Raw genomic sequence first — 57,671 nt, forward strand, 5'->3', positions numbered from 1 at the left:
ACTAAGCTTTACTTTTGATTCTACATTAGGAAAAACATCATGCTGAAAATTTACTTCATAGGTTCTATAACCGTAAAACTGACTAATGTTTAGGTTTCTAGGATTGATTAAAGAAAATGAGGTGTCATCAAATAAGAAATCAATTTTTGCAGCTTCCTGTAAATCATCTGTATAGGCTAAACCAATCCATGTGTTATTTTTATGATTTAATTTAATGCCTGCACCAACTCTATATTTTATTCTGCTATCTTTAAAACCATAGGCAGTATAACCTTCAAATCTAAATTTCTTTGAAAATTTACTATTAGTAATTCCGCCAAAGCCTAGTCTAAATCCTTCATAATTATTAAAGTTAATCAGCTGACTAAGATCAAAATCAAAATACTTAGTAGGATAGTGCCCTTTTAGAATATTACGTGCAACATTCAACTTTCTCTCTGCACCTTCCTGTTGCGAAATGCTATCAATAAAAGTATAGGTTTGTAAACCCCGTTGTGTAATAGAATCGGTTCTATAATTATTCCAAAACTCTTCAGTGCGTTCCCCTGCATTTTCATTAATTTCAACTACTGAAGCTGAGTTTAATACCTTGATTGGTTCATTTATTTTAACATCAAAAACACTGGTTTTAGAATGTAGATAAGAAACATCACTAGGATCTTTGGCACTTGTATTAATAATTGAATCATTTCTAACTCTTTCCGTGAACTTCACAACTCCTCCAAACAGCTTAATGTCATTTTTTGCATTTCCTTTTTTAATGACTATTTGTGTTTCTTTAGGAAACCAAACATCATTTTTTATATTATAAGTAAAATCTTGAGTTGCCTTGACATTAATAATACCTTTAAGTTCAGCAATACCTTTTTCTATAGCGTAACTTTTTGAATTTATATAAAGTACGCCTTCTAAACCTGCTCTTTCTTTACGTTCTTTAGCCTTATAATACACCATGTAGGTATTTCTGTTGTTACTTTTAATAGTGTCGAGTATTTTATAGCCGTACCTTTTTAAAGCGTTTTTTGCTAAAGGATTAACATAGTTATTACCTAGTAAATGGTACTCTTCATTATAGAATGTAAAATTTTCAATGTTAAGAGCCAAAATTTCATACACGGGCTGTTCGAATCCGGCCATTCTTGAAGCTAGTACAACTTCCTTTTTGTTTTTACCTTTTTTAAAATTATACTCAGCTACTTTTTCTGTAATGTAGAGGTGATGCTTATCAATTTGTTTTCTGAATTCATAATTGGTTGAGTCAAATCTTTTAAACACTCTTTTTCCATTTCTGATTACAAAAATGGAATCAATACTTGCTTCAATCGAATCGGGTTCTGCACTTACAATTAATTTATTATAGGCTTTGTATTGAAAGGTGTTTAACCTTTTCTGAATATTGTTTTTGTCTCTATTTTTTATAGCATTTCTAATAATCTGTAAAGCAGGGTTTTCATTTGCTTGAATAGTTACTTCAGATAATGCTTCCGTAGAAGGCTGAAGAAAAATAGAAAGGTATTTTGTATTAGCCCCCAAAGTTATTTTTTGGGTTTTAAAGCCAATATAAGACACGGTCAATTCTTTAATATTTACTGTAGAATTGAGTATAAACTTTCCATCTGCATCTGAAATCATACCTTGACCATTTTCGGTTAATATGGTTGCAAATGGAAGTGGCTCCTTAGTCATATTATTTTTGATAACACCTGATATATAGGTCTGTGCCAATATGCATATTGGGAAGAATAATACTATGGTAAGCAACCTAATTTTCATGTTTCGCGATCAAATAAATTGATGATATACACAAAAAGCAACCGACAGGGTTGCTTTTAACAAAAGTTTATGTTTATTGAGAATACGGCAATTTATTAAACAGTCATAATTTCTGTTTCTTTTTTTGCGTATAGATCATCAATTATTTTAATGTATTTATCAGTTAACTCCTGAATATCAGTTTCAGCATTTGATTTCATATCTTCAGAAACCTCTAATTTCTTAATATCATTATTCGCATCTTTTCTGGCATTTCTAACACTCACCTTATCATTTTCTGCTTCTGCTTTGGCTTGTTTTGCCAGTTCTTTACGACGCTCTTCTGTTAAAGGAGGTACATTAATAATAACACTTTCACCATTGTTCATTGGATTAAAACCAAGATTAGCAATCATAATACTGCGTTCTATTTCTTGTAGCATGCTTTTCTCCCAAGGTTGAACGCTAATGGTTTGCGCATCCGGGGTATTAACATTTGCAACTTGACTCAGAGGTGTTTGAGATCCATAGTAATCTACCATCACACTTTTAAGCATAGCAGGAGAAGCTTTTCCTGCTCTAATAGCAATAAATTCTTTCTTTAGGTGCTCCACGGCATTTTCCATTTGCTCTTTGGTCGCGTCTAAAATAAATTTAACTTCTTCGTTCATATTAAATATTTTTAATATCCGGTATTATTTTATCAAAAAGTAAGCCATAATCTATATGTTCACTTTAGTACCCACATTTTCACCAGATAGTACTTTTATAAGATTGCCTTTGGTATTCATGTCAAATACGATAATTGGTAATTCGTTTTCCTGACTTAATGTAAAGGCAGTTGTATCCATTACCTTAAGCCCTTTTTGTAATACCTCATCAAAAGAAATGTTATTGAACTTAACCGCATCTCTATTCTTTTCAGGATCATCAGTGTAAATACCATCTACGCGTGTGCCTTTTAAAATAACATCAGCTTTAATTTCTATGGCCCTTAAAACTGCTGCAGAGTCTGTGGTAAAATATGGGTTTCCAGTACCTCCTCCAAAAATTACCACACGACCTTTTTCAAGGTGACGCATGGCTCTACGGCGAATAAATGGTTCTGCAACTTCGTTGATTTTTATGGCTGATTGTAACCGGGTTTGCACACCAATATTTTCAAGAGCGCTTTGTAAGGCCAAGCCATTAATTACAGTGGCGAGCATACCCATATGATCGCCCTGAACCCTGTCCATACCTTGGCTAGCTCCAGAGAGGCCTCTGAAGATGTTTCCACCTCCAATAACAATAGCCACTTCAACACCTTTTTCAACTACATTCTGTATTTCCTCAGCATATTCAGCCAAACGTTTAGGGTCAATACCATATTGACGTTCACCCATTAAGGCTTCTCCACTTAGTTTTAACAAGACTCTTTTGTAGTGCATTTTTTTGAAAGTTTGACAAATATACAATTCTCTTAACAAAAAAACCCCACCTTTTTGGGTGGGGTTTTTAACTTATTTTATACTTACTTATCCTAAAGCAACTCTTCTAAAATCACTTACCGTAACATCATTACCTAGTGACTTTACATATTGAGCAACGCTTAATTTACTGTCTTTAATAAATGCTTGATTTACCAATGTATTGTCTTTAAAGAAACGCTTTAGTTTTCCTTTAGCAATATTTTCAAGCATAGCTTCAGGCTTACCTTCTGCACGTAATTGATCTTTTGCAATTTCAATTTCTTTATCAATTACTGATTGATCAACACCATCTTCATTTAATGCAATAGGGTTCATAGCGGCAGCTTGCATGGCAACATCTTTAGCCACAACATCAGCACCATCAACATTAGCAGAAAGACCTACCAAAGTAGCAATCTTGTTACCAGCGTGAATGTAAGAACCTACATAAGGAGCTTCTACTTTTTCAAAAGCGTTGATGTCTAATCTTTCTCCAATAATACCTGTTTGCTCAATTAATTTATCGGCAACAGTCATACCGTTAAAATCAGCAGCTAAAAATTCATCTTTAGAAGCATAGTTTAAGGCTAAATCAGCCAATTCATGTGCTAGGCTTACAAAATTTTCATTTTTACCAACAAAGTCAGTTTCGCAACCTAATACAATAGAAACGCCTTTAGTTCTATCTGTATTTACTTTTGCAATTGCAGCACCTTCAGTTGATTCACGATCAGCTCTTTTAGCAGCTACTTTTTGACCTTTTTTACGTAAAATTTCAATTGCTTTATCAAAATCACCTTCAGCTTCAACCAATGCTTTTTTACAGTCCATCATACCTGCACCAGTAGCTTTTCTTAATTTATTTACATCAGCAGCGGTTACTTTAACCATTTTTTGAATGTTTATGCGTTAATTTGTTATTCGTACACTTGCCTATTTCAATAGGAACACGATTAAACAAATAAACAGTTTTACAATAATTTATTTTTCCTCTTCTTGTACTTCAGCTTCCTGAGCTACAGCTTTTTCTTTCACCTCTTCTGAATCCTTTGCTACAGCAGCAGCTTTTTCTTTGTCAGCTTTTCTTTCTGTTAAGCCTTCCGCTATAGCGTCAGTAACAAAAGACAAGATCTTATCTATAGATTTAGAAGCGTCATCATTTGCAGGAATTGCAAAATCAACTAATCTAGGATCAGAATTTGTATCTACCATTGCAAAAATTGGAATGTTCAATTTCTGAGCTTCTGTAATTGCAATATGCTCACGCTTAGTATCAACAACAAAAATAGCACCTGGTAAGCGAGTCATGTCTACAATAGAACCTAAGTTCTTTTCTAATTTGGCTCTCTGACGATCTATTTGTAACTTCTCTCTTTTAGATAAAGCGTTAAACGTACCATCTTGCTTCATTCTGTCAATCTGAGCCATTTTCTTAACAGCTTTACGAATTGTAACAAAATTGGTTAACATACCACCAGGCCATCTTTCAGTGATGTAAGGCATGTTTACACTTTTAGCCTTATCAGCAACAATGTCTTTTGCTTGTTTCTTAGTAGCTACAAATAAGATTCTTCTACCAGAAGTAGCGATCTTTTGAAGTGCCTTGGTGGCCTCTTCAATTTTTGCTGTTGTTTTGTACAAATCTAAAATGTGAACACCATTACGCTCAGTATAAATATACGGAGCCATATTTGGGTTCCATTTTCTAGTTAGGTGACCAAAATGTACACCTGCATCTAATAATTCTTTAATTTCAATGTTTGCCATCTTTAATTTAGTTTACGTTCCGTTTTGTTAGCAATACCTAGGTAGCCACGAAGTGAGTCTAAGGTATTTGGATGCTAAACTTATACGATAACAGATTAATAATTTGTGATTAACGTTTAGAGAACTGGTATTTCTTACGAGCTTTCTTCTGACCAAATTTCTTACGTTCAACCATTCTTGGATCACGTGTTAATAAGCCTTCTGGTTTTAAGATTGCTCTATTCTCTTCATTAATTGCAACCAACGCTCTGGTAATTGCTAAACGGATAGCCTCAGCCTGACCCGTAACACCACCACCGTATACATTTACATTAATATCAAATGATTTCTCATTATCAGTCAATGCTAATGGTTGTTTTACTTTATATTGTAAAGTACCAGTTGTAAAGTAATTCTCTAAATCTCTTTTATTGATAGTAATGTTTCCTTTACCTTTAGAAACATATGCACGAGCAACTGCCGTTTTTCTTCTACCTATTTTGTGTACTGTTTCCATTATCTAAGATCGTTAAGGTTAATAGCTTTTGGTTTTTGAGCATCATGATTGTGCTCATTACCAGCGTATACATGTAAATTTCTAAATAAAGCACTACCTAATTTATTTTTAGGTAACATACCTTTTACTGCTTTTTCTACCAATCTTGTAGGATCTTTAGAAAATAATTCATTCGCAGTAAGTGATCTTTGACCACCAGGATAACCAGTATGACGGATATATGTTTTATCTGTCCATTTTTTTCCGGTTAAATTGATCTTCTCAGCATTAATAATAACAACATTGTCACCACAATCTACATGAGGGGTGTAGTTTGCTTTGTATTTGCCTCTAATAAGCATAGCTACTTTAGAAGCTAAACGACCCAATGTCTGCCCGTCCGCATCAACTAAAACCCACTCTTTATTAGCAGTAGCTTTATTTGCTGATACTGTTTTGTAACTTAATGTGTTCATACACTATTAGTTTTTTGTAATTAATAATAATTTTTTAGTCCCTAAAAAGGGAGTGCAAATGTACAAACATTTATTCATATAACAAACAAGGTTTTAGCTATATTTTTTAGCCAAGAACTCAGGTATTTATTTGAATATTTTAACATAATAAATATGTTAATTAACATAGTATTAATAGGAGTTTAGATCATTTAAAATTTATTTTATGTAACAATTACAAATTAGTGAGGTCTTTAAGTCTGAAAACTCATTAATTCAAATCCCCTTTATGAACAAGCTTCATCTTTTCTTTTTATTCATTTTTATCTTTAGTCTTATAAGCCAAGGTCAAGAGGGTGAAAATAAAAAATCAAAGTCAACAGTTGTTCCAAAACGTATTTATACTACAAAGTTTTTAGGTAATGAAAAACCACCTGTAATTGATGGTATTTTGGATGACTCGGGTTGGAATGTTGTTGAATGGACAGGAGACTATATAGAAAATCAGCCTGACGAAAATACACCACCAAGTGAGCAAACCCGATTTAAAATTACTTATGATAGAAAGAATTTATATCTGGCTTTTAGATGTTTTGATTCACAACCTGATAGTATTGTAAGAAGGCTATCACGTCGTGATGGTTTTGCAGGTGATTGGGTAGAAGTAAACATTGATAGCTATCATGATTTGCGTACAGCTTTTTCATTTACTATTACCGCAGCAGGGGTAAAAGGAGATGAATTTGTTTCTGATAATGGAAATAATTGGGATGGAAGCTGGAATCCTATTTGGTATGCCAAAACTAATATTGACGATAAAGGATGGACGGCAGAAATGAAGATTCCGTTAAGTCAACTGCGTTTTGGAAAAGCAAAAGAGCAGATTTGGGGAATTCAATCTACAAGGAGGTTTTTTAGAAAAGAAGAGCGTTCACTTTGGCAACGTGTTCCCCAAGATGCTCCTGGTTGGGTAAGCGAATTTGGTGAATTACATGGTTTGATAGACTTAGAACCTCAAAAGCAATTAGAAATTCAGCCTTTTACAGTATTGAAATATGATACGTACCCCAAAGAAGAGGGAAATAGATTTAGGGACGGCAAAGATTTTGAATTGAATGGAGGAATAGATGCCAAAATAGGAATTACCAATGATCTCACTTTAGATTTAACAGTAAATCCTGATTTCGGCCAAGTTGAAGCTGATCCTTCTGCCATTGCCTTAGATGGTTTTGAGATCTTCTTCAGAGAACAACGCCCATTTTTTGTCGAAAACAATAATATTTTTAACTATCAATTCTCACGGTCAAATGCCGGAGATACTTTTGGTGCGGATAATTTATTCTTCTCAAGAAGGATTGGTAGAAACCCTCAAAGTTTTCCTGATACAGAAGGATTTGTAGATCAACCTGTCAATACTACCATTCTTGGAGCAGCAAAGTTTAGTGGTAAAACTAGAAACGGTTGGTCTATTGGTGTCTTAGAAAGTGTTACAGCTAGAGAGTTTGCTGAAATTGGTGAAGATGGAGAATTGAGAGAGGAAGAAGTTGAACCACTTACAAATTATTTTGTGGGAAGATTACAAAAAGATTTTAATGATAGAAACACCTTTGTGGGAGGTATTATTACCGCCACACACAGAGACTTACCTGAGCGCTTAGAATTTCTACATGAGTCGGCATATAGTGGAGGCTTAGATTTTAAACACCATTGGAAAAATAGGGCATGGTATGTTGGCGGTAATATGGTGTTTAGTCATGTAAGAGGTACAAAAGAAGCCATTGCAGATACGCAAGATTCATTTCGTCATAGGTTTCAAAGAGAAGGTGCAAGTTATCTTGATTTTGATCCTGAACGAACTTCATTAACCGGTACTGGTGGAAACCTTCAAATTGGAAAGCAAGCAGAAGGTCATTGGCGTTTTGAAGGTGGTTTTACCTGGCGATCACCACAATTAGAATTGAATGATTTGGGCTTTCAACGTTTGTCAGATGATCTTAGACATTATTTGTGGGTAGGTTACAGAACTCTAAAACCTTTTTCTATTTTCAGAAATTTAGGATTGAATTATAATCACTGGACAGCTTGGGATTTTGGTGGGAATCATAATCTATTACAGTTCAACACCAACGCTTGGGCTAATTTTCAAAATAACTGGTTTGCTAACTTAGGAGTTACAGTTCGTGCTGTTAATCAATCTAATTTTGCTTTAAGAGGAGGCCCAAGACTTAAATTTTCACCCAATATCTTTTTCTGGAATAATATTGGCACTGACAATAGGAAGAAAGTACGTATTAATGTAGGTCATAATGGTAGTAAAGCTTTCGATGATTCATTTAATAGTTACAGAATCTACGGGGGTATTTCTTATCAACCTATCAATGCTTTGAGAGTATCGTTTAACCCATCTTACAACATAAACAATGATAAGCTACAATATGTTGAAAATGTTGATTTTGGTAATGATAAAAGATATATTAATGCTAAAATAGAACAACGAACTTTGAGCGCCTCTTTAAGAATCAATTTTAATATCAACCCAAATTTGACAATTCAATACTGGGGGCAACCTTTTGTGTCTAGAGGTAGGTATATGGATTTTAAATATGTCACCAACGCCCAAGCTAGCAATTTTGAAGAAAGATATCAATTGTTAAATAATACGCAATTAACCCCTTCTGATGGTTCAATTTTAGTTGATGAAAACTTAGATGGTAATACTGATTATGAATTTGATGATCCTGATTTTTCTTTTGTGCAATTTCGCTCTAATTTAGTATTACGGTGGGAATATATTCCAGGGTCAGAGGTATTCCTAGTATGGTCTCAAGGCGTTACGGGTGATGGTGATCCAGCCAATAATCTGTTCACTAATTTAGACAACCAAATCTTGGGTCAAGAAAAAGAGAACACTTTTTTAATTAAAGCTACCTACAGATTTAGGTTGTAAAATTTAACAGTAGACCGTCATGAATTAACAAAAAGTTAAGATTCGTTTATAGTACCTTGCTGAAGCAAAGTGATGGTGTATGATGAGGCTCCAAACCTAACATAGCCAATCAATTAATGAAAAATCTTTTTTTTGTTCTCTCCTTGCTACTTGCATTTCAGACAGCAGTAGCACAAAAAAGCCAGTACACCTCCGTTACAAAAAGAGTATATACAACCAAATCTCTTGGTAATGAAAAGCCTCCAGTTATTGATGGCTTAATGGATGATGCAATCTGGAGTTTGGTTGAATGGGATAGTGATTTTATAGAAAATGAGCCAGACGAAAATACCCCACCTACATTTCAAACAAAATTTAAGATTGTTTATGATGATAAGAATTTATACATAGGTATTAAATCACTTGACAACGCACCAGATAGTATTATCAACAGACTTTCAAGAAGAGATGGTTTTGTTGGAGATAGAGTGAATGTTTTAATTGATAGTTACCATGACAAGAGAACAGCTTTTGTGTTTACTACTACTGCGGCAGGTGTAAAAGGAGATGAAATAGTTACTGATAATGGCGATAATATAGATGATAGTTGGAATCCTATTTGGTATACTAAAGCCTCTATTGATAGTGATGGATGGATCGCTGAAATGAAAATACCATTAAGTCAATTGCGGTTTGGAAAAGCTGATGAACAAGTTTGGGGATTAAATGTAGTAAGGCGTATTTTTAGAACCAATGAAACCTCATTATGGCAAAGAATTCCTGCAGACGCGCCAGGGTTTGTAAGTGAAGCAGGTGAGTTACATGGATTGATAGGATTGGTTCCCCAAAAGCAGCTAGAAATACAACCTTTTACGGTTTTACAATATGATACTTTTCCAAAAGAAGACAACAATCCATACAGAGATGGTGACGATTTTACCTTGAATGGAGGTCTGGATGCCAAAATAGGAATTACAAATGATCTCACTCTTGATCTTACTGTAAATCCTGATTTTGGACAAGTGGAAGCTGATCCTGCTGCTATTGCCTTAGATGGTTTTGAAATATTCTTCAGGGAACAGCGCCCATTCTTTGTTGAGAATAAAAACATTTTTGATTTCCGTTTTGGAGGTAATAGAGATAATCTATTTTTTTCAAGAAGAATAGGTAGAAATCCTCAAGGTTCCGTTACTACCGATGGTGATGATTTTATTGATAGATCCTCTAATACAACTATATTAGGAGCTGCTAAATTTAGCGGTAAAACAAAAAACGGATGGTCAATCGGTTTGTTGGAGAGTGTTACATCTAGAGAATTGGCAGAAGTAGCTAATGCGGATGATACCAATGAACGAAGAGAAACCATAATAGAACCATTTACAAATTATTTTGTGGCAAGAGCACAAAAAGATTTTAATGAACGTAATTCGTTTATAGGAGGAATTTTTACGGCTACAAATAGAACACTAGGTAATACATTTAGTTTTGAATTTGATGATGTTATTGAGGAATATGTAGATTCAAATACCAATGAAATTATTGACCCTTTTAATTCGGGTAGAAAAGAAAACAATTTGAATTCTCTTAGAAAGTCCGCCTATACAGGTGGTATAGATTTTAAACATCAATGGAAAGATAGAACCTTTTATATTGAAGGGAATATGATTATGAGTCATGTTCAAGGGAGTGAGGAGTCTATTACGAACACTCAAGAATCACTTACCCATTTGTTTAATAGAGTAGATGCAGATCATGTAGAAGTAGAAACTGATAGAACTTCATTAACAGGAACCGGTGGAAAAATAGAATTCGGTAAATCGGGTAGTGGTAATTTCAGATATGGCATTGGCGGTAACTGGCGATCGCCAGAATTAGAATTGAATGATATTGGATTTTTGCGTCAAGCGGATGAAATTCGTCAATATGCTTGGGTAAATTATAGGATTTTAAAACCGGTAGGCAAGTTTAGAAGTATTTGGGCGGGGTTTAACATGTTCACCAGTTATGATTTTGAAGGAAACTATAATAGAATTCAATACAGGTTAAATAGTTTCTCTGAATTTAAAAACAGATGGGGTATTGAATTTGGACTAATTCACAAACCTAGGATTTTTACGAATACTATTTTAAGAGGCGGCCCTAGATGGCGTTTTTCTGAAGAGAATATCAGCTTTGCTTTTTTAAGTACAGATAGAACTAAAAAGTTTAGTATGTTTGGAGGTTATGTATATTCCTTTGCAAAACAAAATAATTTTTCTTTTTTGCGCTTTGAAGCAGGTATTACTTATCAACCTATTAATTCGTTTAGTTTATCTATAAACCCGGAGTACTCAAGAAATCCGAATAAGACACAATATGTAACTGAAACAGATATTAGCAACGAGCCGAGGTATATTTTAGCAGAAATTGATCAACAGACATTGAGTGCTTCTATTCGATTAAATTATACGATTAATCCCAATTTAACCATACAGTACTATGGTCAACCATTTGTGTCAAGAGGGCGTTATAGTAATTTGAAATACACAGTGGATCCCACCTTATCAAATTATGTGAACCCTGATGACCAATTCATTGATCCAACCGCTGAAGACTTATATGATAGGTTTAGGCAATATGAAAATGATCAGTTTAATTTTAATAATGACGTCTATTCCTTTGATGAAAACCGTGATGGAACAACAGATTATGAAGTAGACAATCCTGATTTTTCATTTGTGCAGTTTCGCTCTAACTTAGTAGTAAGATGGGAATATATTCCCGGATCAGAGATTTTTCTTGTATGGTCACAAGGCGTAACTGGAGATGGAGACCCAAGTGAGCACTTATTTAGAAATCTGGACAATCAGATTTTTGGACAGGAAAAAGAAAACACATTTTTAATTAAAGCCACCTATAGATTTAGACTTTAGGTATCTCTTGTTTTTCATGTCCTACGTGTTCCTTTTTTGCAGCCAATAGATTTTTCTGATATCTTCCCTGTACAATATCAATAAGTACTAAAACAACAATTACAAAATAAAAGGTGGTTTTACTCATTGGTGTTACCGGATTCTCAAATAACTTGAGATGTGCTAAATGACCGCCTTCTGATAACAACATGATTCCCACTATCAATAAAATGAAAAGACCTAGTACTTCATACATTCTATTCTTTTGAAGGAAATTGGCTACTTGATCAGCCATTACTATCATTAAGATACCACCAATAACAATAGCTATAGTCATAAGTATAAGTTGAGGAATATAATCCATGCCACTGGTTAAGGCCATTGCACTTAAAATAGAATCAAAAGAAAACACCAGGTTCATTAGCACTATCCAAAAGATAACCATACGTTCAGTTTTCTTTTTTTTATCATCTGCTGCTTCGTGTTCTTGCATTAACATCATGTGCCAAATTTCTTTGATAGCTGTATAAATAATAAAAACGCCACCACCTAGAACAATAATACTGTGTACATTAAATTCAAATTCAATAATGTTGTTTCCATGCAATGCCAAAAAGGGTTTTTGAAAATATTGAATCAAAGACATCAATGCAAATAGCAGAACAATTCTTAAAACTATGGCCAATCCTACTCCCATTTTGCGAACAAAACTTTGTCGTTCAGCAGGTGCTTTTTTCGATTCTAATGAAATATATAAGAGGTTATCAAAACCCAATACTGCTTGCAATAACACAAGCATAAATAAAGTAAAAAGACTGTCTAGGGTTAATAATTGGTCCATAAATTTTTGGTGATTAAAATTTGAGCAATATTAAATAAAAAAAAGAAAACTGTATCTAATTGTAGATTGTTGTGAGCTTAATGTGCTTCTAACCAGTTATTCCCTATGCCCATATCTACAATTAAAGGAACTTTCAATGAATAGGCATTTTCCATTTCAGATTTAATGATAGGTTTGATAATTTCCAATTCATCTTTGTATGCATCAAATACCAGTTCATCATGCACTTGTAAGAGCATTTTTGATTTAAAACTTTCTTGTTGAAATCTTCTATGAATGTTGATCATGGCTAACTTAATAATATCAGCTGCACTTCCTTGTAAAGGTGCATTTACGGCATTACGTTCTGCAGCACCTCGCACAACGGCATTACGCGAATTAATATCTTTTAGGTAGCGCCTTCTACCAAGAACAGTTTCTACATAACCGTTTTCGCGGGCGAAGTCCACTTGTTTAGAAATATAAGCACGTAGCTTAGGATAAGTTAAATAATAAGTGTCAATCAACTCTTTTGCCTCTGATCTTGATAATGTAGTTTGATTGCTAAGGCCAAAGGCCGAAACACCATAGATGATTCCAAAATTTACAGCTTTGGCATCGCTACGTTGTTGACGACTCACATCTTGTAAAGGCACATTAAAAACTTTAGCAGCTGTTGAAGCATGAATATCTTCACCATTTAAGAACGATTCTATCATTATTTCATCACCGCTCAATGCGGCAATCAATCGCAATTCAATTTGCGAATAATCTGCCGCAAGTAACACATGGTTTTCATCCCTTGGGATGAATGCTTTTCTTACTTGGCGACCTCGTTCTGTGCGAATAGGGATATTCTGTAAATTGGGGTTGTTAGAACTTAAACGACCTGTTGCAGCTACTGCCTGTGCATATACTGTATGTACCCTTCCAGTTTTTGGGTTGATCTCATTTGGCAGAGCATCAACATAAGTGCTTTGTAATTTTTTATACTGGCGCCATTCTAAAATATCTCTTACAATTTCATGATCTTTAGCAAGATAACGTAGCACATCTTCAGCCGTTGAATATTGCCCTGTTTTTGTTTTTTTAGGTTTGTCAACCAGTTTCAATTTGTCAAATAAAATAGGGCCTAATTGTTTTGGAGAAGCTAAATTAAAAGTTTGACCTGCCTGCTCATATATTCCGGATTCAAGCCGGTTGATGTCTTCAGTTAGAACTTTTGAAAACTCTTTTAAGAAGTCAGTATCTAGATTAATACCTTCAATTTCCATAGCCGTTAGTACAGAAACTAATGGAATTTCAACTTCATTAAATAATTTGGTAACATTACCACTTTCAAGTTCTTTTTCAAAGTGTTCTTTGAGCTGTAAAGTGATATCTGAATCTTCCACTGCATATTCCGTTTGCTTTGGTAACTCAACCACGCGCATTGACAATTGGTTTTTTCCCTTTTTACCAATGAGTTCAGTAATAGAAACAGGTTGATAATTCAAATAAGTCTCTGAGAGCACATCCATATTATGACGCATATCTGGATTGATCAGATAATGCGCAATCATGGTATCAAATAATTTCCCTTTTACAGGCATATTATAATTAGATAATACTTTAATGTCGTATTTTAGATTATGCCCAATTTTTTCAATGGATTCACTTTCAAAAAAAGGTCTGAACTCTTCAAGAATAGTTTGTGTTTCTTTTTGATCTCCTGGAAAAGCTACATAGTAACCTTTACCTTTTTCCCATGAAAAAGCAATGCCAATGAGTTCAACCTCAAGGGATTTTAATCCTGTGGTTTCAGTATCAAAGCACACTGATTTTTGTTGCAGTAATTTTTCAAGCAGTAACTTCCGCGAAAGCGAAGTATTGATAAATTGGTAAAAATGTGATGTGTTGGCAATGTTTTTATAACCAGTTATTTCCGCTTCCTTTTGAGTCACAGTTCCTGCACCGGGAGTTGCAAAAAGATCAAACTGCCCACTTGCAGGAGCAGTTTTTTTTACTTTAGGAGTAGGAGTTGTGCTAATAGGTTGTGTTCCGTTTTCTTGATTAAATGTTTTCAAGAAATTTTCGGTTAAGCGACGGAATTCTAATTCAGAAAACACTTCTTTAACAGCGTCAATATTTGGCTCAGAAAGCTCAAAGTCTTTTTCGTCAAACGCTACGGGTACATCTAATAAAATGCGAGCCAGTTTCTTTGAAAGCATTCCCAATTCAGCATTCGCCTCAACTTTTTCTTTCATTTTCCCTTTCAACTCATGTGTGTTGGCCAATAAACCTTCCATGCTTCCATAAGCAGCGATGAACTTTTTTGCAGTTTTCTCACCTACTCCAGGTAAACCGGGAATATTATCAACAGAATCGCCCATCATCCCTAAAAAATCAATTACTTGCTCCGGCCGTTCTACTTCAAATTTGTTTTGTACTTCTTTAACGCCCCATGTTTCATAACCGCCACCAAATGACCTAGGTCGATAAATAAAAATATTTTCAGAAACCAGCTGGGCAAAATCCTTATCTGGCGTTACCATAAAGGTTTGATAACCTTGTTTTTCAGCTTTTTTAGCCAAAGTTCCAATGATATCATCAGCTTCAAAACCTTCCTTGACAATAATAGGAATGTGCATGGCTTTAAGAATTTGCTCAATATAGGGAACAGCTACTTTGATTGCTTCAGGTGTTTCGTCTCGATTAGCCTTGTATTCAGAGAACATTTCTACTCTATCTACACTACCACCTTTATCAAAACATACGGCCAAATGATCTGGTCTTTCACGCTTAATAACATCTAATAAAGAATTTGTAAACCCCATAATAGCTGAGGTGTCAACACCTTTAGAATTGATTCTAGGGTTTTTAATAAACGCATAATAGCCTCTAAAAATCAAGGCGTAGGCATCAAGAAGAAAGAGGCGTTTTTGTTCTGACATTTGTATACATTTGTTGAAGACTATAAAACTACGAAACTTATTTATCGATAAGAAATTAATTAATTTACATTTTGTGGTTTTAATAAATTTTTGGTTTAAATGAATACATACTCAATTGCAATTCATGGTGGAGCAGGAACCCTAATTAAAGGAATGATGACGCATGAACTTGAAATACAATATAATGATGCTTTAAAAGAAGCTTTAAAAAAAGGATACAATCTTCTTGAGCAAGGAAAAACTGCGGTTGATGCTGTTGAAGAAGCAGTAAAATTATTAGAGAATTCTCATTTGTTTAATGCAGGAAAAGGCAGTGTATTCACCGCTGATGGAACTCATGAAATGGATGCCTCTATAATGGATGGAAAAACATTGAATGCTGGAGCGGTTTCTCTAATTACCGGAATAAAAAATCCGATTTCTTTAGCGCGTGATGTGATGGAGAAAAGTGAACATGTTTTTTTAGCTGGTGATGGAGCGATGCAATTTGCTGAACTCCATAATTATGATATTGAAAACCCTGATTATTTCTATGATGCGTTTAGACATAATCAGTGGTTGGAGATAAAAGATACTGATAGTTTTCAGTTAGATCATTCGGTCAAAAAAGATTCAAAATTTGGAACGGTTGGTGCCGTTGCCTGTGATCAAAATGGGAACATCGCAGCCGCTACTTCTACTGGTGGAATGACAAATAAGCGTTTTGGCAGAGTAGGAGATAGCCCCATGATTGGCTCAGGTAATTATGCAAACAACAACACATGTGCCGTAAGTTGTACCGGTAGCGGAGAGTTTTTTATCAGAGGCGTTGTAGCCTATGATGTTTCCTGTTTAATGGAACATAAAAAATTAAGTTTAAAGGATGCTTCCAATGAGGTGATTTATCAACGAATTTTAAATATAAAGGGTGATGGAGGGTTGATAGCTGTTGATGTCATGGGAAACATTGCTATGCCTTTCAATACAGAAGGAATGTACAGGGCTTGTAAATCGTCAAATGGGTTAGAAGAAGTTGCTATTTATAAATAATGGAGGTTAAGCATTTAGGCAATACAAGTTTTGACATTATAATTGAATGCTTTTTGAAGTCATTTGAGAATTACTTTGTAACAATGCCAACAAACCATAATTATTATAGAGATGGTTGGAAAGCGGCAGGGGTAAGATATGATCTTTCCTATGGTATGTTTGATGGTAATAAATTGGTTGGTTTTATAATTAATGCTATTGATAAACGTAAAGGGGAATTGACTGCATATAATTCAGGAACCGGAGTGATTCCTGAATATAGAGGAAGAAGAATAGTAAAGACTATTTATGATTATGTAATTCCGGAATTAATTAAAAATGGAATCACTAAATGCCAATTGGAGGTTATCATAGAAAATAAGAAAGCCATCAAATCTTATGAAAGCATAGGTTTTAAAACCTGCAAACATTACAAATGCTATAAAGGTGCTATTTTACCTGACACCAAACAAGAATTCCGTTTAGAGAAAGTTACATCTAAAACTTTTGATTGGAATCTACTGCCAAATAGTGAGCTATATTCTTGGGACAATCAGAAAAAAAGTTTGATCAATAGGCATTACGATTATTATCTAGCGTTTGTTGATAATAAAATACAATCCTATTTCATAATGGATTCTGAATCAGGCTATGTTGCCCAATTTGAAACATTACTAGGTACGCCTAAAGAATGGAACATACTTTTTTCTGCAATTCGCTTGGTTAAACAAGAGGTCAGGATTAATAATATTGATAACGAGCTATCTGAAAAAATAAAAGAGGTTGAATCTGCCGGATTAAAAAATACGGTAGATCAATATGAGATGGAATTATATTTAAATTAATATAAACCTTGGATAAGAAATTTTCGTCAGTTAGAGTAGGTTTCACAATTGAAATGAGTGAAATCTGTATCGAAAACAAGAAAAATTCTAGTAAAAATCCACTTCTCGATACAATCCACAGTACTCGGGATTACTCGAAGTGACGATACTAAATTCTAAATGAGATTCACGTTAAATTAAATAAACGGAGCCTCAATAGGTAAGACAGTTACTTTCTTGGTAGCGATATCAAAAGTATCTCCATTTGACAGTACATGAACGATAAGATTTGTCATGGTCATAGGTGTACCTTCAGTAAGCAATTTTTCATTATTATGTATAAGGTTGCTACCATCAAAAAGAATGACCATTCCAGAACCTAGTACGGTACAATCTGTTCCATTTTTAATGATGATGCCGGTGTCCTCCGCAAGACCTATTCCTAATTTCTCAGGAAATTTTGCAATGGCTTCAGAAACACGCCCAAAACGACCACGTTGTATAAAATGAGTGTCAATTATAAGTTCTGGAATTAAACTTAAACCTTTGTACATTGTTACTGCACCTTTTATAAAAGCCTCGGTAGCACTTCCACCGGCTATCATTTGATTTGCCATAGCCATAGCACCAGCACTGGTTCCTGCAATTACAAAACCTGTTTCATTTTGGTATCTATCTGCCAAAATAGTATGTATGGTAGTTCCACCAATTTTATCAGTAATCTTAGATTGATCTCCACCAGAAAACATGATACAATTCGCTTCTTTAATAAGATCAATAGAAGTCTTTTTTTCTGAATCTTCCTTGGTTCTTATATCTAACACAGAAACATTGGTACAGCCTAATTTTGTAAAGGCCTTCATATAATTTTCTCCTACTTCAACAGGAATACTTGATGCTGTTGGAATGATCACAATATTAGCTTCTATACCGCCAGCTTGTTTAACCACATGAAATAAAATACCTTCATCAATAAAATCTAACGTGTACGCTTCTCTATCTTGAATACCCTTATCTTCATTTCCTCCTATAGGAATCAATATGCCTTTTGCCATCTTCAAATCTTATATAACCGCGCAAAATTAAACTAATTTTTTAATAGAAAATTGTCTATATTTATAATCTTTCACTCTAATTAAAACTAGCCGATTATGGAAATAAGAAGTATTAATGCTATGCGAGGACCAAACTACTGGTCAATTAGACGTCATAAATTAATTGTAATGGTTCTTGATCTTCAGGAAATGGAAGAGTTTCCTTCAAATAAAATAGATGGATTCAAAGAGCGCTTAGAAAAAATGTTTCCTAGTATGTATGAGCACCGATGTTCGGTTGGTACCCCTGGAGGTTTTTTTCAACGCGTGGAAGAAGGTACATGGATGGGTCATATTATTGAGCATATTGCTTTAGAAATACAGACACTGGCAGGTATGGATGTTGGCTTTGGTCGTACAAGGGGATATGGAGAAGAAGGTGTTTATAATGTGGTTTTTGCTTATATGGAAGAGTCCGTAGGACGTTATGCTGCAAAAGCTTCTGTTCGTATTTGTGAGGCTTTAATAAAGGGAGAAGAGTATGATATGTCTGAAGACATTCAAGAAATGAGAGAGCTTCGCGAGGCCGATCGTTTGGGACCTAGCACAGGTTCTATTGTTGCTGAGGCTGAAGCGAGAGGTATCCCTTGGATTCGATTAAATAAGTACTCTTTATGTCAATTGGGATATGGGGCAAATCAGAAAAGAATTCAAGCAACAGTAACCAGTGAAACCAGTAGTATAGGTGTAGAATTGGCCTGTGATAAAGAGGATACAAAATATTTGTTAGAGCAGGCAGAAGTTGAAGTACCAAAAGGAGATATTATCAGAAGGGAACGCTCTTTAGAAAGTGCTTGTAATTATGTTGGCTACCCATTGGTTATTAAGCCTATAGATGGAAATCATGGACGAGGAATTACCGTAAATATCCAAAATTATGAAGATGCCTTAGAAGCGTTCCACCAAGCCAAAGAGAGTTCAAAAAGTGGTGTTATTATCGTAGAAAAATTTATAGTGGGTGATGATTATAGACTTTTGGTGATTAATAATAAATTAGTTGCAGCTGCAAAAAGAACACCAGCACATGTTATTGGTGATGGAAAATCTTCAATTCAAGAATTAATTGATGAAGTGAATAAAGATCCTCGTCGTGGTTATGGCCATGAAAAAGTACTCACACAAATAACCACTAATGAGCTTACAAAAACAATAATTAAGGATGCAGGTTATACGCTTGATACCGTACTAAAAGAAGGGGAATGGTTTGCATTAAAAGATACTGCTAATTTAAGCACCGGAGGCACTGCAGAGGATGTTACAGATATTGTACATCCTGCTAATGTAGCTATGGCAGAACGCATTTCTAAGATCATTGATTTAGATATTTGTGGTATTGATGTCATGACTACTGATATTACGAAGCCCTTATCTGAAACAGGGGGAGCTGTTCTTGAGGTAAATGCGGGCCCCGGATTTAGAATGCATTTAGCACCTACAGAAGGCTTGCCTAGAAATGTAGCTGCGCCAGTAATTGATAAATTATTTCCTCAAAAAGGAGATACAGGCCGTATTCCTATTATTGCTACTTCCGGTACCAACGGAAAAACAACCACAACACGATTGATAGCGCATATAGCTAAAATGAAAGGATATAGAGTGGGTTATACGACCAGTGATGGAGTTTATATTCAAAATAGATTGTTAATGACTGGTGATTGCACTGGTCCTGCAAGTACTGAGTTTGTGCTGAGAGATCCTACCGTAAATTTTGCAGTTTTAGAATGCGCTAGAGGAGGCCTGTTAAGAGCAGGTTTAGGGTTTAAAAAATGTGATGTGGCGGTGGTAACTAATGTAGCTGCAGACCATTTAGGATTAAAAGGAATTCATACTATAGAGCAATTAGCAAAGGTAAAGGCTGTGGTTCCTGAAACGGTATTACCAGACGGTTATGCTATTTTAAATGCAGATGATGACTTGGTGTATGATATGCGTAGAAATGTGGAGTGCAATGTTGCTTTATTTTCTATGGACGAAAATAACCCTCGCGTGAAGGCATTGCAACGTAAAGGTGGTATTACCGCTGTTTATGAAAATGGATATGTCACCATATGTAGGGGAGAATGGAAAATGCGTTTAATGAAAGCAGAAAATATTCCGTTGACCTACGGAGGTAAGGCTAAATTTATGATCCAAAATGTCTTAGGAGCCATATTAGCAGCACACGTACAAGAGATAAGCATTGAAGATATAAAAGCCGGGTTAGAAACATTTATACCGTCAGCTTCACAAACGCCGGGACGTTTGAACCTATTTAAGTTCAATGACTTTTCAATTTTATTGGATTATGCACATAACCCCGCTGGCATGCGTGCACTTCAAAAGTTCACAGATGAATTAGAAGCTACTGTTAAAGTTGGTATTATTGCTGGAATAGGTGATAGGCGTGTTGAAGATAATAATGAGATGGGTAGCATAGCTGCTGAAATGTTTGATGAGATAATTATCCGTCAAGATAAACGCCTACGCGGAAAAACAGAAAAGGAGCTCATTAAGATGTTGAATGATGGCATAAAAATGAAAGATCCTAATAAGAAAACTACAATTATTCCTTCAGAAAAAGAAGCGATTAAACATGCTGTTAAACATGCCGAAAAAGGATCACTCATCATACTTTGCAGTGATGTAATACCGGATGCTTTAGATTTGGTAAAAGAGTTTAAAGAAAAAGAATCTAAGGGTGAGTTAATGTTTGCAGAATAGCAATGCTATAAGTCATATTTTTTGAATTTACTTTATGAAATGATCTGATTCTAGGTTTTCATTTTTATGCTCTTGGTATTTTGTCATGCTAAAATCTTTATGAATAGAAAAAGACCCAGTCTCACCATTTTTATTGACAGCTATATAACCAACTTGAAAATTTTTATAATCACTATTGGGTTTATTTACAATTCTGTTAATGGCTTCTTCGCAAGCTTTTTGTGGAGATTTTCCTTGACGCATCAACTCAACTACTAAAAAGCTTCCTACAGTTTTCACAACCTCTTCTCCAAGTCCGGTTGCCACACAAGCGCCAATTTGATTATCAACAAATAATCCGGATCCTATTATTGGAGAATCTCCTACGCGCCCTGCCATTTTATAAGCCAGACCACTTGTGGTACATCCACCAGAAATATCTCCATTTTTATCAATGACTAACATTCCTATAGTGTCATGATTTTCTATATTAATAATGGGCTTATATTCGCTTTTTATTTTCCATGCATCCCAGGCTTTTTTTGAAGCTTCAGTCAATAAATTTTCTGGTTTTATTCCAATAGAAACGGCAAATTCTTCAGCGCCTTTTCCTGCCAACATTACATGAGGCGTATCTTCCATTACTTTTCTTGCTACAGAAATAGCATGTGTAATGTTCTTTAGATATACTACAGAACCACAATTACCATTTTTATCCATAATACAGGCATCTAGTGTAACATTTCCGTCTCTATCTGGTAATCCACCTTTTCCTACCGATGAATTTTTAATATCGGCTTCTTCAACCATACAGCCTTGCTCTATTGCATCAAGAGAATTCCCACCATTTTGTAATACTTCCCATGCTTTAGCTGTAGCGTTGGGTACATTCCAAGTTGCAATGACCAAAGGAAGACTTGCCTTTGACTCCGCAGATGCAATTTCCGTTGTATTGGTTTTCTTATTTTGTTCACATGCAATAGCTGACCCTGAAATAGCTAAACCAACTCCTGTTAAAGAGGCGTTTTTTATAAAATTACGACGCTTCATATCTGTATGTTTTTTACTTACATTAGCAAGATACCAAAAAGGATGGAATGCTCTTAGAAGTTTGTGCGAATTCATATCAATCAGCATTGAACGCTCAGATAGCTGGTGCTCAAAGAATAGAGCTTTGTGAAAATTTAAGTATAGGAGGTGTTACGCCTAGTACAGATTTGATAAAGAAAGTTATTCAAGAAATTTCTATTCCTGTTTTTGCGCTAATACGACCCCGTGGCGGGAATTTTGTTTATTCTATAGAAGAGTTTCAAGAGATGAAGCAAAGTATTTTAATGTGTAAAGAATTAGGATGTCATGGAATTGTTTCAGGGGTTTTAAAAAATGATAGTACAATTGATAGCAAACGAACAAACGAATTGATTGAATTGTCAAGACCCTTGCCGTTCACATTTCACAGGGCATTTGATGAGGTGAATGACCCAATAAAAGCATTCAAAATATTAATCGAGATGGGTGTAGACCGTTTGCTTACCTCAGGACAAGAGTCAACAGCTGAAAAAGGAGTTGCACTATTAAAGCAATTAAAAGGCGAAGCTCAAAATAAAATTCTAGTTCTTCCGGGAAGCGGTATAAATCCTAAAAATGCTGCTTTATTTAGAGAAAGTGGGTTTGCTGAAATTCATAGCTCTGCCAGAGATAAAGAAGATAAAGAGGGAGAATACGGGAATCATTCTAGTCAGCGCGTAATAAAAGAACTACTTACGATAATTTCCTAAATGTTGCATCTTTAACAGTTTGCTAAGGTTTTTGAAAGTATGAATTGGTATTTTTGCTGAAATTTTGATACAAAACATTGTGTTACGCTGGATATTTTTTATTGCTTTTTACTTAGTTATTGATTTCTATGCTTTTCAAGCTTTTAAAACCACCTTTAGAAATAGGTGGTTGCATGTTATTTATTGGTTATTAACAGTACTGGTTATTTCTAATTTTGTATACCAACTGGTTACCTTTAATAGAAATATTGGCCTTACAACAACCGTAAACAATTCTATAGGGTTTTTCTTAACCCTCTTTGTTCCTAAGCTATTTATTGTGCTTTTTATGTTTGGTGAAGACATTATTCGAGTACCGCAAGGTATGTATCGTTGGGCTACTGAAGGAAAAGTACCTGACGGCACCTACTTACCCTCACGTAGGAAGTTTGTGAGTCAGATTGCTTTAGGCTTGGCAGCAATACCTTTTGCATCATTACTTTATGGTATGTTTCAAGGGAAATATAATTTTAAGGTATTAAAATATGCGCTTGAATTTGAAGACTTGCCAGATGCTTTTGACGGATTTCAGATCACACAAATATCAGATATTCATAGTGGAAGTTTTGATAATAAAAAGAAAATTGAATATGGTATTGATTTGATCAATCAACAAGATTCTGATGTGATTTTATTTACCGGCGATATGGTAAATAACCGTGCTGATGAAATGAAACCCTGGTTGGATTCTTTTAAAAAGTTGAATGCTAAAAGAGGTATGTTTTCTGTCTTAGGGAATCATGATTATGGAGATTACATTCAGTGGAAAAGCGGTGAAGCTAAAGAACAGAACTTAGAATCGCTCAAGGACATACAAAAGGAAATTGGATTTGATCTTTTGTTAAATGAACACAGGTTTTTAGAAAAAGATGGTCAAAAAATTGCCTTAGTTGGTGTAGAAAATTGGGGAGCAGGAGGTTTTAAAAAAGCGGGTGACCTAAAAAAAGCTGCCAATGGCGTTGAAACTGGCGATTTTAAAATTTTATTGAGTCATGACCCTAGTCATTGGGAAGAAGAAGTAAAGAAGGATAATCAACATTTTCATTTAACTTTAAGTGGTCATACGCATGGTATGCAATTCGGAATTGAAATTCCCGGTTGGATCAAATGGAGCCCTGTGAAATGGCGCTATAAGCACTGGGCAGGTATTTATGAAGAAGCAGGAAGGTTTATTAATGTCAATAGGGGGTTTGGTTTTTTGGCGTATCCTGGAAGAGTAGGTATATGGCCAGAAATTAGTGTAATAACGCTAAAGAAAAAGAAATCAGATCATGCTTAGCGTGAAGAATAATGATGTTAAGATGATTTAAAGGCTTGAAAAAGAGTTGAAAGCATTTGATTAATCAAAAAGTATATTATATTTGTAGGTATATGGTGTGAGTGCCAAAAATTTCATGCTTATGGCAAAGTTTGGAGAGTTAATCAATTCTAGCATTCCAACGCTTATCGATTTTTATGCGGACTGGAATGAGAACAATACCAGTTTACATGCTGTACTACGCGATGTTGCTGCGGCTTTAGGTGATAAAGCTAAGGTGATTAAGATAGATATTGATAAGAATGAAACTTTAGCCAATGCACTTCGAATCAAAGGAAACCCTACTTTTATTATCTACAAAAATGGCGAAATGAAATGGCGCCAATCTGGTGAGCAGGATGCGAATACATTGATTAGTCTGGTACAGCAGTATATTTAATTTGTCATTCTGAGCGAAGCCGAAGAATCTTTCTATTCAATTTAAACTTTTAAAATGATAACCTAGTCTAGAAAAATGTTCTAGCACTTTGGGCAAAGCATAGAGCATGTTTTTTGATGCTTTTACACTATCATGAAATACAACAATACTTCCTGGTGATGTATTCTTAATCACATTTTTAAGCACTTTTTCTTGAGACTCATTCGCTTCCCAGTCATAAGATATGACATCCCACATAATGATCTGGTAACCTTGCTTTCTTAGTTGTCTACCTTGAGAAGGTTTTATTTTTCCGTATGGAGGTCTAAATAGTTTTGAATTTTGAGTTATGAGTTTAGAGTTTAAGGCATGAGATTTAAAATTCTCAATTGTATTTTCTGCTTTTATAGTATTTTTTAAATACTCTTTTGTATTTGTAACCCAACCTTTCACATGATTATAAGTATGGTTGCCAGTAGAATGCCCTTCGTTTAGAATTTGCTTAAAAATTTCAGGGTTTTCTTCTACATTTTCCCCTATACAAAAGAAAGTAGCTTGTGCATTATACGTATTTAGAAGATCTAATACTTTTTCTGTCACCTTAGGTGTAGGTCCATCATCAAAAGTGAGGTAGATTTCCTTTTTTTCTGTTGAGATATTCCAGACATAATTAGGAAATAGTTGCTTTAATAGCCAGGGTGTTTTAACGTTTAAAAGTCTCAATTTATTTATTCAGTAACTCCCAAATGCTTTTTAAGTTTATTAGCTGTTTCTTGATCAAAATCTTCAGCAGTTGATATAAGACTTTGGTACATATAAAGTGTATTTCTTGCATCTTCAAAATACAACTCCATATCATCTTCGCTTAAACTATTAAAATACTCAATTCTGTCTAGAAAAATATCTGCTAATGTGTTAATTACATTTCTTGCCTTCTCTTGTTTTCCTATTTTATAATAATATTCAGGATAACCTAGCATTATACTATAATGACCATAACGTTTAATTGGCATTTTTTCAATAGAAAGATCTAGTATTTCTTCAGCTTTATCATTTTTACCTTCTTTGATCAAAGCTTCAGCCAGACGAACCAGATTGTTTCTAAATGAAATTCCATTTTTACGTGTTTCTACATCCACATAAATGTCGTCACTATTTGAATTTTTCCAATCCCATTTCTTGACATTATTATACATAACATCAGTATTGATGCGACCAATGTCAAGAATACTTCTATCACGTCCATCTTCATATTTACTAGAGGTTTTAATAGGTACAAATTTGTAGGCCAAACCATCTAACTGAAGGTAGTCTTTCAACCAAATATATTCTTCAGAAGCATATGCACCCCCGGTAAAATAAATAGGGCGCTCCCAATTAGCATTGGCAAGTACATCTAGCATTAATATTCTATTTTTTACCAAGCCATTTTCGTCAATATCAAAATCAATATATGGTAAAATCTTATCAGCATCTTCAGGAGCAACAATACCATTTTTGAGTACCTTTTCTTTATCTACGTATAGTCGTAGTTTATTGGTTGGATAAATTTTTTCAGGTGTACCATCATCATCCAAGTCTATAGAGGTTCTATCACCATCACTAGACATCCATTTCATGAAGAAATCAAGATCAACTCTATTTTCAACAGGTTTATCAGGTTGCGTTTCATCAATTGAAAAAAGATTGGCAGTGTCTTTTACAGCTACGGCTTTTAAATCTAACGGTATGTGATATGCGACATCTAGCGTACCTGTTCTGTATTGTTCATGTGTTAATTGAGAAGGAATAGGATCAGCATCATAAGTTTTGCGTTTTTGCTGGTCTATATACCAGTCGGTAGCAAATAAACTTGTGTTCACAAGTTTGATATCGGTTCTGTAATCTTCGACCTCTTGCATATACCATAATGGGAAGGTATCATTGTCACCAATGGTAAACATAATTGCATTTTCTTGACATGAATCTAAGTAGGCTTTTGCATTGTTCCAGGTTGCATATCTGCCAGAACGGTCATGATCATCCCAATTTTCTGAAGCCATTAAGGTAGGTACCGCCAACAAAGAAACAATAGTCAATCCTGAAGCTAATGTTTTATGATTGAGTTTGTCTTTAAATTGTTCGTATAAAGCAAGCACACCAAAACCTATCCAAATGGCGAAAATATAGAAAGACCCTACTACTGCGTAGTCGCGTTCACGTGGTTCAAAAGGTTTCGGATTTGTATAGAATATAATGGCCAATCCCGTAAAGGCAAAGAATAACAACAGAACATAAAAATTCTTTTTGTCAAATTTAATATGGAAAAGCAAGCCAATAATCCCTAGAATCAATGGTAGGAAATAATAAGTATTGCGCCCCTTGTTATCTTTCATTTCATCAGGCAGATTGTCTTGCGAACCTAAGCGTATACTATCAATAAAATTGATGCCACTTAACCAATTACCATTATTATCTAGTTGTCCTTGAATATCATTTTGGCGCCCCACAAAGTTCCACATAAAATAGCGTCCGTACATATACCCAAACTGATACTGAAACATGAATTTTAGGTTTTCACCAAAAGTTGGTCGACGTTTACTACGTGAGGGAATTCCTGCTACGGCTTTGTAGTTAGCCACAACACTTGGCGAAGGATCTACCATACGAGGAATGAATCCCTTGTGTTTATCAGTATAGTTTGGCAGGGCATTTTTCCATTTATTAACGATTACATACTTACATGCTTTTTCATCTTTTTCATATTTAGGCTTGTCATCTCTATACGGATCTTTAGGATCTTGCTGGCGCGTCTCTGAATAATAAGAATCATAAAAGATATTGGCATCGCCATATTGTTCCCTATTATAGTAGGCTAATAATTCTCGTGCACTTGACGGATTGTTTTCGTTGATCGTTGTGTTGGCATTTGCACGAATAGGTAACATAAGCCAAGATGAGAATCCTATCATACAAAACAAGAGACACAGGACTAAAAGATTGGCATTGTACAACTGTTTTTTTCTGGTATATCTAATTGCAAAATAGAAGGCCGCAACTAATAAAATACCAGCAATAATACTTCCTGAATTAAAAGGTAAACCTACTGTGTTGACAAAGAATAACTCTAAAGCACTAAAATAAGCCAGGGTATATGGAAATAGGAATTTAAACACAAATACCAGAATGAATACTGCTACTATGTTGGCTATGATGAATTTTTTGGAAGTAATATTGTCATAACGTTTGTAGAAATAAATAAATGCTATGGAGGGAATCACTAATAAGGATAAAATATGAACTCCAAAAGACAGCCCCACAACAAAACTAATGAGTAATAACCATTTATTACCTCGGTGTTCATCCATTTCGGCTTCCCATCGTAAGCCCAACCAAAATAATAATGCCATCAAGAAAGATGACATTGCATACACTTCACCTTCAACAGCACTAAACCAAAAACTATCTGAAAAAGTATAGGCTAAAGCACCTACTAATCCACTACCAAGTACGGCAATTGACTTGCCTGAAGTAGCTTCTTCAATATTTCCTGTAATTTTTCGAGCCAATGCAGTGATTGTCCAAAACAAGAATAAAATGGTAAATGCACTGGCTAAAGCCGACATGAAATTCACCATTTTGGCTATTTGAGTAACATCATTGGTAAACACGGCAAAGAAAGCACCTAGCATTTGAAATAATGGTGCTCCTGGTGGATGACCAATTTCTAATTTTACAGCTGTAGAAATATATTCACCACAGTCCCAATAACTCACGGTAGGTTCAAGTGTTAAGGTATATGTTATCAAAGCAATTGCAAAAGCTACCCACCCAAAAATGATGTTTAACTTTTTATAATTGAGGTCTTTCATTTACACAAATTTAAGCTGTGGGCGAATTTACTAATAATAATCGATTGTCTTCGCTAAAATATTGTTATCATCTGAGGTAAAATCTACTAAATATGTGTTAAAGTTGGTGTTGAAATTTTTCAGTAAAATATTTGTTGAATTAAAAGTTTGCTTTAAATTTGCACCCGCATTGGCCCATGGTGTAATGGTAACACTCCGGTTTTTGGTACCGTCATTCTAGGTTCGAGTCCTAGTGGGCCAACATATATACAGCTCTAAATGTTTGGTTTTAAATATTTTAGAGCTTTTTTATTGAGTATCATTCACGAAATATTCCCGATTTATTACTTGTTTTTACCGATTACTATGCTACATTATTTATCAAGCTAGTATTAAATTTATGAGCATCTAGTTTTTCAATGGGAAATTATATAAAATATTGTAAATGGTTTTAGAGTCCCGTCCAGACCGCATTAAAATAGTTGTGTTGTTTGTCTCACAAATGTGAGATAATAGGTAGAAAGCCCATTAACACTGGGTTTAACCAATGGAAAGCTTCCCTAAATATTGAGATGCTTTTTGGTTTATAACTAATACTGTGACTCAATTGTGATTCATTTTTATTCTTAAGTTTGCCTTATCTACTATTCAACTATTTATTCTCTGTAACAGAATAGTGCACTCTAAATAATCTGAACGTCTTCTGTAGTCTCTTTTTTTAAGATAATTGACAGAGATAATTTTACCCAGTTTAAATTGCTGTTCCAACTGATAAATAAGCTGCGTAATTTGGTTAAATGTCCCTTGCAAGGTGAACGCATAGGTTAGTAGTTCAGTTCCTTCTTTCGTAAAAACATGCGGGTTTTGAAAAGAAATTATCTTTATATTGGTAGAGTCGGCGAATGAATTGATGGTCAACAGCAAATTATTCTGAAAGGATTTATCTGTGAATATGCGTTTTGATTTTAAAATAGAATCGTAGTATTGATTTTCTTGTTGGAGTTGCTGTAATTTTTGAGAGCTGTTTTCAAATAATAGGGCTTCTCTTTTAAGATTAGAATACTGTTTTTCAAGCTCAAAGGTTTTGCCAAAAGAGAATTGATGCGCAATCCATAAAAACAAGATAAACCCAACAAGCAAAATGATATTTTTCTGTTTAGGTGTCATTCTTTGAAGGCGATTTCCAATTCGAAAGAAATCTTTGTTTTTTTACCAGAACCATAGTGATTAATGGCTACTTTGTCTGCCCAATGGAATTGCTCTAAAACGGATAGCCAGTTTGAGAAATCATCTCCTTTGGTAGAGATACCTTTGATCAATACTTTTTTCTGTTTGATTTCAATAAGCTTATCATTCTTTATCGTTTTTAATAACGGTTGCCAGTCGATTTCTGAAAGGACAATTGTTGGAGGTACGGCCTTCCCAATTTGATCTAAATACCAAGAGGCTTTAGAAGATGCCAAAGAAAAGTCTTTAATAAGCTTTTCTTTTTTCTGAACTTCACCAGTTAGTTTTAATAAAGAAGCTTTTTGTGTTTTGTTTAAAGCTAATGTTGTATTTAAATGATCTATTTTTGTAGTATAGTGAGTAAACAGTAAAAAGCTAAAAAGCAGCAACACAAAAATTGTTGCTAAACTAATCTTTAACCCAAGGTTAAATACGTGCTGCTGCTTAAATTGTTCTTTCAGACCAGTGATTGCATGACTGAAATTTGAAACTGTTTTTGAAGTGTTGGTATAATAGGTTAGTATACCAGCTAAAGGCATAACAGTATGATTTGTAAGTTCCAATCCATTGATGTTGAATTCTTTTTTCTTAGAACTGTTTAAGGAAATATTTGTCACTTTTTGATTCTTTAACTGAATCGCTGCGTTAGAGGTTGTCAATTCATCCCTATCTATAAAGTTTTCCAATGTAGAAATAGAGAGATTTCCCAGAGAGAAACCTACAATGAAATACTTCTTTTCTTGATATGAATCTAATAGCCTGTGAACATCTTCTTTCCTACAAATACTGATAAAGGTCTTCTCAGAAGATGAATATGTTTCATAATAAAAATCATCTAATTTTAAATTAGGAAATGCCAGTTTAACTGCTTGGTGTGCTTCTAAAACTTCATTAATGCTTTTAAATAAGACCTTATTTGTATTGATGATTAAAAATAAATGCTGTTTTGGTGCTATATGTTCCTTTAGTTTTTCAATAGTATCCACCTCAAACGAAGTGTCAAGAACAAGTTCTTTTTTCTTTTTAGTTAAGATCAATCCGTTGATGTGTTCCTGTCCACCAAAAGAGACATGTTCTATCGTACAGAACTTTTTACCATATGTTAGAGATTGCAGCACTATTTTATAATGGTAGGTTTAATTAATACAGTTAATTTTTTCTTAGTGTCTTCACGTTTCTTTTTGCTAAATAGCCATTTTATTACCGGTATTCTTGCCAATAAAGGAACTCCCGTACCACTATCATTTTTAATTTTTTCTTCCAGGCCACCCAATACAACCACATCTTGATCCTTGACACGTATGATAGAATTAAATTCTCTGGAGTTGATACCCGGAGGCGCATCTTCAGCAATACGTGTACCATTAAAGGTAGACTGAATCACATTAATATCTAAAGTAATTTGACCATTTCCAGAAACTAAAGGTTTAATGTTAATGGCAAACTCGGCATCAATAGGCTGATAATTTACAATTGTTGATGTTTGAGGATTGTCACTTCCTATTATATCTCTTTGTGTAACGGCGTAATAGGTAGTCTCGCCAATAGAAAGGTTGGCACGATGGCCATTTAAAGCCGAAAGCTTTGGTGTAGACCTGATCTTTACATTGCCATTAACTTCCATGGCTTTAATCCTGGCGAAGAAATTAGGCACTACCTGACCAATATTAAAAGATCCGAAGCTGTTAAAGTTTCCAATGATTCTATTAACAGTATTGGCGCCTAAAGTAAGGTCTGTGGTTGGATATATGCCTCCTTGTGTTTGGGTAGGTTGATCTCCGAGGCCCCATTCAATGCCGGTTTCTACCGTTGCTGTTTTGTTAACTTCTAAGAGCATAACTTCAATTAAAATAACAGGAACGGGTTTGTCAATAGATACAATGAATTTTTTAAAACGTTCAATATTTTGACTGGGCCCACTTACAATAAAACTATTCAATTCAACATCTACACTTACCTTTAGATCTTTTATGACGTCCTCCGGTAGCATATTCACCAAAGACTCTGCTTTATTTTCTCGTTGCGAAAATGTTTGAGGCCTGTTTGTATTGATATTTTGCCGATTAGCATTAAGGTTATTTGTTCCAGCGTTAAAAGAATTTGTTCCAAAATTTTGATCGTTTCCAATGGATGTTCTACCTGCTCTTCTTCCAAATCCATTATCATTGCTAGTCATAAATTCAATGGATCGATGCATAAGTGGTACCAGAACAGCATCTCTTAAGGATACCTGATCTTTTTTACCGAAATAATAAATGGAATCTGATTTCTTATAGGTAAATTCTGTGTTCTCCAGAATTTTATCTAAAAGATGGTCATACGTTATAGAAGCTGCTTTTACAGAAGTATTTCCCGCCTGGTCCAAAGGATTGGCCGTAAACATACTTTTATTCAGTTCATGGCCTATATCATATACAATAGTTGAGATGGCTGCGTTTTCAAAATCTACAGTAATTTTTTTGGAGATTGAATCTATCTCAAAAAAGAAATTAGAACTCAGTCCGCGTTGAGGCCTCTGAACTCGCTTTTCATTGTTAACGGGATTCACGTTGACCGAATTGGCCATTAGGTTTTCAAAAAGGTAGAAATTGTCTCTTGTTTTTGAAATACGAAGATTATTTGCAAAAGCCAGCTTGTCTAAAGCAGAATCAAACGGCATATTTTGAATATAACCTGATACTAATTGCTTACCCATTCCAGGAGCGAATACAAGGTTCTTGCCAGTTTGCTGCATGATTTGTTTAAATGCTACATAAAGCGTATCATTTTTCAGATCAATCGTCAATAGATCATTAACGGCATTGTAAGTAATGGGGATGACCCGATGGGGAAATATTTCTTTTGGTTTGCTGGGTTTGTAAATTGATAAGATATTTCCGGTAAAGTCAATAGCCAAATCATATTGCTTACAAACAAAAACCAACACATCTGCAACAGTGGCATTAGAAAAATTGTTATTAATTGTAATCTGTTGTAAATCAGGATGAATATTTAAGTTTACCTGATTAGCTGTTGCCAGTGCTTGTAAAAAATCTGCTAATGTAGTGTTGTTAACATTGATGTTTGCTTTTTTAATCAAACCCGGAGCTTCAGAATGCAGGCTATCTAAAGTCATTTTGATTTGTTCAATATGACTTTGTGCACATAGACCTTTAACAAAAAATAGTATAAGAAATATCAGTATAATTTTTGTGCTTTTCATAATTAACTCTCTGAGTTTAGCTTCAATATTTTTGGGCCATTGACCCTTATTCTAATAATAATGGATACACTTCTTCAACAGACGTAACTCCGGATTGAACCAATGCTAAGGCATTTTTTTTTAGCGTGGTAATGCCTTTTTGCTGAAGGTATTCATCAATTTCTAACCTGTTTGATTTTATGGCTTCTGTAAGCTCTCTGGTAATTGGAATGATCTCGTATATGGCTTTTCTTCCAGAATAACCAGTATGATAGCATTTTTCACATCCAATGGGAATAGCATGCTCTGTGAAATCTTTTGAAACTGAAATATGTTCAGGAAAAGTATCATCTGACACTTTCTTTAGTGTTTTACAATTAGTACATAGTTTTCGCACCAGTCGTTGCGCTACACTTAACTTTAAGGTGCTGGCTATTAAAAAAGGAGGCACGCCCATGTCAATTAGTCGTGAAATGGTGGCCCAAGCAGAATTGGTATGAATGGTAGAGAGTACTAAATGCCCTGTTAATGAAGCTCTAATTGCCATATTAGCTGTATCCACATCCCGAATTTCACCTACCATGATAATATTGGGATCCTGACGTAAAAAGGTGCGCAGAGATTTAGAAAAATCTAGCCCTATATTTTCTTTAAGTTGTACCTGATTGATGCCTTCTAAGGTGTATTCAATGGGGTCTTCAATAGTCAAAATATTAACATCATCTGTGTTTAATAGTTTCAACGTGGCATAGAGCGTTGTTGTTTTACCTGAACCTGTAGGTCCTGATATCAATACAATACCTTGTTCATTTTTGATACTTTGTTTGTAACGTTTTAATTCTTGTTCAGTAAATCCTAAGGATCCCAATTGAATGTTAGTAGCATCTTTGGATAGCAATCGTAAAACCAGTTTTTCACCATGCAACGTTGGTAAAGACGAGACACGAATGTCATATTCCTCATTTGATGTGCTTATTTTAATACGCCCATCCTGTGGCAAGCGTTTTTCTGCAATGTCTAGCCCGGCTTTTACTTTTATTTGGTTGATGATTTTGGGGTACTCCTGATTTGGAATAGTATATCTTTCTAATAGCTTTCCGTCAATTCTAAATCGTACACGGCGCATGTATTCAAACACTTCAAAATGAATATCACTACTTCCCATGTTTTTTGCTTCATGAATGATATTCAAGAGTAGGTCAGAAGAATCATGAAGCTGCGTATTCTTTTTTGATACTTGTTTGCGGTAATTTGATGTAAGTGCTTTTTGAATGAATTCTGAGGACTCGTTTTCCAGCATAATTTCTTTACCAAGAATAATTTGCAGTTCTTGCTTTAGCGTTTCCTTTTGAGTGGTGTCTGTTTTGAATATAATACTTCCATTGTGCTGTTCACTCGGTATAATTCTATAATGATAGGCTTGTTCAGCACTAATTAACTGTTGTAATTCTGTGGGTATGTTCAATTCTTCTTGCATATTATTGATAGAGATTTACAAGGTTAAACGTCCAGTTGATACTTAAAATCAATAACAGAAATAAGGCTTGTAAGCCGGCTAACGGAACAGTTTTGTTGTTCAACTTTGATTTTATTACTAAGAATAAAACAAGAGAAAAAATCAAAGAACCTACAAAGAGCACTACGAATGTATAGGTGGGGAAGCCGCAAGCCAAAACCAAGAAAAATAGGGCATCTCCTAATCCAAATACTTGAAATAAGGGTTGCTTTAGTTTAAACCAAGTATAAGTAAGCAGGACTCCGATAATGCATACTATTATCACAAAATTACTTCCAGTATTTATAAAGAATTCCTCTATGTTTACCTTCTTGAGGTAAAGGATAGCTATAAAAATTAAAGAAAGGATAAATAGATACAGAGACACTTTTCGCTCTTTAAAATCCTGATGACTAATTGTAAGTAGGCTTACAAGGCTTCCTATTTTTAATAGTATTTCCATAAAAATAGGTTTAGTCTTTTACGAGTTCTTTGGGTAAACCATTTTGGTCTATTTCCCATACGTTAAAAACCCCATCGCCATCAAAATCTGTAACAGCTACGGCCTTAGCCTTAAAGCTACTGTTTGAGGCTTCAATGATCTCATAAGAATAATTGGCATTGCCATTTTGTTGTACGGTTTTGGGTGCTTCAAAATCAATACTATTAAAGTCAGTACTGTATTTTGAGTACATAAAAAAGTACTGTTTTTCTAAGTTGGCAATATGTTTTAATTGAGTTTGTGCCTCTAAACTTTTGGTTTTAGAAATCAGCGGCATGAGGTTAGGTAAGGCTAGTAAAAGTAGAATGCCAATAATGACCAAAACGATCAATAATTCCTGAAGATTAAAGGCAGGTACCTTCTTAAAGATTAGTTTTTTCATGTTTGTGAATTTTAGCAACAATTCACTTCAAAACTAAATTTTTCTAAAAATAACTGATACCATATTTACAGCAATTAGATGTCAAAAACAGGTCATTTTTTACCATTTGTTAGAAATTTTTAACTGTTTATAACGAAAAGTATTACTCAGATTTTTTCGATTAAAAATACAGTCTAATTGTCATTAGTTTCGTTAGTCTAAAATCAAGACTAGCTATTCGCTCAAATTTTTATCAATGAAAAAGACATTTCTTTATTATCTCTTTATTATTTCAATAACTTATTCTTATTCTCAATTAGACTTTAAAAGGATGACCCCTCCTAATCCTAATGTGGCATCTTTAATGAAAGCGTCTGTTACACCAGTTACGGAATATGCGGGGTTGCCTAATGTAAGTATTCCTTTGTATACAATATCTGAAGATAATATTCAAATACCAATTTCTCTTTCATACCATACTGGTGGGATTCAAGTAGGAGAAGAATCTGGAATAGTAGGTTTAGGGTGGTCATTAAATGCAGGTGGTGTAATCACAAGAAATATCAATGGTTTTGCTGATTTTGGCGAAAGCCAAGCGTTTCACTCTAGGTACTATGATTCTAATGAACCCATGCCTGATCCAATTTTGAGTAATGAAGGGGGGAGCGATTATTTTAATATCAGATCTAATCAATTTGTTAGCGCAAATAGTACGTGTGAGATTTTAGCTAATGGAGTTTTAACAGAGTTTGACCTTCCAATAAATGGTGCTTTTGATCCTCCCACTGATTATATGCCTGATACTTATAATTATAATTTTAATGGTTACTCGGGAAGCTTTATTATGAAACGAGATGGTACAATTTTCTCAAAGGAGAAAAATGGAATAAAAATAACATGGCAAACGAAACCCGGTGTTGGTAATTATGATTTTACTTTTATTACCCCTGACGGCACTAAATATGAGTTCAATACTTGGGGTAAAACCAATACTAATGTTTCTCTTAATAGTAACGTACCTCAGACTCTATATACTTCTACTTGGTATTTATCAAGAATAACTACAATTAATGGTAGAGAAATTGATTTTATATATGAAAATAGAGGTAAAATATATCCAATAAAAACATTTGTTCAAAGATATGTATCAGCTATTGGAACTGGTTCGGGATTTACTGGATTTAATAATAGTGTTGCGCCTCTTTCGGAGGTCGACGATATTTATTTGACAGATATAAACTTTACAAATGGGAGTGTAAAATTTAATTATTCAATACTGAACGAAAGGCAGGATATAACTTCCGCTTATTATTTGAAAAATATAGAAATTTTCAATGATCAGAAAATAGTAAAGTATCACGACTTCAATTACAGTTATTTTGGGTCAGCTAACGCAGGTGGTTCTATTTTGGTTCAAGATGGAGATTATGGTGGGTTAGCTGGAAGTGGTAGCAGTTCACATTTAAATTTAAGATTGCGTTTAGATTCAACAATAGAAGAAGGTATTAAAACACACTCTTTTGAATATTTTGATGAGGTAAATGTTCTTTTAACTCCTAATAAAACCACTATGAGTCAAGACTATTGGGGGTATTACAATGGTATTAAAAATGAAGTTTCTTTTATACCATATGGTAAGTCTATAAATGGTACTATACCTACAAAGGCTAAAAGATTTCCAAAAGTTGACAAAGCAAAATTATTTAGTCTCAAAAAAATAACATATCCAACAAAAGGGGCTTCGTTTTTTGATTATGAATTGAACACTTATAATAGCACATTTGATGAAACACCAATAATAACCCCACCTCCTGCACCACCGACGGTGCAAGTAATTGAAAGAGTTACTTCATTAGGAGATGGTGAAAATGGCACATTCAAATCAAAAGTAGTTTATCCTAAAGGTGATAATGTGATTGTTAGATTTGGGCTTGCAATACCCTATTCTAGCGTTACACCTAACAATGATGGCCCCGTTCCAAATAGATTGAATCATCCATTTGACTTTGCCAGTGATATGTATGTAAAACTGATTAGGAATAGTGATGGTTTTGAAACTTTATGGCACCTTCCAACGGCACAAGCTTCCTTGGATTTTGAACAAAATGGAACAGCATTTTATTGTGAGTTCGATGCCACACCTTGTACTGTAGATATAGGCACACCTTACATTGGAGGATATACACTTGAAGCATATTATTTCAATCACAATGGCTTATATGGCGGACAGGCCACGATAAGCATGGAATGGGAAGAACCTGAAGTTGGTCAAGGTGATACTGAACGATATTCTATAGGAGGAGGTTTGCGAATAAAATCAATAACTGATCTTGATTCGAATAATGAACAATTAAGAAAAAGAAACTTTAATTATCATTATAAGCAACTGGACCCTGTTGATAATATTGAAGTAGAAAAATCTTACGGAAGGATTAAGATATTCCCTAATTTTTATACAGATTATCCGGACAGACTCATTTATGGTTATCCAAATTCTAGATTGTTAGGTGAAGCAGTTTCGCATAATAGTTTTTCAAAACATATGGGTAGCTATGTAGGTTATAACCAAGTTGAGGTTACCTATGAAGATAGTTCAGGAAATGATAATGGGAAAACGATTTCTAAATTTTATAATTACGGAGAATATTTTGGGTCTTTAAACCCAGTAACAACTAATCCAAGTAGTTATACTTTCGCTCCAATTAGATTACCAGAAAATGGAAAAATGTATAGGCAAGAAAATTACAAACGTAAAGAGGATGGTTCGTATGTTTTAGTAAGCAAAGTAGATAATAAATATGCTGTTAACGGACAAGAAACTGCCAATAACGTCTCACTAGAAACGCGATTTACAGACTATTTTAAAAGTATTGGAACAGATTACGTTTTAAGTGGAATTTTTGAATTTGAAGGAGGTTCTCCTGATCCTACAGTAATTGATTGTGTATTACTTAGCTTCCAATTTTATCCTCACTATTCACAGTTGATTCAGCAGATATCTCAGAAAGAAACAATGTATGACACGAATGGTGAAAACCCAGTAATCAAGGAACAATTCTTTAAATATGATAATGATATTAACTATTTACTTACTGAAACAGAAACATTAGATAGTAATGGTAACTTGGTGAAAACAAAAACATATTACCCCGATGATGTAGTAGATCAAAATTCTTTAGATGGAGGGGGGCTATCTTCATCAGCTTACGATGCCATTGTGAAAATGAAGGAAGACGGAACTCATAGAAGGGTTGGTCAACCTATACAAACTGTTTCAATAGATAATAATGAGAAATTAATTCAGCGTACTAATTTCAATGATTGGGGAATTAATTTTAATAGTACAGCGAATATAATTTTGCAAGAAGAGGTTCAAACTTCTAAAGATTCAGATGTATTAGAAAACAGATTAATTTATCATGATTATGATGATAGGGGTAATCCACTAGAAGTAAGTAAAGTAGATGGCACCCATATTTATTATATCTGGGGCTACAATGCGCAATATCCAATTGCCAAACTAGAGAATTTCACATCTGCAGATGCAGCTACTATTCAAGGATCGATCGATACTGCTGTAGGAGCATCAAATTCAGATTCGGATAGAACAATTGATACTATAGACAACGGAACTATTGTTTATGAAGGTCAAGAAGGTGCATTACGCCAAGCTTTAAAAGCTATTCAAGATACAGTAACGGGTGCTCAGATGACCTATTACACTTATGACCCTTTAATTGGTGTGACAAGCATTACTGACCCCAGAGGTTATACTATATATTATGAATATGATGCCTTGAATCGTTTGGAGCAAGTAAAGGACGCTGAGGGTAATATTCTTAGTGAAAACCAATACCATTATAAAGATCAAAGTCAACAACCTTAAAAATAAATTGTATGAAGAATTTCATTTTATTATTTCTACTGCTTAATTATTCATTAGCTATCAATAGTCAAAGTACTACTGAACTATGTACTGATCTTTATTGTGTTGGTGGTAATATAGGTATTGGTACAAACAATACTCAAGGGTTTAAGTTAGCAGTAAAAGGTAACATAATTGCGGAAAAAATTAAAGTACAGGTTTATCCCTGGGCTGATTTTGTATTTGCAAAAGATTATAAACTCCCCACTTTAGAAGATGTCGAAAAGCATATTAAAGAAAAAGGTCATTTGCAAGACATTCCTAATGCAAAAGAAGTAGCTGTAAACGGTATATATCTAGGTGATATTGACGCTAAGCTATTACAAAAAATAGAGGAGCTCACATTGTATGCAATAGATAAAGAAAAAAGGATTAGGGAAAACCAAAAGAGGTTACAAAAATTAGAAAATCATATCAATAAATAAAAAACAATGAAGAATATTATCACAATAGTATTTATGAGTATTTCACTGGTAGGTTACGCTCAAATAACAAATGGTTTGGTAGGCCATTGGCCTTTAGATGGTAATGCAAATGATCAAGCAAATAACAATAACGGAACAGTCTACGGGGCACAACTCACAACTGATAGAAATAATAACCCTAACACTGCTTATTCTTTTAATGGCTCAGAATATATAGACCTGGGAGATCCATCAATACTTGACTTTAGTGGTGAATTTACTATTTCAGTTTGGGTTTATAAAACACAAAACGCTTACGGCCATAAAAATGGAATCATAGGTAAATGGAACACTGGTGGTTCTCCTGGTACCAATGAGTGGTTGTTAGCCGCAAGTGCAGGATCTCCTGAAAATGACCCAAGTTTTTGTATAGAAATAGGTAATACTAAATATAGTGTGAACAGTTTTAGTGAACTCACCCTTAATCAATGGCATCATATAATAGCAATTAGGAGATCAAATGCTATTGAGATTTATGTTGATGGGGAGATAAAAGGTATAAAGGGAGTCCCTAACACACCTATAAATGATGTAGGTAGAAGCTTAGAGATCGGTAGATTTAGAGATAATATATATTTTGATAACGGCAGTGTAGATGATGCAAAAATATTTAATAGAGCATTATCCCAAGAAGAGGTACTACAATTATACACGGGTACATCATCCTTAGAATTATGTTCAGGACTGTTTTGTGAAGGCGGTAATATTGGTATTGGTACAAGCAATACAAATGGGTATAAATTGGCAGTAAAAGGAGATGTAATAGCTGAGAAGATAAAAGTAAAGGTATATCCTTGGGCAGATTATGTTTTTCAAGGTGATTATGATCTTCCTACGCTAGAAGAAGTAGAAGCGCATATTAAAGAAAAAGGACATTTAAAACATATACCCAGTGCAGCAGAGGTGCATAAAGAAGGTATTTATGTAGGTGAAATGGACGCAAAACTTTTACAGAAGATAGAAGAGTTGATGTTATACACCATTGCTCAAAATAAAGAAATAAAACAACAAGATGAGTTAATACAGAGATTAGAAACTAATCTAGTTAAAAAGCAAGGCAATTCAAAGTAAAAAGATTAATCAACACTATTATGAAAAAAGTCATATATATAACAATAACTCTCATAACAATGGTTAACATTTCCTGGAGTCAAAGTACCGTTGATCTGAGTTTATTAAACGGTTATTGGGTAGGTAAAGAAATACAAAGCGAGGTAGATGAATATAGTTTGGTAGCAGGTGTTGCATTAAAAGAAAGTGAAATTAGTCATCATCTTAATTTTCTAACAGACAGCACTTTATATTTTAAAGATCAGACTGAGGAGGCTACATACACTTATCACATTGTTAATAATAATACCCTAAGTATAAATGGTATAGAATATAGTATACAACAACTCACTCATAATGAATTAAAGCTGAAAGCGATTGGTGACGTTCAAACAATACTCTATTTTAATAAGAAAGAAGAGAATGGGTATTAAAAAAAATAAAATTACAATTAGAATTAACACAAGAATAATGCTAAAGAAATTTACCTATTTACTGTTACTATTGTGTTCTTATACCCTATTTGCGCAGGTGGACTTTAATCAACATACTATTGAAGAGAATGCACAAGAAATTGGAGGCTTTACTGCCGTTGTTGATTTAGATAATGATGGCGATATGGATATTGTTGTAACTGATCCTTCCAATAGTCAAGTTTTATGGTTTGAGAATGATGGAAATCAAGATTTTTCAAAAAGAATTTTAAAAGATCAAATTAATTATCCTTTTTATTTTGAAATTATTGATATTAATTCAGATGAGTATCCAGATCTATGGGTACAAACAAATGCAAATAATTTTGAAACGATGGAGGCGGTGATTTTAGTAAATGATTCTAGTCAAGATTTTGAAAAGCTCATTAATCCAATTTTAGAAAGTTCATCATGGATGGAGATAAATGATATGGATGGCGATGGCGATCAAGATATAATACCTTCAAATAGCACTTATTTTTCAACTACGAATCAGATTGAATGGCTTGAAAACCAAGGGAATTTAAATTTGGTTGAAAGGTCTCTTGATATAAGCTTTTTAAATGCTGACAGAGAGATAAGTAGAATAGATTTGAATAGTGATGGTTATATTGATTTATTTGCTTCTGATTCTATTTCGAATGTAGTTTCATGGTATGAAAATGACGGGGCTCAAAACTTCACTAAGCACCAAACATCTCTTGCTTTGGTTGATTCAGAATATTTTTATAGTAAGGAAAGCTATAAGGATATTAATGGTGATACTTTTAAAGATTTCGTGGTCTATTCCAGAGACACAGATGAATTAAATTGGTTGAAAAATGATGGTAATCAGAATTTTACAAAAGAATTAATAGCACCTAATGCTGGCTTTCCGGGTTATATCTATATTGAAGATGTTAATAATGATGGTAATGAAGATGTTTTAGCAATTGATTATTATTTGCAAGGATTAGTATGGTTTGAGAATGATGGTAACGAAGGCTTTACCAAGCATGTCATTAAACAAGATTTAAATTATAATATTCATTTTAATATAGGTGATATAGATTCTGATAATGATATTGACATTTCCCAAGCAGGATATAACACTAAATCTATAGATTGGTTTGAAAACTATTTCACTTCACAAAGTATAGGCGATTATCTCTATAGTGCTCCAAATCTAGGGAATCATAATTATGTCTATACCATGGCTCCACAGAAAGCTATGACCAGCTTAGATAGCATTAAGATCAACAGCGATGTTATAGAAAATGTGAGTTATTTTGATGGATTGGGTAGGCCTATGCAAGAGGTAGCTATTAGAGCAGGAGGTAATGGCGAAGACCTGATTACCCCTATAACATATGATGACTTTGGTAGACAAGCTAAGGACTTTTTGTCATTTGCAGAGGCATCCAATACAGGTGAGAAGTATCGCCCTAATCTAGATATTAATGCTTTTTATAAGAATAAATATGCAGATGACTTTACCAATACCCTTGAGGCAGATATCAATCCTTTTTCGGAAAAGTTATTTGAAGCTTCACCATTAAATAGGGTATTAGAGCAAACAGCACCGGGTGATTCATGGAAAAAAGGAACTGTTATTGATGCCAATGGACATACAGATGGCCATACTATTAAGTTTAATTACGAGACAAATACAACCGACGAAGTACGTTTATTTGAAGTTGATTTTGAGCTTTATACCAATACTAATGAGAGCGATACAGAAAAACCCTTATTGGTGGAGAATGGATATTATGATCTAGCTGAATTGTACAAAACCATCACCAAAGATGAAAATTGGCAAGATGGACAAACCTATGATAAAGATCATACCACTGAAGAGTTTAAAGACAAGCAAGATAGAGTGGTCTTAAAACGTACTTATAATGAAAACCAACCGCACGACACTTATTATGTGTATGACGATTATGGTAACTTAACCTTTGTTATTCCTCCAAAGGCGGTAGATCAGATAATGATTGACCAACCCATTCTAGATGAACTATGCTACCAATATAAATATGACCATAGAAACCGACTTATAGAAAAGAAACTACCCGGTAAAGGATTAGAAAGCATTGTTTATGACAAGTTAGACAGACCAGTACTGATCCAAGATGCAAACCTACAAGCAAGCAATCAATGGTTATTTACTAAATATGATGCTTTCGGCAGGGTGGTTTATACAGGTAAGTATAGCGATAGTTCCAATGACCGATTGGATTTACAAGCACTTTTTGATGCTAAGCAAGGAGCTGAAGCCAATTATGAAGTAAGAGATGCTAGTAGTACGGGTTATGGTAATATTGACTTTCCGACTACTAATTTGGAGATCTTAACTATCAACTATTATGATGATTATGATTTTTCAGAAGCTCCTTTTGATCCTGGCACTAATCCCGAAACCGTGTTTGATGAGGCTACTACAGATCAGGTAAGAAGTTTAGCTACTGGTACCAAAGTAAAAGTATTGGACCAGAGCCCTGAAAAATGGATCACTACGGTTACTTATTATGATGCTAAGGCACGTCCTATTTATGTGTATACACAGAATGACTTTTTAAATACTATAGATATTGTAAAAACAGATCTTGACTTTGTGGGCAGAGCTTTAAAGGTACGTACCAGTCATGTATATGATAATGAATCTGAGTTGGTCACCTTAGATACTTTTACCTATGACCAAGCAGGTAGAGTATTAAAGCAGGTGCAATGTATAGGTGGCTCGACATTAGATGATGACTGTGGAAGTGACGGAGCTGATGGTATACAAACTACCTTAGTAACCACAGAAACGGTAAATCCTGGCGTAAGCAAGGCCATAGAAGCTTCAGGTAGTATAGAATTAAACCCTGGTTTTGAAGCCAGCCCCAAAGTAGGGCAAACAGTTGATATACAAATAAAACAAGGAAGTATTTCTGGTAGTCAGGTAGAACTCATTGCTGAAAATAGCTATGATGCATTAGGGCAATTGGTTAACAAGAAAGTAGGCAATGTAGAATCTGCAGCTTTGCAAAATGTGACCTATGACTATAATGTAAGAGGTTGGTTAAAGAATATGAATGATGTAAATAACACCAATAAATTATTTAACTTTGAAATTGTCTATGATGGCGGTACCTCACCATTGTTTAATGGGAATATTTCTCAAACGCAATGGCGTACAGCCAATCTAGATAGTTCTTTGAAAACCTATAATTATACCTATGATGCATTGAATAGAATTACTGCAGGTACGGATAATACCACGAACTATAATTTAAGTTCGGTTACATACGATAAAAATGGAAATATACTTGGCTTACAAAGACAGGGGCATACGGCTTTAGATGGTAGTGGTGCAGTGACTGCTTTTGGTGTAATGGATGATTTGGTATATGACTACGGAGCAGCCAATGGTAATAAGTTAATAAGTGTTACTGAACAAAATGGAGCCAGTATTCAATATGGCTTTAAAGATGGTAATATATCGGGTAATGATTATGCATATGACACCAACGGTAATATGATCCAGGACTTGAATAAAGGAATTGCTGCAAATGGTATTAGCTATAATCATTTAAACTTACCAACGCAAGCCACTATTAATGGTCAAAGTATTGATTATGTATATGATGCTGTAGGAATAAAGTTAAGAAAAATAGTTGGTGCTACCATTACAGATTATACTGGTAATTACATATATGAGAATAACAACCTACAATTTTTTAATCACCCGGAAGGCTATGTAACACCAGATGGCTCTGGCGGCTATGATTACATCTACCAGTATAAAGATCATTTAGGGAATGTGCGTTTAAGTTATACAAATAAAAATCAAAATACGAGCAATCCAGTTGATTTAGAGATCATAAAAGAAAACAACTACTATCCTTTTGGCCTAAAACATAAAGGGTATAATACGGTTGTAAATAGTGGTGGGAATAGTGTCGCGAATAAGTTTATGTACAATGGGATTGAATTAGAAGAAGCCAATGGTTTAAATTTGTATGAAATGGATGTGAGAAGTTATGACCAGGCTATCGCAAGATTTACTTCTGTTGATCCTGTGACGCATCATTCGTTGAGTACTTATATGGCTTTTGATAATAATCCTGTTTATTGGTCTGATCCATCGGGAGCGGATGCTGAAAGTTTATTAAAGGATATTTTGCGCAAGTCAGGTTCAGGTAAAACAACTTGGACTAATAATAATGATGGCAGTTTTTCAGGATCTAATGGAGCTACAGCTGAAGATAAGGATTATGGAGAGGGCGAAGGAGAATGCCCACCTGATTGTGGTACTCAGCAACAACCTATGGGAGGAGTTGCTGGAATAGGTTACTCTTTTGGTGTATTACCGGACAGTCAAGAGAAAAAAAATGCAGTAACTACAGCCGCAACTGAAATAATTTTGTTTGTAGTGGGAGAATGGGCTGCAGTAAAAATATTCCAAGGAGGTAGGTGGGTTTATCGCTTTGTAAGAGCAAAAAATATTTTATCAAAAAATCGAAAACTACTTGAAACAGCTAATTGGGCTCAAAAAACATTTGGCGGTACATTTACAGGTAAGAAGAGTAAGTTCTTTGGTATGACAGTTGATGAATTAGCAGGGTTAATTTCATCGAAAAAAATGGCTATTAAAGAAGTTCCTATTGATATAGTCATACGCGATGGGAATACTTTAATTTTGAATACTAGATCTTCTGCAGCTCTAACACGAGCTGGAGTGCCTAGAAGTAAGTGGAATGTTGTTAATAGAACTGGAGAAAGTTTATATGAGGATATGTTAACCGATCAATTAAGAAGAAATAAATTAACAAGTGCAGGGACTAGTACTATAAGAGAATCAGGTACTAGTAATGTTATAAGTCATTAAATGGATAAGATAAATTTTATTGAATTAAGTAAAACAATATCACATGCGCTAAGGCACAAACCATCTTTATATAATTTAGAGTTAGATAAAAATGGTTGGGTTGATGTGAATATACTAATATCTTCTCTAAAATCAATAGATAAAAAGTATAGTGATTTATCGATTGTATATATTGAAAATATGATAGCTCAGTCACAAAAGAAGCGGCATGAAATTAAGGAAGATAAAATACGAGCTTCTTATGGTCATTCTATTAAAGAGAAAATAATAAAAGAAGCTTCTAATCCTCCCAAATATTTATATCATGGCACAAAAGAAGAAATGATTAAAAATATTTTTGATAAGGGCTTGCTTCCTATGCAAAGACAATATGTTCACTTGTCTGAAAATAAAGAAGATGCTATAAAAGTAGCTTTAAGGAAAACTTCTAAACCTATTCTTTTAAGAGTAGAATCTGAAATGGCATATAAGCAAGGGGTTTGTTTTTATAATGAAGCGAATAGCTTATGGCTCTCAGATAGAATTAGTTCTAAATATTTAAAAAGAGTTAGCTGAAAAAGAGTTAAACTCTTTTTTTAAAACTTCATCTAAAGTATCCATTGAGTAATCAATTGTGAAGTCTTCAGCAATGCACTCAAAAGTGTTTTCTTTAAAAGTAATTATGAAATGATTTAACCCCTCAAAGCTATTAGGATCAAAATATGGATGATGAGCTTCTATTCTTTTAATTTCTTTTATCCAATCGGAATCATTGACTTTGAAAAAAGAGTAACGTCTTAAACCTAACTTATAATATGGATGCCCTATTAAAACTTCATCATTAGGGAGACCATATTTAAAAATATAATTTCTTTTAAACTTCATTATTGCTACTCCTGTATCACTAGTGCTATCACGTTGTTTTATTTTATTTGTAATTTTAGGTAAATCCAGAAGATCTATGTAAAATAATAGCACTAAGTTGAGATCATTACATAAAATCTTAGGTTCTGGAGCACCAGTATTGATAGGGTATTTAATGCCTATTTCTTCAAGCGTAATCATATTCTATATAATTCTTTTATAGAACATAAATGTAACTATTTGTTACGCGATATGAAATCATTTTGCAATTTATTTGCTATTACAATTTTTGAAGCTGCTTAATGAAATAAGAGGGGTATAGTCCTGTTTTTTTATGGAATGTAAGAGAGAAAGACTCTGGGTTGTTAAACCCACATTCATCTGCAATAGCTTTTATAGTATAGTTCTGAAATCGCTTATCAGTTTTTAACTTACGAACTGCATAATTTACACGAGCTTCATTAAGGTATGAGGTGAAATTTTTATTTTTATAAAAGTTGATAATTTTAGAGAGATATGTAGGTTTTGTTTCTAGGTTTTCTGCTACTAAATTTAAAGTAAGGTTTTTAGTTAGGTATTGATTTTCTTTTTCAAAGGCATCTAGTTTTTGCAATACTTCTTCTATTACTTCAGAAGGAACACCCGCTAGTTTGTTTTTTTTTACAGGCACTTTTTTAGGTTGCTTTTCTATAGAAGCGATCAGCTTATTAAAACGTTTTTTATAGGTCTTTGATCGAATGTAAAATAATGAGCTAAGTGTAATTAATAGTAAGACAATAATAAGGGCGCTATAAAAAATGTACTGTCGTTTATTCTTTTCTTTTAAGGTCTTGGTTTGTTCCCTGGTTACGTTATGTTTTGCTTCAATATCATTTATCTCTTTAGCAAGGGTTCTTTTAGCGATCCTATCAGAAATCTCCGTTGCTTCTTCCAGATAGGTAAGGGCTTTTTCATTGTTACCTAAGAGTTTATAGCTTTTAGCAATATTTTCTAGGTTATCTCTACGAATACTTAATGATTTATCTTTAATGAAATCATTTGATTCAAGAGCATACTCAATAGCTTTTTCAGGTTCGTTTTTAAAAAAATAAATATGACTTAGATTACTTAGAGAAATTGCTATTCCAAAATAATTATTGATGTTTTTATTTATAATTAGTGCCTTTGTTGCATATTCTTCAGCTAAAGAAAGGCTACCTGTTTTAGCTTCTATTCTGCTAAGATTATCATAGATTCTCGTAAGATATTTATTTGTTTTTTGATTTTCGGGGAATGCTAAAGCCTTCTTATAATAAAACAAAGCACTATCTCTATTGTTATCATATAGCTTGGTTGAATCACTATACTCTATTCTATAATAATTACGCCCGATTTTTAGACAAGTAAAAATAATACCTAGAGTATCACTTCGCCCTTGTGCGTTTAGTAATGCTTGCTTATTAAAGAAGATAGCTTTTTTAAAATTCTTAGCCCCTTTAAATACTTGCCCTATAAAGGTCAAATAGTCGTATTGCAGATCGGTGCTTCGCATTTTATTAATCTTATCAAGATTAGCAAGTATATGGTTGATGAGCGTATTGTCATCATCAGCATAGTATTGTACTTTAGCAACTCGCAAATCAAGCGCATATTTTTCTTCAGTATTTAATGAGTTACTGTTTAGCTCTACTTCTTTTAAAAGGAGTTTTGCTTTATCATAATCTCTACGATCAACCTGTTCGTCTATCTCTTTTAACTTGGTTAAAAAGAGGGTATTATTTTGCGAAAAGGAACATGTAATTACGAAAAAAGTAATTGCTAAAGTGATACTATAACTTTTAAAACATCCGAGGCTAATCATCTTTTAGGTTGTGTTATAAATGTTTGCGCATCTAAAAATAGAACAATTTTTATTGCATCTATAACCCTAAAATCAAGAAGCTAGACAACAACAGTTTGCAGAGCCTTATAGGTGTCTTTACATTTACGCTGTAGTACTGCATAGATTTTATTGGGGAGATTTTATAGGAGAAATCATTTATCAGTTCATCATATACTTTAAGTGTGTGGTATAAAATACTTCTTTGTAAGATCAGGCTTTTATAGCCATTGATTCATGGGGAAATACACTCTCCTTTTTCCATAGTCATCATAAACATTTAGGGAATACTAAGTACGAAATAGATGACCCAAGACTATTTGCGTGAGGGGCGTAATTATGAGATTTTAATACGTAGAGCTTTTAACTGTGAAAAAGGGAGAAGGTATGGAGCAACTAGTGAAATACTCATTGAGTTGTATAGGTTAGAAATAGAAGATAGCGAATCCACTTATTATATGAGGCGGTTTCAAAAGACACAGAATTATATAAGTACTGCACTTACCAAATTAAGAAAACGTAAACGTTATTACTCCTCTGATGATGAGTTTTCACCGATACAATTAATGTTACATAGTGCTAAAAATGCAAATGATCTGGCTAAAATTACAAGTTTAGGATTAGCTAAGATAATAGAGTGTGAGAATAGATTGCGTGAGAGTGGTTAATTTGAGAGTTATATTGGCAAACCTCAATAATTTTTAGTACATTTAACCTGTTGCTAAAATCATACATTTCCTAATCTTTACCCATATTTTTTAGAATCAAAATCTAGAAGAAATGAAGAAACGTATATTCATTTTTTTATGGGTACTCTGTATGGTTTCCTGTGAAGAAGTCATCAATGAAGATAACCTTTCTAATGACAATGTGGTTACCTTGGCGCCAACGGATAATGTTGTATTAAAAACCAATGAACAAATTGGTTATAGCTGGCAAAATGTTTTGGGAGCAAGTAGCTATAAGCTTCAAATTGCAACACCCAATTTTGAGCAGGCTATTCAGTTAAAATTAGACACCTTGCTTACAAGTACCTCATTTAGTATAGACTCTTTACAAACTGGTGCTTATGAGTGGCGGGTAAAGGCTTTAAATAGTGCCTTTTCAACAGCGTATACGACGAATAATTTTATTGTAGAAAAACCTTAACGTCATTACGAGGAGTTTCGATAGCTATCGAAATGACGAAGTAATCTTTTGTTTTAAGCAGATTGCTTCTCCGCCACAGGCGGATCGCAATGACAGGAATTAATAAAATGAAAAATAAAAAAAATATCTATTTCTTATTACCTGCAGTATTGATGGTTTGGGGGCTACTGGGCTATAAAATTTATTCGGCAGTAAAGCCTAAAAAATCTAATGTAACTGCTGTTAGTCAAGAGTTGGCTTTTAAACCACAGGAGATACAGGAGTCAGAACCCTTTAGCATTAAAGCAAACTATAGAGATCCGTTTTTGGGTAAAGCACCCACTATAAAAAAATCAGAAACAAAACGGGTGGTAAAAACAAAGCCACAGGCAAAGCAACCCTTTCCTAAGGTAGTTTATAAAGGCGTGGTTGCTAATGGTGCTACACAGGTTTTTATCATACAAATAAATGGTCAACAATATTTCTTTAAAAAATACCAAACCCAAGAAGATATTAAGTTGCTAAAAGGCAACTCAAAATCAGTTACTGTACAATTTCAAGGGGAGCGACAGTCATTCTCAATTTCTAAATAATGGTTCGTCATTACGAGGAATGAAACGACGAAGTAATCTGTAAAAAACAAATAAAAGATTGCCACAGTAAATAAATTTACTTCGCAATGACACATTAAAATTAGCATGAAAAACCTTTTAAAAACAAAACTAAAAGCTGGCGCACTGCAATACACCATTTTTATTTCGGTGGTAATTGCCCTATTGGTATTTGGTTTTATAGGCCTAACCTATACCCAACAAAAGTTGCGTTTAAAGAATACTGTTTTTAAAGAGGTAGTTCGGCGGAATGCAATGGTGTTTCAAGCTTTAGAGAATAATCAGAATTTTTCTAGTGATGAAACAGGCATTGAAGCTTCTATATCAAAAAAACAATGGGGCATCTTTCAAATACTAACTGTTACTACTAAAAAAGGGAATGAAAAAATCACTAAAACAGCATTATTAGCAAGTCATTCAAATAGTAAGCCGGCCCTGTATTTGCAAGATGAAAATCAACCTTTGGTTGTGGTAGGGAATACTAGAATAGAAGGAACAGCCGTGTTACCTGAAAAAGGAATAAAACAAGGGAGCATTTCAGGACATTCTTATACAGGCTCTCAATTAATTTATGGAAGGGTAGAAAAAAGCAGTAAGCAATTACCGAAATCTTATAGTATTGAAAGACTTCAACAGTTTAAAGATTCAATCATACAATCAAGTGATTTTGATGTTTTAGATCTAAGTGTCGACACACAAATAGTAAATCCGTTTAACCAAAAAACAAAGATGCTGCGGTCATCTGCAACACTTGAATTAGCGGATGTTCAAATGGCTGGTAACATCATGGTGATATCTGATACCAAAATTGTCATTCACGAATCCACCAAGCTTAACGATGTTATTTTGATAGCTCCTGAAATAGAAATAAAAAAAGGCGTAGTAGGTACTATTCAAGCCTTTGCAGAACAAGAATTATTAGTTGGTGAGAATGTGAGACTGCATTATCCGTCGTCTTTAATACTTAATGAAAAAAGGTCGATGCCAAGTCAGCAAAATAAAGAGTCGGCAGAACCCAATCAATTAAAGGTGAAAAAGAATACAAGCACTAATGGTATTGTAGGGTTCCTGACTCAAAATCAGCTGGAAAATTATAAAGCCCAGCTCATCATTGAAAAAGATAGCGAGGTTATTGGAGAGGTATATTGTCAAAAAAATCTGGAACTAAAAGGTACAGTAAAAGGTAGTGTTTATACTAAAGGTTTTATTGCAAACCAGTTTGGTTCGGTCTATAAAAATCATCTGTATAATGGACAGATTTTAAGTACCGAGTTGCCCGAGAGATATGCAGGATTAAGTTTTGAAAATTCAAAATCAAAAGTGGCGAAATGGGTGTATTATTAAAACTTATAAAAATGAAAGTAAAAGCCTCAACCTTGGTTGAAGTGTTGGTGGCGTCGGTGCTGATTATTGTGATTTTTACCATCACCTCATTGTCATTAAACATTGTTTTTAAATCAACAGTAAAAGGTAATACAAGTGCTATGGAAAATGAATTAAACAAACTACAATATTTGTATGAGCATCAGAAAATAGCAGCGAACTATGCAGCTGACTTTAAGGATTGGGAGGTTACAATTGTACAAGAAAAAGGTGTTTCACATAACAATGTTGTATTGCAGGCAACAAATGATAAAACAAACCAAAAGATAACCAGAAAATTAGATCATGAAGCCACTCCATAAAAAGGTAAGCGCCTTTACCATTTCAGAAATGCTGGTGGTTTTGGTTATTTCAAGCATTGTGGTAGGCCTGTCATTAACTGTATTGAATTTAATTCAAAAGCAAGTACATGCAATAGGCAAAAATTATGATGTTAATACTGAGATACAGCAATTAGAAAGAGCCTTAGTATATGATTTTCAAAGCTACCAGTTGTTGTACAATAATAAGAATAACCAATTAAAAGGAGTTTCAGTTAAAGATACCGTTGTATATCATTTTACCGAGCACTTTGTCTTAAGAAATCATGACACCTTGCATGTGCAGGTCTTTAATTCAATAAGGTATTTAGATGGAGCCGTTGTAAAAGAAAATGCAATTGATGCTATTGAATTACAAGTATCAAAAGAATTTCCTGAAAAGAAATTATTTATTTCAAAAACAAAAGATGCAGCTTTTTATATGAATGACTATGGCATTTAATCTTGAAAATATTCAAACAAAGAAACCAGCTTCAAAAGGCTTTGATGTTGATCAATTATTAAAGACTGAAATTTCTCTAGGCACATCATTTACCAATAAAAAGAAAGAGGCCTTTTATACTGAACTCAGCGTCTTGTTAAAGGCAGGTATAAGCTTAAAAGAGGCATTGTCATTAATTGCGGCCAAACAAAAAAAGGAAAAAGACAAGGCCCGGTTAGAGCATATAGTGAATGCCATTTTATCGGGTAGCAGTTTTTCAAAAGGCTTAAAAATCGATAAAGATATTACTGAGTATGAATACTATTCGTTAAAAATTGGTGAAGAAACAGGTACATTACAAGATGTAACAAGAGAATTGGGCTTATTTTTTAGAAGACGAAATGAACAGAAAAGAACAGTCGTTAGTGCCCTTTCCTATCCAATAGTTGTGTTAATTACTGCTGTATTGGCCGTTTTGTTTATGTTGCGTTACGTGGTGCCTATGTTTGCAGATATTTTTAAACAAAATCAGGTGGAGCTGCCATGGCTTACGAAAGTGATCATTAAAATATCGTTGCTATTTCAAGAGTATTTTTGGTTATTTTTTATTGTTGTGCTAGGTTTTTTTATTGCCAGAAAAGTAGTGTCAAAAAAAGAGTGGTATCAAAGAATACACTCAAAAATTGTGCTGAAAATTCCTTTTTTGGGTGAGTTATTGCGTAAAATGTACGTGGGTCAGTTCACACAGGCGGTGGCTTTGCTAACACAGGCCAAGGTTCCTGTTCTAAATAGTATTCAATTAACAAAGAAAATGATTGATTTTTATCCGTTACAAAAAGCCTTATTTGAAGTTGAAGCGGCTATTTTACAGGGTAAAAATTTAAGTGAAAGCCTTCAAAAACATAAGGTATTTGATCAAAAAATGATTTCACTATTAAAAGTGGCAGAAGAAACAAATCAGAATGAATTCATTTTTGAGCGGTTAACCTCACAATACAATGAAGAGATACAATACAAGTCAAAAATGTTGAGCACTATTCTTGAACCTCTGATTATCATATTTTTAGGAGCACTCGTTGCCGTAATTTTAATAGCAATGTACTTACCAATGTTTACGCTCAGTTCAGTTTTAAGCTGATTACCTACTAAGAAAAATTGAATATTTCAAGGGGTCTTTTCCTGTTTCTTAAAGGGTGTTTTTTCTATAGGAAAATAGGCAAAGTCCTATTGTTTTATATGTAGGTAATAGGCACATTTGTGATTAACTATTACAATAACTGATTTGGCTATGAAAAAGAGGATCTAGGTTTTCTGGATTTTTCTATGGAAAATACACTCCCCATTTTCCATCTATAGCGCATTTTTTTCGGTTTACTAAAAACGATATAGATGAATGAAGACTATACGCGTAAGGGGAGAAATTATGAAATTTTTATCCGTCGAGCTTTTAATTGTGAAAAGGGGAGAAGGTACGGTGCAGATAGAGAACTGTTTATGGAGTTAGTACGTTTAGAAGCTGAGAGCTGCCAATCTATTGAACGCCAATGGCGATTTCAAAAGCTCAAAAAGTATCTAGCGGTGGCACTTTTTAAATTGAAAAAACGGAAGCGTTATCTTGAATCTGATAATGAGTTTTCCCCTATTCAATTTAAGTTAAGTAAATCTGAGAATACTAATGATTTAGCAAAAATTGCTAGTCAAGGACTGGCTAAGATTATTGAATGTGAGAATAGGTTGAGGGAGAGTGGATAAAATGAAGTTTATTATAACGACCGTAATTTTAAACTTTATCAACATTTTTTGATTTCCTAATATTTAAAGTTTAATTTCCCGTAATAAATAATTAGTTTACTTTTTAACCTTTTAATAAACTATTTGTTATGGTATTTGGATATGCAAGAGTCAGTCGAGAAAAACAGAACTTAGATTTACAATTAGATGCTTTCTTAAAAGAAGGTATCTCCGAAAAGAGAATTTATACTGACAAAATTTCAAGGGCTTCGGATGAAAAGAAAAATTTAAAGAAACTGCTAGAGTATGTTAGAGAAGGAGATACAATAGTTGTTTGGAAGCTAGATAGAATTGTTGGTAGTCTGATACAATTTGTGAAGTTGATGAATGAACTTGATGAAAAAGGGGTAATGTTTAGATCTTTGACAGAGCCCTTTATTAATACTTCAGACAGTTCTCCACAAGGAAAGTTGGTCAAGAATATTTTTGCCTCTCTGGCAGAATTTGAAAGATCTTTGATTATTGAAAGAACAAAAGCAGGATTGGCCTCAGCAAGAGCTAGGGGCAAAATTCTTGGAGCACCAAGAGGACTCAGTGAAAAGGCAAAGAAAAAAGCTATGTTGGCAGAACATTATTTTAAAGAAGGAAAATTAAGTGTCTCTGAAATTTTAGATGAATTAAGAATAAGTAGAGCCACTTATTACAAGTATTTAAAATATAGGAAGGTAAAAGGAATCAGACCTTATAAAAAAAAATAAAAAAAGGGGATTTTTCCCCTTTTTTGGCCTTGGTTTAATCTATAAATTTAACGGATAAAGTATTGGCCAGAATATTTTTAATATTTGAGCATACATATTGACGTAATAAAAGACAATATTGAATGAAAATTGATATTCATGTACATACGAAAAAATGCAAAAGTGGGGATTCAGAATATAGGAATATTGATGCAGAAAAATTTGATGAAATAATTAGATTAACTGATGTTGGGATTTTAGCCATAACAAATCACAATCATTTTGACCTTAAACAATATGAGGAAATAAAAAACAAGGTAAGTGACACTTGTCAAATTTGGCCAGGTATTGAATTAGATATAGTTGAAGAGGGTAGACGAGCTCACTTGATAGTAATTGTAAATCCAAACTTCGCTCTATCATTCAGTAATAAAGTAAATGAATTACTAATTGGAAAAACCGAGGACAACTTTACTATATCTATAGAAGATACTGTTAGTAGTTTCGATAGTTTTGACACCATTTACATAGCTCATTATTATGCTAAAAAGCCCAACTTAAATGACGAAGATTTAAACAAATTGATCGGGTTAGTTTCGGATGGTAGAAGAGTGTTGAAGGAAGCCACTAACTCAATTTCTGCTGGTATTTATATTAGTCATGGGCATAATTCGATTTATGGTTCAGATATTCAGAATTGGAATGATTATCAACATATAGCCAAACAGCTTCCTGATTTAAGATTACCAGTGGAATCTTATGAGCAATTTTGTTTATTGTTGGAAAAAGATGTGGCAACAATAGATACTATTCTTGATAAAAAAACTAAAGAAGAAATTCAATTAAATCCATTTAATGTTGCTGAGCTTGTAAATATTGATATTTATAATGACATCAACATAATATTTGGTTCTAAGGGTACAGGAAAAACCGAAATACTTAAAGCACTTTCAAAATATTATAACGATTTAGGATTTAAAAACGAAGTTTATGTGTCTAGTAACAAAAAACTTGATGAAACATACGACTTGAAAGGGGTTTCTTATGATGCCAATGTTGAAAATTTTGGGATATCAGATTGTGCAGAGGAATTAAAATCAATTAGAAATTCGAGTGAAAAGAATATATCAAGCTTAGGCTCATATTTAAGATATTTTAAGGAAGATAAAACAAATAAATTATCTAAGAAACTAAGAATAAATAATTTTAATGAGTTCGATGAGTCTTCATCAGAAAGAGCATTTGTTGAGATTTCCGAAAGTTTCAAACATATTCGTGATTTTATTAAATATATTAACTCAGATTCGTTACTTCAGCGGATAATTGGTTCAGAATTATTTCTGGAGTTAAGATCAATTGTTAGTAAAGTTTTAGAAAAACTTAAGGATGAATCTAACAATAGGTTACTCGATTTACGAAGTATTTCCCTTTTCAATCAAATTATCCATGTATTTGTAGAAGAAATAGCAAAGAAAACTGGGCAACAGCAGAAGCCTATTAAAACTGGTTTTGCTGAATATGCAAGTAACAGAATAAGAATAGAAAAAGATTTAAATAAACTATTATCAAATATTAATCAAACTATAGAGCCTGAAATAAGATATGTAGGAGATCTGGACGAGAAAGGAAAGCTTTTCTGCCAAACAAATATTTTTATTCAGAATGGGACTTTACACAACACAAGTTATAAACCTGTTAAAAAGAATTCTACCAAAAAGCCACAGAAAAAGGTCGCCTCAATTTTAAATATAATATCAAAACATCTTTACGAAAATTCGCTTTTTGAAAAAATCACAGAGCTGAAAGAAATAGAAGGGGCAGAATCAATTAATAATTTAAGTGATTTACTAATTTTTAATCGCTGTTTCACAATAGATGGTAATGAATATCAGCCATCAACTGGAGAATCTTCAATGGTACTTTTACATAATGAATTATTAGAAAATAAAGAAATTTATATTATTGATGAACCAGAAAAAAGTCTAGGCAATGACTACATAAGTAATGTTATTGTTCCTATTCTTAAAGAGAAAGCTCAAAGTGGCAAAAAAGTTATTATAGCAACCCACGATGCAAATATTGCAGTTAGAACATTACCTTATAATTCTATTTACAGAGAACATGATATAAATGGATATTATACATATTTAGGCAATCCGTTTTCGAACAGCTTGAAATGCAATAATGGCTCAAAATCAGATTTGGATTGGAAAGAAATTAGTATGAAAACATTAGAGGGCGGAAAAGAAGCCTTTGGCGAAAGAGGAAAAATATATGGAAACACATAAAGCAAAGATAAAAAGAGAGGGAGATGGGGAAAAAGCAACATTAGTATTTTTAATCCCTAATAACAACCTCGAGATAATTTTGACTGAGGATAAACCAAACGAAGTTAAAAATGTTTTTAACAGATTAATTATCGAATTAAAAAAGGGAAAATTCGAATTCGAACTTGATGATGTTAATGAAGACTTATATTTTCATATAAGTAAAGAGTATATTTCCCAGCTCAATACTGAATTAGTTAGCATTTATAATGAACTGAAAGACTACGATTTACTTGAAAAGGCGGAAGATGAAGAAGAATAGCTAATCCAGAAAAACTATGTTAGAAGAAATTGAGAAAGCGGGAAAACCATACGTTTTTAGATATAGATCCGATAATAATTTTACTTTAGATGAAATTAAGAATTCATATGTTTATTTTCAAA

47 protein-coding genes and 1 tRNA gene (2 of these 48 cut by a window edge) are annotated in these 57,671 nt (G+C 33.8%); 27 read left to right on the forward strand and 21 right to left on the reverse strand.

The window, feature by feature from the left end; all coding sequences use genetic code 11:
* The 7 genes from AC1EU5_RS15395 to rplM all read right to left on the reverse strand — a co-directional run.
* Window positions 1–1,773, reverse strand: the 5' portion of a protein-coding gene (locus AC1EU5_RS15395; RefSeq protein WP_480193311.1) for a DUF5686 and carboxypeptidase-like regulatory domain-containing protein. The gene continues 741 nt to the left of window position 1, outside the view; 1,773 of the gene's 2,514 nt are visible here — the first part of the coding sequence; it begins with the start codon at window positions 1,771–1,773; the stop codon falls past the left edge of the window.
* 95 nt (window positions 1,774–1,868) lie between these two features.
* Window positions 1,869–2,423, reverse strand: a complete 555-nt coding sequence (gene frr, locus AC1EU5_RS15400) for a ribosome recycling factor (RefSeq protein ID WP_480193312.1) — start codon at window positions 2,421–2,423, stop codon at window positions 1,869–1,871.
* Between the two features lie 51 nt (window positions 2,424–2,474).
* Complete coding sequence (gene pyrH, locus AC1EU5_RS15405; RefSeq protein WP_480193313.1) at window positions 2,475–3,182, reverse strand: UMP kinase; 708 nt, start codon at window positions 3,180–3,182, stop codon at window positions 2,475–2,477.
* Window positions 3,183–3,269: 87 nt separating this feature from the next.
* Window positions 3,270–4,094, reverse strand: coding sequence for a translation elongation factor Ts (gene tsf / locus AC1EU5_RS15410; protein ID WP_480193314.1), 825 nt, complete (start codon window positions 4,092–4,094; stop codon window positions 3,270–3,272).
* A gap of 90 nt (window positions 4,095–4,184) precedes the next feature.
* Entirely contained in the window at window positions 4,185–4,970 is a 786-nt protein-coding gene (rpsB, locus tag AC1EU5_RS15415; protein WP_480193315.1) for a 30S ribosomal protein S2, read from the reverse strand.
* Between the two features lie 109 nt (window positions 4,971–5,079).
* Window positions 5,080–5,466 carry a 30S ribosomal protein S9 gene (gene rpsI, locus AC1EU5_RS15420; protein ID WP_480193316.1) on the reverse strand — a complete coding sequence of 129 codons (387 nt, stop codon included), beginning with the start codon at window positions 5,464–5,466 and terminating at the stop codon, window positions 5,080–5,082.
* A complete protein-coding gene (gene rplM / locus AC1EU5_RS15425; RefSeq protein WP_480193317.1) occupies window positions 5,466–5,921 on the reverse strand; it encodes a 50S ribosomal protein L13 in 456 nt (151 codons plus the stop codon). Before rplM ends, rpsI begins: the two co-directional genes overlap by 1 nt.
* A gap of 268 nt (window positions 5,922–6,189) precedes the next feature.
* Between rplM and AC1EU5_RS15430 the strand changes: the two genes are divergently transcribed.
* Together AC1EU5_RS15430 and AC1EU5_RS15435 are read left to right on the forward strand one after the other, a co-directional pair.
* The gene (locus tag AC1EU5_RS15430) at window positions 6,190–8,847 is read left to right on the forward strand and encodes a DUF5916 domain-containing protein (protein ID WP_480193318.1); all 2,658 of its coding nucleotides are present in this window, start codon (window positions 6,190–6,192) and stop codon (window positions 8,845–8,847) included.
* A gap of 116 nt (window positions 8,848–8,963) precedes the next feature.
* Complete coding sequence (locus AC1EU5_RS15435) at window positions 8,964–11,738, forward strand: DUF5916 domain-containing protein (protein WP_480193319.1); 2,775 nt, start codon at window positions 8,964–8,966, stop codon at window positions 11,736–11,738.
* On the opposite strand, the gene AC1EU5_RS15440 is transcribed toward AC1EU5_RS15435, so the two are convergent.
* Window positions 11,728–12,558, reverse strand: coding sequence for a TerC family protein (locus AC1EU5_RS15440; RefSeq protein ID WP_480193320.1), 831 nt, complete (start codon window positions 12,556–12,558; stop codon window positions 11,728–11,730). The two genes, AC1EU5_RS15435 and AC1EU5_RS15440, sit on opposite strands and share 11 nt — an antisense overlap.
* Window positions 12,559–12,635: 77 nt before the next feature.
* Window positions 12,636–15,470 (reverse strand): DNA polymerase I, encoded by a 2,835-nt coding sequence (gene polA, locus AC1EU5_RS15445; RefSeq protein ID WP_480193321.1) that lies wholly within the window; start codon window positions 15,468–15,470, stop codon window positions 12,636–12,638.
* Window positions 15,471–15,569: 99 nt separating this feature from the next.
* Between polA and AC1EU5_RS15450 the strand changes: the two genes are divergently transcribed.
* The gene (locus AC1EU5_RS15450; RefSeq protein WP_480193322.1) at window positions 15,570–16,499 is read left to right on the forward strand and encodes an isoaspartyl peptidase/L-asparaginase family protein; all 930 of its coding nucleotides are present in this window, start codon (window positions 15,570–15,572) and stop codon (window positions 16,497–16,499) included.
* A gap of 83 nt (window positions 16,500–16,582) precedes the next feature.
* Window positions 16,583–17,323, forward strand: a complete 741-nt coding sequence (locus AC1EU5_RS15455) for a GNAT family N-acetyltransferase (protein ID WP_480193323.1) — start codon at window positions 16,583–16,585, stop codon at window positions 17,321–17,323.
* A 176-nt stretch (window positions 17,324–17,499) separates the two neighbouring features.
* Here AC1EU5_RS15455 and AC1EU5_RS15460 read toward each other — a convergent pair whose 3' ends face one another.
* Entirely contained in the window at window positions 17,500–18,357 is an 858-nt protein-coding gene (locus AC1EU5_RS15460) for a cyanophycinase (RefSeq protein WP_480193324.1), read from the reverse strand.
* Window positions 18,358–18,453: 96 nt separating this feature from the next.
* On the opposite strand from AC1EU5_RS15460, the gene cphA reads away from it, so the two are divergent.
* Entirely contained in the window at window positions 18,454–21,096 is a 2,643-nt protein-coding gene (gene cphA, locus AC1EU5_RS15465) for a cyanophycin synthetase (RefSeq protein ID WP_480193325.1), read from the forward strand.
* Between the two features lie 27 nt (window positions 21,097–21,123).
* Here the strand turns inward: cphA and AC1EU5_RS15470 are convergent, their stop codons facing one another.
* Window positions 21,124–22,125, reverse strand: coding sequence for a glycosylasparaginase (locus AC1EU5_RS15470; protein WP_480193326.1), 1,002 nt, complete (start codon window positions 22,123–22,125; stop codon window positions 21,124–21,126).
* A 47-nt stretch (window positions 22,126–22,172) separates the two neighbouring features.
* Here AC1EU5_RS15470 and AC1EU5_RS15475 point away from each other — a divergent pair, with 47 nt between their 5' ends.
* From AC1EU5_RS15475 to AC1EU5_RS15485, 3 genes are all read left to right on the forward strand, one after another.
* Window positions 22,173–22,853 carry a copper homeostasis protein CutC gene (locus AC1EU5_RS15475; protein ID WP_480193327.1) on the forward strand — a complete coding sequence of 227 codons (681 nt, stop codon included), beginning with the start codon at window positions 22,173–22,175 and terminating at the stop codon, window positions 22,851–22,853.
* Between the two features lie 79 nt (window positions 22,854–22,932).
* A complete protein-coding gene (locus tag AC1EU5_RS15480) occupies window positions 22,933–24,171 on the forward strand; it encodes a metallophosphoesterase (RefSeq protein WP_480193370.1) in 1,239 nt (412 codons plus the stop codon).
* A 121-nt stretch (window positions 24,172–24,292) separates the two neighbouring features.
* The gene (locus tag AC1EU5_RS15485) at window positions 24,293–24,589 is read left to right on the forward strand and encodes a thioredoxin family protein (protein ID WP_480193328.1); all 297 of its coding nucleotides are present in this window, start codon (window positions 24,293–24,295) and stop codon (window positions 24,587–24,589) included.
* Between the two features lie 36 nt (window positions 24,590–24,625).
* On the opposite strand, the gene AC1EU5_RS15490 is transcribed toward AC1EU5_RS15485, so the two are convergent.
* Entirely contained in the window at window positions 24,626–25,291 is a 666-nt protein-coding gene (locus AC1EU5_RS15490) for a polysaccharide deacetylase family protein (RefSeq protein ID WP_480193329.1), read from the reverse strand.
* A 5-nt stretch (window positions 25,292–25,296) separates the two neighbouring features.
* Window positions 25,297–28,419: a glycosyltransferase family 117 protein gene (locus AC1EU5_RS15495; RefSeq protein ID WP_480193330.1), complete on the reverse strand. Its 3,123-nt coding sequence runs from the start codon at window positions 28,417–28,419 to the stop codon at window positions 25,297–25,299.
* Between the two features lie 170 nt (window positions 28,420–28,589).
* On the opposite strand from AC1EU5_RS15495, the gene AC1EU5_RS15500 reads away from it, so the two are divergent.
* Window positions 28,590–28,660 (forward strand) — tRNA-Gln (locus AC1EU5_RS15500).
* A 386-nt stretch (window positions 28,661–29,046) separates the two neighbouring features.
* On the opposite strand, the gene AC1EU5_RS15505 is transcribed toward AC1EU5_RS15500, so the two are convergent.
* From AC1EU5_RS15505 to AC1EU5_RS15530, 6 genes are read right to left on the reverse strand one after another with little or no spacing between them, the layout of a single operon-like run.
* Complete coding sequence (locus AC1EU5_RS15505) at window positions 29,047–29,565, reverse strand: hypothetical protein (RefSeq protein WP_480193331.1); 519 nt, start codon at window positions 29,563–29,565, stop codon at window positions 29,047–29,049.
* Window positions 29,562–30,743, reverse strand: a complete 1,182-nt coding sequence (locus AC1EU5_RS15510) for a hypothetical protein (protein ID WP_480193332.1) — start codon at window positions 30,741–30,743, stop codon at window positions 29,562–29,564. Before AC1EU5_RS15510 ends, AC1EU5_RS15505 begins: the two co-directional genes overlap by 4 nt.
* Window positions 30,743–32,827: a type II secretion system protein GspD gene (locus AC1EU5_RS15515; protein ID WP_480193333.1), complete on the reverse strand. Its 2,085-nt coding sequence runs from the start codon at window positions 32,825–32,827 to the stop codon at window positions 30,743–30,745. The genes AC1EU5_RS15510 and AC1EU5_RS15515 overlap by 1 nt, the downstream gene beginning before the upstream one ends.
* 46 nt (window positions 32,828–32,873) lie before the next feature.
* Window positions 32,874–34,283, reverse strand: coding sequence for a GspE/PulE family protein (locus tag AC1EU5_RS15520; protein WP_480193334.1), 1,410 nt, complete (start codon window positions 34,281–34,283; stop codon window positions 32,874–32,876).
* 1 nt (window position 34,284) lies between these two features.
* Window positions 34,285–34,764 (reverse strand): hypothetical protein, encoded by a 480-nt coding sequence (locus tag AC1EU5_RS15525; RefSeq protein WP_480193335.1) that lies wholly within the window; start codon window positions 34,762–34,764, stop codon window positions 34,285–34,287.
* 10 nt (window positions 34,765–34,774) lie between these two features.
* Complete coding sequence (locus tag AC1EU5_RS15530; RefSeq protein ID WP_480193336.1) at window positions 34,775–35,185, reverse strand: type IV pilin protein; 411 nt, start codon at window positions 35,183–35,185, stop codon at window positions 34,775–34,777.
* Window positions 35,186–35,420: 235 nt separating this feature from the next.
* Here AC1EU5_RS15530 and AC1EU5_RS15535 point away from each other — a divergent pair, with 235 nt between their 5' ends.
* The 6 genes from AC1EU5_RS15535 to AC1EU5_RS15560 are packed head-to-tail and all read left to right on the forward strand — an operon-like array spanning window position 35,421 to window position 46,483.
* On the forward strand, window positions 35,421–39,050 hold the full coding sequence (locus tag AC1EU5_RS15535; protein WP_480193337.1) for an RHS repeat protein: 3,630 nt from the start codon (window positions 35,421–35,423) through the stop codon (window positions 39,048–39,050).
* Between the two features lie 11 nt (window positions 39,051–39,061).
* Window positions 39,062–39,514, forward strand: a complete 453-nt coding sequence (locus tag AC1EU5_RS15540; protein WP_480193338.1) for a hypothetical protein — start codon at window positions 39,062–39,064, stop codon at window positions 39,512–39,514.
* 6 nt (window positions 39,515–39,520) lie between these two features.
* Complete coding sequence (locus AC1EU5_RS15545) at window positions 39,521–40,624, forward strand: LamG domain-containing protein (RefSeq protein WP_480193339.1); 1,104 nt, start codon at window positions 39,521–39,523, stop codon at window positions 40,622–40,624.
* 59 nt (window positions 40,625–40,683) lie between these two features.
* Complete coding sequence (locus AC1EU5_RS15550) at window positions 40,684–41,037, forward strand: hypothetical protein (protein ID WP_480193340.1); 354 nt, start codon at window positions 40,684–40,686, stop codon at window positions 41,035–41,037.
* 37 nt (window positions 41,038–41,074) lie between these two features.
* Window positions 41,075–45,928 (forward strand): DUF6443 domain-containing protein, encoded by a 4,854-nt coding sequence (locus tag AC1EU5_RS15555; RefSeq protein ID WP_480193341.1) that lies wholly within the window; start codon window positions 41,075–41,077, stop codon window positions 45,926–45,928.
* A complete protein-coding gene (locus tag AC1EU5_RS15560; protein WP_480193342.1) occupies window positions 45,929–46,483 on the forward strand; it encodes an RNA 2'-phosphotransferase in 555 nt (184 codons plus the stop codon).
* On the opposite strand, the gene AC1EU5_RS15565 is transcribed toward AC1EU5_RS15560, so the two are convergent.
* Window positions 46,466–46,972: a hypothetical protein gene (locus tag AC1EU5_RS15565; protein WP_480193343.1), complete on the reverse strand. Its 507-nt coding sequence runs from the start codon at window positions 46,970–46,972 to the stop codon at window positions 46,466–46,468. The two genes, AC1EU5_RS15560 and AC1EU5_RS15565, sit on opposite strands and share 18 nt — an antisense overlap.
* A gap of 79 nt (window positions 46,973–47,051) precedes the next feature.
* A complete protein-coding gene (locus AC1EU5_RS15570) occupies window positions 47,052–48,611 on the reverse strand; it encodes a helix-turn-helix domain-containing protein (protein WP_480193344.1) in 1,560 nt (519 codons plus the stop codon).
* 323 nt (window positions 48,612–48,934) lie between these two features.
* Between AC1EU5_RS15570 and AC1EU5_RS15575 the strand changes: the two genes are divergently transcribed.
* The 12 genes from AC1EU5_RS15575 to AC1EU5_RS15630 form a co-directional block, all read left to right on the forward strand.
* Window positions 48,935–49,297 carry a hypothetical protein gene (locus AC1EU5_RS15575; protein ID WP_480193345.1) on the forward strand — a complete coding sequence of 121 codons (363 nt, stop codon included), beginning with the start codon at window positions 48,935–48,937 and terminating at the stop codon, window positions 49,295–49,297.
* Between the two features lie 112 nt (window positions 49,298–49,409).
* Complete coding sequence (locus tag AC1EU5_RS15580; RefSeq protein ID WP_480193346.1) at window positions 49,410–49,778, forward strand: hypothetical protein; 369 nt, start codon at window positions 49,410–49,412, stop codon at window positions 49,776–49,778.
* Window positions 49,779–49,885: 107 nt separating this feature from the next.
* Window positions 49,886–50,350, forward strand: coding sequence for a hypothetical protein (locus AC1EU5_RS15585; RefSeq protein WP_480193347.1), 465 nt, complete (start codon window positions 49,886–49,888; stop codon window positions 50,348–50,350).
* A 105-nt stretch (window positions 50,351–50,455) separates the two neighbouring features.
* The gene (locus tag AC1EU5_RS15590; protein ID WP_480193348.1) at window positions 50,456–51,712 is read left to right on the forward strand and encodes a hypothetical protein; all 1,257 of its coding nucleotides are present in this window, start codon (window positions 50,456–50,458) and stop codon (window positions 51,710–51,712) included.
* A gap of 11 nt (window positions 51,713–51,723) precedes the next feature.
* Window positions 51,724–52,053 (forward strand): hypothetical protein, encoded by a 330-nt coding sequence (locus AC1EU5_RS15595; protein ID WP_480193349.1) that lies wholly within the window; start codon window positions 51,724–51,726, stop codon window positions 52,051–52,053.
* The gene (locus AC1EU5_RS15600) at window positions 52,037–52,513 is read left to right on the forward strand and encodes a prepilin-type N-terminal cleavage/methylation domain-containing protein (protein ID WP_480193350.1); all 477 of its coding nucleotides are present in this window, start codon (window positions 52,037–52,039) and stop codon (window positions 52,511–52,513) included. Before AC1EU5_RS15595 ends, AC1EU5_RS15600 begins: the two co-directional genes overlap by 17 nt.
* The gene (locus AC1EU5_RS15605) at window positions 52,503–53,630 is read left to right on the forward strand and encodes a type II secretion system F family protein (RefSeq protein ID WP_480193351.1); all 1,128 of its coding nucleotides are present in this window, start codon (window positions 52,503–52,505) and stop codon (window positions 53,628–53,630) included. Before AC1EU5_RS15600 ends, AC1EU5_RS15605 begins: the two co-directional genes overlap by 11 nt.
* 251 nt (window positions 53,631–53,881) lie before the next feature.
* Window positions 53,882–54,244 carry a hypothetical protein gene (locus AC1EU5_RS15610; protein ID WP_480193352.1) on the forward strand — a complete coding sequence of 121 codons (363 nt, stop codon included), beginning with the start codon at window positions 53,882–53,884 and terminating at the stop codon, window positions 54,242–54,244.
* A 128-nt stretch (window positions 54,245–54,372) separates the two neighbouring features.
* Window positions 54,373–54,981: a recombinase family protein gene (locus AC1EU5_RS15615; protein WP_480193353.1), complete on the forward strand. Its 609-nt coding sequence runs from the start codon at window positions 54,373–54,375 to the stop codon at window positions 54,979–54,981.
* Between the two features lie 122 nt (window positions 54,982–55,103).
* A complete protein-coding gene (locus AC1EU5_RS15620; protein WP_480193354.1) occupies window positions 55,104–57,248 on the forward strand; it encodes a hypothetical protein in 2,145 nt (714 codons plus the stop codon).
* Window positions 57,235–57,549 carry a hypothetical protein gene (locus AC1EU5_RS15625; protein WP_480193355.1) on the forward strand — a complete coding sequence of 105 codons (315 nt, stop codon included), beginning with the start codon at window positions 57,235–57,237 and terminating at the stop codon, window positions 57,547–57,549. Before AC1EU5_RS15620 ends, AC1EU5_RS15625 begins: the two co-directional genes overlap by 14 nt.
* Before the next feature lie 16 nt (window positions 57,550–57,565).
* A protein-coding gene (locus AC1EU5_RS15630) for a hypothetical protein (protein WP_480193356.1) crosses the window boundary here: on the forward strand, window positions 57,566–57,671 show its 5' end (the start). It continues 584 nt past the right edge of the window; 106 of the gene's 690 nt are visible here — the first part of the coding sequence; the start codon lies at window positions 57,566–57,568; its stop codon lies beyond the right edge, outside the window.

Source organism: Maritimimonas sp. 2405UD52-3, assembly GCF_056591715.1.

Bases quoted from the DNA above. Each gene is read 5' to 3' on its own strand.
- frr (WP_480193312.1), bottom strand. From the start codon at position 2,423: ATGAACGAAGAAGTTAAATTTATTTTAGACGCGACCAAAGAGCAAATG.
- pyrH (WP_480193313.1), bottom strand. From the start codon at position 3,182: ATGCACTACAAAAGAGTCTTGTTAAAACTAAGTGGAGAAGCCTTAATG.
- tsf (WP_480193314.1), bottom strand. From the start codon at position 4,094: ATGGTTAAAGTAACCGCTGCTGATGTAAATAAATTAAGAAAAGCTACT.
- rpsB (WP_480193315.1), bottom strand. From the start codon at position 4,970: ATGGCAAACATTGAAATTAAAGAATTATTAGATGCAGGTGTACATTTT.
- rpsI (WP_480193316.1), bottom strand. From the start codon at position 5,466: ATGGAAACAGTACACAAAATAGGTAGAAGAAAAACGGCAGTTGCTCGT.
- rplM (WP_480193317.1), bottom strand. From the start codon at position 5,921: ATGAACACATTAAGTTACAAAACAGTATCAGCAAATAAAGCTACTGCT.
- AC1EU5_RS15430 (WP_480193318.1), top strand. From the start codon at position 6,190: ATGAACAAGCTTCATCTTTTCTTTTTATTCATTTTTATCTTTAGTCTT.
- AC1EU5_RS15435 (WP_480193319.1), top strand. From the start codon at position 8,964: ATGAAAAATCTTTTTTTTGTTCTCTCCTTGCTACTTGCATTTCAGACA.
- AC1EU5_RS15440 (WP_480193320.1), bottom strand. From the start codon at position 12,558: ATGGACCAATTATTAACCCTAGACAGTCTTTTTACTTTATTTATGCTT.
- polA (WP_480193321.1), bottom strand. From the start codon at position 15,470: ATGTCAGAACAAAAACGCCTCTTTCTTCTTGATGCCTACGCCTTGATT.
- AC1EU5_RS15450 (WP_480193322.1), top strand. From the start codon at position 15,570: ATGAATACATACTCAATTGCAATTCATGGTGGAGCAGGAACCCTAATT.
- AC1EU5_RS15455 (WP_480193323.1), top strand. From the start codon at position 16,583: ATGCCAACAAACCATAATTATTATAGAGATGGTTGGAAAGCGGCAGGG.
- AC1EU5_RS15460 (WP_480193324.1), bottom strand. From the start codon at position 18,357: ATGGCAAAAGGCATATTGATTCCTATAGGAGGAAATGAAGATAAGGGT.
- cphA (WP_480193325.1), top strand. From the start codon at position 18,454: ATGGAAATAAGAAGTATTAATGCTATGCGAGGACCAAACTACTGGTCA.
- AC1EU5_RS15470 (WP_480193326.1), bottom strand. From the start codon at position 22,125: ATGAAGCGTCGTAATTTTATAAAAAACGCCTCTTTAACAGGAGTTGGT.
- AC1EU5_RS15475 (WP_480193327.1), top strand. From the start codon at position 22,173: ATGCTCTTAGAAGTTTGTGCGAATTCATATCAATCAGCATTGAACGCT.
- AC1EU5_RS15485 (WP_480193328.1), top strand. From the start codon at position 24,293: ATGGCAAAGTTTGGAGAGTTAATCAATTCTAGCATTCCAACGCTTATC.
- AC1EU5_RS15495 (WP_480193330.1), bottom strand. From the start codon at position 28,419: ATGAAAGACCTCAATTATAAAAAGTTAAACATCATTTTTGGGTGGGTA.
- AC1EU5_RS15505 (WP_480193331.1), bottom strand. From the start codon at position 29,565: ATGACACCTAAACAGAAAAATATCATTTTGCTTGTTGGGTTTATCTTG.
- AC1EU5_RS15515 (WP_480193333.1), bottom strand. From the start codon at position 32,827: ATGAAAAGCACAAAAATTATACTGATATTTCTTATACTATTTTTTGTT.
- AC1EU5_RS15520 (WP_480193334.1), bottom strand. From the start codon at position 34,283: ATGCAAGAAGAATTGAACATACCCACAGAATTACAACAGTTAATTAGT.
- AC1EU5_RS15525 (WP_480193335.1), bottom strand. From the start codon at position 34,764: ATGGAAATACTATTAAAAATAGGAAGCCTTGTAAGCCTACTTACAATT.
- AC1EU5_RS15530 (WP_480193336.1), bottom strand. From the start codon at position 35,185: ATGAAAAAACTAATCTTTAAGAAGGTACCTGCCTTTAATCTTCAGGAA.
- AC1EU5_RS15535 (WP_480193337.1), top strand. From the start codon at position 35,421: ATGAAAAAGACATTTCTTTATTATCTCTTTATTATTTCAATAACTTAT.
- AC1EU5_RS15540 (WP_480193338.1), top strand. From the start codon at position 39,062: ATGAAGAATTTCATTTTATTATTTCTACTGCTTAATTATTCATTAGCT.
- AC1EU5_RS15545 (WP_480193339.1), top strand. From the start codon at position 39,521: ATGAAGAATATTATCACAATAGTATTTATGAGTATTTCACTGGTAGGT.
- AC1EU5_RS15550 (WP_480193340.1), top strand. From the start codon at position 40,684: ATGGTTAACATTTCCTGGAGTCAAAGTACCGTTGATCTGAGTTTATTA.
- AC1EU5_RS15555 (WP_480193341.1), top strand. From the start codon at position 41,075: ATGCTAAAGAAATTTACCTATTTACTGTTACTATTGTGTTCTTATACC.
- AC1EU5_RS15560 (WP_480193342.1), top strand. From the start codon at position 45,929: ATGGATAAGATAAATTTTATTGAATTAAGTAAAACAATATCACATGCG.
- AC1EU5_RS15565 (WP_480193343.1), bottom strand. From the start codon at position 46,972: ATGATTACGCTTGAAGAAATAGGCATTAAATACCCTATCAATACTGGT.
- AC1EU5_RS15570 (WP_480193344.1), bottom strand. From the start codon at position 48,611: ATGATTAGCCTCGGATGTTTTAAAAGTTATAGTATCACTTTAGCAATT.
- AC1EU5_RS15575 (WP_480193345.1), top strand. From the start codon at position 48,935: ATGACCCAAGACTATTTGCGTGAGGGGCGTAATTATGAGATTTTAATA.
- AC1EU5_RS15580 (WP_480193346.1), top strand. From the start codon at position 49,410: ATGAAGAAACGTATATTCATTTTTTTATGGGTACTCTGTATGGTTTCC.
- AC1EU5_RS15585 (WP_480193347.1), top strand. From the start codon at position 49,886: ATGAAAAATAAAAAAAATATCTATTTCTTATTACCTGCAGTATTGATG.
- AC1EU5_RS15590 (WP_480193348.1), top strand. From the start codon at position 50,456: ATGAAAAACCTTTTAAAAACAAAACTAAAAGCTGGCGCACTGCAATAC.
- AC1EU5_RS15595 (WP_480193349.1), top strand. From the start codon at position 51,724: ATGAAAGTAAAAGCCTCAACCTTGGTTGAAGTGTTGGTGGCGTCGGTG.
- AC1EU5_RS15600 (WP_480193350.1), top strand. From the start codon at position 52,037: ATGAAGCCACTCCATAAAAAGGTAAGCGCCTTTACCATTTCAGAAATG.
- AC1EU5_RS15605 (WP_480193351.1), top strand. From the start codon at position 52,503: ATGGCATTTAATCTTGAAAATATTCAAACAAAGAAACCAGCTTCAAAA.
- AC1EU5_RS15610 (WP_480193352.1), top strand. From the start codon at position 53,882: ATGAATGAAGACTATACGCGTAAGGGGAGAAATTATGAAATTTTTATC.
- AC1EU5_RS15615 (WP_480193353.1), top strand. From the start codon at position 54,373: ATGGTATTTGGATATGCAAGAGTCAGTCGAGAAAAACAGAACTTAGAT.
- AC1EU5_RS15620 (WP_480193354.1), top strand. From the start codon at position 55,104: ATGAAAATTGATATTCATGTACATACGAAAAAATGCAAAAGTGGGGAT.
- AC1EU5_RS15625 (WP_480193355.1), top strand. From the start codon at position 57,235: ATGGAAACACATAAAGCAAAGATAAAAAGAGAGGGAGATGGGGAAAAA.